A 57,671-nucleotide genomic window follows, 5' to 3' on the forward strand; every position below is an offset into this window, starting at 1 on the left:
GGGGGGGGCGGGGGGGGGGGGGGGGGGGGGGTGTTGTCGTTGAGGGTTGGGGGGGGGGGTGTGTGGTTCCCCCCCGCCCCGGGGGGGGGCGCGCCCCCCCCCCCCCCCCCCCACGCCCCGTCCGCCGATGGGCGGCTGCGGGTCCGGTGGGGGTGCACTTCAAAGGCGCGGGTGCACCGCGCGACCGACCGCGGACGACCCGCAGTCGGGACGCGAGTCTGAAGGGGTCTGGCGGCGCAGCTTGAAGGCCGGAGTCGATACCTCACGAAGCGGTCGGGAAGCCCCGGGACAGGCTTCTGATGGTGCGCGGCAGGCGAGTACCGCTTGACTTCGTTAGGAAGTTAACTAACGAAGTAGGGTGCGTCAAGAAGAACGCATGGGAATCCCGGTGCTGTACGACTCTGCGACCGGACCCGGCGGCACGATCTGAGGGAGACCATGGACCTGAGCGAGAGCGCCCGCGCGGTGTTCGCCGTACTCGCAGCGGCCGGTACCGCGACCCGCCCCCAACTGGCAGCCGGTGCGGGCCTGTCCAAGCCGACCGTCTCCTCCGCCGTGGCCGAACTCGAGGCCGCCGAGCTGGCCGAGCGCTCGGGCACCGTCTCCGGCGCCACTGGCCGGTCCGCCGCCGTCTACGGACTCGGTCCCGCCGCCGGGGCCGTGCTCGCCGTCGACCTCGGGCCCGCCGTGACCCGGGTGCGCGGCTGCGCCCTGGACGGCACCCTGCTCGCCGAGGGGACGGGGACCCGGCCGGACGCCGCCGACGTCGTACGCCACGTCCTCAAGGAGCTGCCCACCGGCGCCCCGCTGCGCGCGGTCGTCGTGGCCGTCGGCGATGTCATCACGCAGGACCCGGAAGGCACGGGCGCGCGTCCGGCGACCGCCAAGGCCGGCCCGCTCTTCGACGCCATGGCCGTCGCACTGCCGCCGGGCGTTCCCGTACACGTCGAGAACAACGTCAACTGCGCCGCGCTCGCCGAGCTGCACGAGGGCGCCGCCCACGGCCGGGACACCTTCGGCTATCTGCGGATCGGCGTGGGCATCGGCCTCGGGGTCGTCATCGGCGGCCAGGTGCTGCGCGGGGCGAACGGCGCCGCCGGAGAGGTGGCCCGGCTGCCCTACCCGTGGGACGGGGACCGCGAACCCCGCCGCGAGGGCCTGGAGGAGCACATCGGTGCCCGCTCCCTGCTGCGCCGGGCGGCGGACGCCTGGCAGGACGCCGACGGCCCGTGCCCCCGCACCGCCGAGCGGCTCTTCGCCCTCGCCGGCGAGGGGCACGCCACGGCACGCACCGTCGTCGGCCGCCATGCCGCCGAGATCGGCCGGCTCGCCGCGGCGGCGGCGGCCGTCCTGGACCCCGGCCTGATCGTGCTGGGTGGCGCCATCGGCAAGGACCCCCAGCTCCTGCCCGGTGTACGGGCGGAACTCGCCCGGCTGAGCTGGCCCACCGAGGTCGTGAACAGCGCGCTCGGCGAGAGCGGCACCGTGGTGGGGGCGGCCCGGCTGGCCGTGGCCCGCGGCATCGAGACAGTGACCGGCGGAGTGGAAGCCAAACCGCGACCGGAGAGTGGATTCCAAACCGTGACCAGAGGGGTGCGGGTGAAGCATTGACGGACTCCACAGGCTTCTGCCAATGTCCGGACAAGCGCTTTCTAGGTCGGTCGGGACGCCGGCTTGGGTCGAGCGTCCCGCCCGTACTCGACGTACGGCAACCGCACCAGGGCGTGCTTGTGCGGCGACGGCCACAGTGGCCGGGGACCCTCGCCCGTCAGGATGACGCGGCCGGGCGAGGCCGCGCCCTCGGAAAGCGAACTTTCTTGCACATTGCACCCGTGCCGCCTTCGTCGGCGCCGTGCTCCGTCCCCAACCACGAAAAGGGATCGAAGATGACCACTGTGGGTGTGCGGCGCTCCCGCCGACTCGGCCGCGGCGGCATACGCCGCCTGGTCCCCCTCGCTGCCGTGGCCACGGCAGGTGCCCTTCTGCTCTCCGCCTGCGGCGGGTCGGACTCCGGCTCGGGCGGGACCTCCAAGTCGCTGACGTTCTGGATCTCCACGGTTCCGGGGCAGGACGCGGGCTGGAAGAAGATGGTGGCGCAGTACAAGAAGGAAACCGGCGTCGACGTCAAGCTCGTCAACATTCCCTACGACGGCTACGACGCGAAGCTGCGCAACGCCGCGCAGGCGAACTCCCTGCCCGACGTGGCGGCCGTGCCGAAGCTGGACCCGATCTGGGCGAACAAGCTGATCGACCTCGGCTCCATCGCCAACAAGAAGAGCAACAAGATCAACGGCAACTTCGTCGCCAAGGACTCGTCCGGGAAGGTGCTGTCCATCCCCTCGGACATCACCGCGTCCGGCATGTTCATCAACAAGTCGCTCTTCGAGAAGGCCGGAGTCTCCTACCCGACCTCGCCCGAGAAGACCTGGACCTGGACCGAGTTCATCAAGGCGGCGGACGAGGTCCGGGAGAAGACCGACGCCAAGTACTCCCTGACGTTCGACCCGTCGCCGTCCCGGCTCCGCGCCATGGTGTACGAGATGGGCGGCAAGTACGTCCACGCTGACGACTCCGGCAAGTTCTCGGCGGACGAGGCGACCAAGAAAGCCGTGAACTACTTCGTCGGACTGAACGACAACAAGACCATGCCGAAGTCGGTGTGGACCAGCGAGGCCGACCCGTCGGCCATGTTCCAGAGCGGTGACGTCGTCGCCTACTGGTCCGGCGTGTGGCAGGTCGCCGCCTACGCGGAGAGCATCACGAAGTTCGAGTGGGCGAGCGTCCCGACTCCCGCCCAGCCGGTGCAGGCCAGTGACGTCAACAGCGGCGGCATGACGGTCGGCTTCAACAACAACGCCGACGCGGCCGCCGCCGCGGAGAAGTTCCTGTCCTGGCTGTACGAGCCGGCCCACTACCAGGCGCTGTGCGAGGCGTCCGGGTTCCTGCCGGTCGAGACCGGCCTGACCCCGAAGTACCCCTTCAAGTCCGAGGCGGCGCAGGCGGCGTTCAAGCTCTACAACGAGTCGATCCCGCTCTACGACCCGATCTCCGGCTACTTCAACCGCGCGCAGACGGAGTGGGCGCTGAAGGGCAAGAGCATCACCGAGGACCCGACCCCGACGGAGCTCGGCAAGGCGATCAACGGCCAGCAGTCGGCCGACAAGGCCCTGGAGAACATCGTGGCCGGCTACAACCAGCAGGTCGGCGGCTGATCGTAGGCCGACGGGCCGGGCGGCGGGGTCGAGTCACCGCCGCCCGGCCTCGGGACCCACGCGATGCCGGGCTCATGGCCTTAAGCCACAGGAACCCATTCCACCAGCACGGAGTCAGGAAGATGACCCAACTCGCCCCGGACGTGTCCGCGAGCCCGCCCAGGAGACGCAGTAAGTACACCCTTGCGCCGCTCGCCCTCATCGCGGCCAATGTCGTGCTCTTCGCGCTGTTCTTCGTCTGGCCGGCGGTGATCGGGCTCGTCTACTCCTTCACGAACTACACGGGCGTGGGGGCGTTCCAGTTCGTCGGACTGGACAACTACAGCAACCTGGCCGGGGACTCCACCTTCTTCGACGCGCTGACCCGGACGCTGCTGTACACCGTGCTCTTCGTTCCGCTGAACTTCGTGTTCTCGCTGCTCATCGCCAACGTGCTGGTGAGTAAGCACGCCAAGGGCGTATCGGTCGCCCGCGTCTTCTTCTTCATACCGTGGCTGCTGTCGCCCATCGTCGTGGGTGTCCTGTGGCGGTGGCTGTTCGGTGAGAACTTCGGACTGGTCAACCACGTCATCGAGGAGTTCGGCGGAAGTGCCGTTCCGTGGCAGTCGAACGCGGACCTGTCGCTGCTGGTCGTGGTGGTGGCGGCATCCTGGGCCTGGACGGGCTTCTCGATGCTGCTGTTCATCGCGGCGATCAAGAACGTACCGCAGTCGTACTACGAGGCGGCCGCGCTCGACGGCGCCGGTCCGTGGCGCCAGTTCGTCAGCATCACACTGCCGAGCATCGCGCCCACTTCCTTCATCGTCATCCTGCTCAACACGATCCACGCGATGAAGGAGTACCCGCTGTTCGCCTCCCTCAACAACGGCGGACCCGGGACGTCGAACAACCTGCTTGTCCAGTACATCTACCAGACCGGCTTCAAATCGGGCCAGATCGGCTACGCGAGCGCCGCGTCGTTCGTGCTCATGCTCATCCTGATGGCCGTCGCGATCATCCAGCTGGTCGTCAACCGGCGGGTGGAGAACCGATGACAACCACAGACATGCCGCGCAAGGTCGACGCCGATTCCGTACGGGCCGTCTCCAAGAAGCGGCCCCGCAGCGCGCGGAGCGGTGGGCTTCGGCGCGCGGTGCCCGCGACGACACTGCTGTGGGTCCTGGCGGCCGTCTACGGGTTTCCGGTGCTGTGGTTCGTCCTCAGCTCCTTCAAGCCGGCGGGAGACCTGTTCTCCTCGCTGGCGCTGTTTCCGGACGACCCCACCCTGTCGGGCTACAAGGCAGCGTGGGACGGCGCCAACTTCTCCGGGTACTTCATCAACACGGCCATCGTGTGTGTGATCGCGACGATCCTCACGGTGGGAGTCAGCTGCTGCACGGGATACGCGCTGGCCAAGTACGACAACAAGTGGCTCAAGGTGTTCTTCATCTGCATCCTGGCCACCACGATGCTGCCGTCCGAGGTCATGCTCGCCCCGCAGTTCCTGGTGGTCCGCGACCTGGGCCTCTACAACTCGCTCGCGGGCATCATCTTCCCGGCCTTGCTCACCGCGACCGGATGCTTCATGTTCCGCCAGTTCTTCCTGACGGTCCCGGACGAGCTCATCGAGGCCGCCCGCATCGACGGGGCGCGTGAGCTGTCGATCTTCCTGCGGATCATGGTGCCGATCTCCCGGCCCATCATGCTGACGCTCTCCATCCTGTCGTTCCAGTGGCGGTGGAACGACTACATCTGGCCGCTGCTGATGCTCAACGACCCCGAGAAGTTCACCGTGCAGATCGGCATCCAGAGCCTCGTCGGGGCGCAGAACATCAACTGGTCGGTGGTGCTCGGCGGATCGGTCATCTCCATGATCCCGCTGATCGTCGTCTTCCTGGTGTTCCAGCGTTACGTCATGAATGCCGACATCAACGCCGGACTGAAGGACTGACCTTGCCCACCCCGCTCGACCACGAGTTCGTCCGCGCGGCGGCCCGCGCCGCCGACCGGCCGGCCGCCCCGCTGGCGGCCGGCCCCGACGAGGAACCCGCGGGTGTGCCGCACCGTGCTCTGGCGCGCCGGGTGAAGACCCTGGTCGCGGCATACCGTTCCCCGGACTCGGCACTGCACGGCAGCAGGCAGGCCATCGCCGCCGCGATGACCCACCTCCGCGCCCTGCGGGCCGTGCAGACCACCACCGGCCTCTTCGCCGGCGGCGACAACGTGCAGTCACCGCCGGACTCCGCCTTCACCGTCAACGACGTGTGCGACGCGCACGTCCTCGCGGCCGGCGCGGGGCCGGAACTGCGCGATGTCACGGCCGCGCTCGCCGAGATCGCCGGCGCCGCCTCCGGCAGTCTCCTGACCGGTGGGGTGCACACCCCGAACCACCGCTGGGAGCTGTGCGCGGCGCTGGCCCGGCTGCACCGGTCGTTCCCCGACGACCGGCTGCTCGACCGCGTCGAGGAGTGGCTCTCCGAGGGCGTCGACATCGACGCGGAGGGCCTGTACTCGGAACGGAGCGCCAACTACGCGGCCCACGTGTCCAACCCTTCGCTGCTGCTGCTGGCCGGCGTGCTCGGCCGTGCCGACCTGCTGGACGCCGTCGAACGCAATCTCGCCACGACCCTGGACCTCATCAGGCCGGACGGCACGGTGGAGACCGTCCACTCGCGACGGCAGGACCAGAACCACCCGTTCCCGCTGGCGCCCTACCTGCCGCACTACCGGCTGCTCGCGATCCGCACCGGTCGGGGCGACTTCGGCCGGGCGGCGCGGCTGGCGGCCACGGGCGGCATCGACGACCCCGACCTGCTCGCCCAGACCCTCCTCACCCCGGACCTGTGCCGCGCCCTGCCTGCCCCGGCCGCACAGACACTTCCGCGCGACCGGTACATCACCACCGCACGCCTCGCCGCACACGCCTCGGCCGACGTGCACACGGTGGCGTACGGCGGCTCCGACGTGCCCGAGCACCGGCGCATCCGCTCGGGCCTCGCCTGCAACCCCACCTTCCTTCGCCTGTTCGCCGGCGACGCCGTCCTAGACGCGGTCCGTCTGAGCCGGGGGTTCTTCGACCTGGGCCCGTTCCGCGCCGCCGGCATGCAACAGCTCGCCGACAACCGGTACCGGCTCACCGAGACCCTCACGGCCGCCTACTACCAACCGCTCCCGACGGACCAGAGGCGGGACGACGGCGCCTACCGGATGGCGGACGAGGGACGCTTCTCGGCCGCGATGGCCTTCCCGGACCGGCCTCGTGACGACGTCTCACACACGACCCGCGTCGAGGCGGACCTGAGGGAAGACGGTGCCGACCTGCGGATCGACATCAGCGGACCACGGGTGCCCTGGGCCCTCGAACTGACCTTCCGGCCGGGCGGCGTGCCAGAGGGCGCCGTACCGATCGGCGACGGGCGCTGGTGCCTGACGACCGGGCCGATGACCTACCGGGTCGGTGACGACGAGATCCGGGTCGAGGCCGATGTCGAGGCAGGCGAACCGCTCGCCGGGCCGGACCGGAGCGACGTACTGCGGTACGACCCGGGTCAGGACTACACCGTGGCGGGCGGCACCGACGCGACGACCGGGAACCGTGTCTACATCGGTGGACATGGCCCGCACACACTGACCGTCGCACTGCGTGCCCGGCGACCCGCACCTGTGGTGTGATCCTGACGAACCACGCCATGGCCACCCCAGGCACGAAGGGCTGATCACCGTGCGCCTCACGTCCCCTCCCGTGTACCTCACGCACCAGCGCGGACCGCTGCACGACCTGCCGGACAGCCCCGAGACGTACGACGCGGTCCTCGCCGACGTCGTCGAGCAGGCCCTGGAGCGGATGACGCCCGAGGGCAACCTCGAACACCCCGACTGCCTGGACGACATCGGCGACACCTCGCTCGGCATCACCTCCCTGCTGGCGCTCGCCTGGCAGCGCACCAAGGACCCGCGGCTGCCGGAGGCGGTGCGCCGCAGCACGGAGTTCCACCTGCGCGAGCGGGTCTTCACCGAGGACAACCCCGGCTACCCGAACCTCAGGGTGCACAACTCCCGTGAGCGGTACGCGCGTTACGTACTGGAGCCGGGTGCGCACCCCATCGGCGACTGGCCGAGCACGGTGTGGGCGCTGCTCCAGGCGGTGAACCTCCTCGGCACGGCCGACGGGCTCCTTACCGACGAACAGCACGACCGGCTCGTGGAGTTGGCCCGCGGGTACTGGCGCTGGCTGACCGAGGTGACGTTCTTCAACCCGCAGGAGGCGGGCAACCAGGCGATCGGCTGCGTCGTCGGCGGCCTGATGCTGGCCCGCCACCTCCCTTCCGCGGAGGGCGAGTCGGTCCGCACGCGGGCGATGAGCCTGTACACCGACGAGATCCGCGCCCACCGCGTCCGCGACCGGGGCGCGCTGCTGCCCCCGGAGCACGGCGGCGCGTACGACAACAACTACGGGCCGATCTCGCTGTCCTTCCTCGCCCAGGCGCACCGGATCAGCGGTGAGGGAGTCGTCGCCGAGGACGGCGACGCACTCGCCCGCTATATCGACGCGCGGCTGGCCGGAAGCGGCTTCGATATCGGCGGGCCGCGCTACAGCGAGCAGCACTCCGCTTTCGAATCCGTCCTGGGACTGCGGTACTTCAGCCGGCGCATCGGCGCCGACATCGGCCGCTACGCCGGTGACAGCCGCTGGGCCCGGCACGCGGTCGGAGCGGACGGAGGCGTGGACGGGCATTTCGCGTTCATGCTGGTGTGGCAGATCCAGGACGCCACGCGCTGGCACCGCACACCGCGTACGGAACCCGCCTGCCACCAACTGCGTGCGGGCACGGTCACGGTGTCGTTCGACGACCGGATGACGCCCACTGTGATCGAGGCGGGCGGCTCGGTGCTGGTGGCCGGCGCCGTCGACCGGCAGCACGGGTTCGGGCCGGTGACGGACGGCTTCCTGCTGTGCCGTCCGATGGGCGCGGTACGCGTACGGGACCACCGCTTCGGGGACCTCGCGGCCAAGCTCGTGAGCAAGCCCGTCGTCGGACGGGACCATGTGCTGCGCCATCTCCAGTCGCTGTACGTCACGGACGGCACCCGGCTGTGGATGACGGTCGTCGTCGAACGGCTGGGTGGTGAACGGTACTTGCTAGCCGGGATGCCGTACGTCGTCGCGGAGGGCGACCGGTTCCGCAGGACCGGCGAGCTGCCGCCCGTCGCGGCCGCGGGCGACCTCCGGCTGACGCACCCGCCGGCCGACAGCCCGGACAGCTTCGACGCCCGGCACGAAGTCACCCAGCAACAGGTGGCCTTCGAGCTCGCCCTCGACCCCCGCGGCTACGGCAACCCCGACGAGGGCTGGAGCCATGTAATGACGACCACCGCCCTCGAAGCGGGCCCCGCACCCGGCGCACCGGAGGACCTTGACGTCTTCGCGGTGCGCTACGGACCGGAGGCGGCGGAGCCCTTGAGCGTGGAGTGCGAGCGCTCGCCGGATGGCCTGACGGTGCGTACCGACGCCTTCACGGCGGTGCTCGGCGAGCCCGACGCGCACGGCGAACCGGAACTGACGCTGGTTCGCGGTGCGCTTCCCTGTCGCTGGAAGTCACCCAACCCGACCGACGGCTGAGCGACTCGGCGACGCGAGGGCGGCGGGCGCACTGCCGCCGTGTCGAAGCGCGCGGACACGGTCTGCGGCGGCCTCAACCGCACGCCTTGTGGAGCAGTGGCGCCCGTCGCCCCGCCCCCGTACAGGCCGTCCGGCCTTCTCCAGCGCGGTGTTACCCAAGGCGCTGTGGGCGAATCGCCATAGGAGACGGCAGATCGGCATGCGTGGTGGCCGTTGCGACATGGAGCAGGTGACAGGCGGAGAAGTGAGGCTCTGAGCAGCCGCACCGTGAAGGCGGCGGACTGCGAAGGAGCGATCTCATGGGCCGATACGATCTCGCCCTCATCGGATTCGGCGGCGTCAATCGCGCGCTTGCCGAACTCGTATCCCAGAGCGGGGAGCGCCTGGCCAAGGAGCTGGGTTTCGCCCTGCGGGTGGTGGCGATCACCGATCTGCGGGCCGGTTCCCTGGTGGACACCGACGGTATCGATCTGGCGCCGCTGCTGGCCGCCGAGCCCGGGGAGCTGAGCTTCGCGGGCCTTGCCGGCGGCAGCGCTGATCCGCGCAACGAGAGGGTGATCCGCGAGGTCCCGGCCGACATCGTCGTGGAGGCGACGTTCACCAACCCCACCGACGGTGAGCCCGCCCTCTCGCATGTGCGCTGGGCCCTGGAATCGGGCAAGCATGTGTGCACCACCAACAAGGGACCGGTCGCACTCGCCGGCCGCGCACTGAAGCAGCTGGCTGCCGAGCGTGGTGTCGGCTTCGAGTTCGAGGGCTCGGTACTCAGCGGCACCCCCCTCCTGCGCACCGCCGAGCGCATGTTCGGCGGCCTGGAGATCACAGGCGTCCAGGGCATCATGAACGGCACCTCGAACTACATCCTCGGCCGCCTCGAAGAGGGCATCGAGCTTTCGGCGGCCATCGCCGAAGCCCAAAAGCTCGGGTACGCCGAAGCCGATCCCACCGCGGACATCGAGGGCCACGACGTCCAGCTCAAGGTCATGATCCTGGCCAACGAGGTCCTCGGCGCCGACCTGCGCCGCGAGGACGTCATCTGCGAGGGCATCTCCGCGATCACCCCCCACGAGGTGCGGGACGCCGCCTCGAAGGGGCTGCGCTGGAAGCTGGTCGGCTCCGCCACCCGTCACGACGACGGCAGCGTCGATGCCCGCGTCGCCCCGCTCGCCCTGCCCGCCCAGCACCCGCTCGCCGGGATCTTGGGCCCGGTCAACGCGGTCGCCTTCCACACCGACCTCCTCGGCACGGTCACAGTCTCCGGGCCGGGCGCCGGCCGCATCGAGACCGCCTACGCCCTGCTGTCGGACATCATCGCCATCCACCAGCGCCACGCGGACGACGACACCGCCCCCGCGCGCCCCGCTCTCCAGGAGACTCACCGTGTCTGACACCGTCGTGCCCACCGGCATCGAACTGGGCACCGACACGGCGCCCGTGCACAACCCCTACACCGGCGAGGTCATCGCCTCGGTGCCCACCGTCGGCGCAGGCGCCATCGGCGGCATCCTGCAGCAGGCCAGGTGCGGGCGCCGCACCGCGGCCGCGCTGTCCCGCGCCGCCAGGGCCGCGGTTCTGGAACGCGCCGCCCACCTGATCGAGCGGCGCGCCGAGTCCTTCGCCCAGCTGATCGTCAACGAGGCCGGCAAGACCATTACCCAGGCCCGCAAAGAAGTCGCCCGCGCGGTCAACACCCTGTCCCTGTCCGCGGCCGAGGCACGGCGCAACGCCGGCGAGGTCATCCCCTTCGACTCCTACGAGGGCTCGGAGAAACGGCAGGGCTGGTTCACCCGCGAACCGCTGGGCATCATCGCCGCCATCACTCCGTTCAACGACCCCCTCAACCTGGTCGCCCACAAGCTCGGCCCGGCCATCGCCGGCGGCAACGCCGTCATCCTGAAACCGTCGGCACTGACCCCGCTGTCCGCGCTGCGGCTGGTCGACACCCTCATCGAGGCCGGCCTGCCCGAGGAGATCGTCACCGTCGTCAACGGCGACGCCGACATCGCCGCCGCGATCGTCGCCGCCCCCGACGTGCGCATGGTGTCCTTCACCGGAGGATTCGCCACCGGCGAGGCCATCTCCCGCACCGCCGGCCTGAAAAAGCTCGCCATGGACCTGGGCGGCAACGCCCCGGTCATGGTCATGGACGACGCCGACCTGGACGAGGCCGTGACCTCCTGTGTCTCCGGCGCGTTCTGGGCCGCGGGCCAGAACTGCATCGGCACCCAGCGGATCCTGATCGCCCGTGAGGTCTACGAGCGCTTCCGCGACGCGTTCGTCGCTCGCACCAAGCTGCTGCGCGTGGGCGACCCGCTCGACGAGCGCACCGACGTCGGCCCCATGATCACCCAGGAGGCCGCGGCCGCCACCCGGGCCAAGGTCGACACGGCGGTGGCCCAGGGCGCGGTGCTGCTGTGCGGCAACGCGACCACCGGCTCCCTGTACGCGCCGACCGTCCTGGAAGACGTCCCGGCGACCTGCTCGATCTGGCAGGAGGAGGTGTTCGCCCCGGTCGTCGTGCTGCAGCCGTTCACGTCCTTCGAGGACGCCGTCGAGCAGGCCAACGCCATCGACTACAGCCTCCACGCGGGCATCTTCACCTCCCGCCTGGACCGCGCCCTGAACGCGGCCAGGCTGCTGGAAGTCGGCGGAGTCATGATCAACGACTCGTCCGACTACCGCTTCGACGCCATGCCGTTCGGCGGATTCAAGTACGGCAGCATGGGCCGCGAGGGCGTGCGCTTCGCCTTCGAGGAGATGACCCAGCCCAAGGTCGTCTGCGTCAACCACATCAGCGAAGTGGTCCGATGACCGCCTTCCGCCTACGGCCGCCAGGATCGCGGAACAGGCTTTCGCGCCGGGACGGACAGGGTGGACTTGGTGCTCCAGGGGCGGGCTGCTCGACCGGGAAGAGACGACCGCGCTGCTCACGCCGGTGCCGTCGAACTCCGCCCTCCTCGCGGGCGGTCGACCACCCTGGACAGGGTGAGCGCCGTTACCGTGTCCCGTACGCCGGGCATCTGGGCGATGTCCTCCCAGATGACTCGTACGCGTTCCAGCGAGGCCGCCTCCAGGCGCACCATGATGTCGAAGTCGCCGCTGAGGATCTCGCAGATGACGACCTCCGGGATGCGTTTGAGCGCGGCCAGGACGTCGCCGCCGCGCATGCGGTCCTGGCGGTAGACGAGGACCAGCGCCGAGACGACATCGCCGGTGTCGTCGCCGGTGCGGACGATGGTGTAGCCGGCTATGTGGCCCTGGCGCTCCAGCCGTTCGACGCGCTGGCGCACCGCGTTGCGGGACAGCAGCACCTTGCCGGCCAGCTCGGAGTGCGAGATGCGGGCGTTGCGGGTCAGTTCAGTGATGATCTTCTCGTCGATGGCGTCCACGGTGGACCGTCTCCTTCGCGAATCGGTCGAGGTTGCATGCCCTCACGGCAGGCTGGTCGCGGGCCGCGGAAGCTGAGGCCGGTCGCGGCGGCGGCACCTGCCGCTTCGTCGAACTCCCTGGCGGTGCGGGGCTGGTGCGGGTGACCGCCTCCCGGGCACGCGGTGACCTGGGGGCGCTCTGCGACATCCGGTTTCTCCCGTTGATCCTCGGAACTCCTGCCCGACACCCTCTTGACCCCCCTCCGAGTCGCTGCCATTGTCTGTGCCATATTCCAGCACATCGTTCCACATTGCGGCACGTCCCGGACGATCCGCAGGACTGAGCCAGTACTCCCAGACACGACGGTTGCGAGCCGGGGGCTTGCCAAAAGCCCGGGGGCCCCGTCCAAACCGCCTCGAATCGACAGCCCGCGTCGGGGGGTCAGCTTGCGCCCCGACGATACGAAAGGAAAGTCCTGTGTCAGCTGCCAGCAAGCGCGTCGCCGTTGTCGGCGTGGGAACGGTGGGCAGCCAGGCCGCCTGGCGGCTGGCGGCCCGGGGCGCCGAGGTCGTCGGATACGACCGTTTCGCGCCCGGGCACGACCGCAGCGCCGCGGGCGGTGAGAGCCGGGTCTTCCGCAGCGTGCAGACCGACGACGGCCGCTACGTGCCGCTCGTCCGGCACGCCGACTTTCTCTGGAAGCAGCTGCAGGCGGAGACCGGGCGGGAGCTCCGGCGCCTGACGGGAGCCCTGTTCATGGGGCCGGTCGAGGACCACGAGATGCGTACCGTCGTCGACGTCATCGCCGAGCACGGCCTCGACCACGAGGTGATCGACGCCGGCGCGATGGCCAAGCGTTTCCCCCAGTTCCGGGTCGACGACGGTGACCTGGTGATTCTCGACCGCCACGCGGGCTTCATCCGTCCCGAGCTGACCGTCCAGACCGCGGCCCGGCGCGCCGAGGAGCTGGGCGCCCGCATCCGCCGCTACACCCCGGTGCGGGAGGTCACTCCCGTCGCCGGGGGAGGCGTGGAAATCCGCACCGACACCGGCATGGAGCGTTTCGACGCCGCGGTCGTCACCCCGGGGCCCTGGGTGGGTGACCTGCTGCCCGACCTGCCGTGGGAGGTGAGCGTCTACCGCGCGATCAGCGCCTGGTTCCTGCCCCACGAGGACCACCCGGCAGACGCGGAGCGTCCCGCCTTCATCCGCCGCGGCGACATCCCCTTCTACGGCATCCCGTCCCCGGACGGCCTGGCCGTCAAGCTGGGCCTGCCCCAGGCCCACCACCAGCCCGTGGACGATCCGAACCGCCTGAACCGGACCGTCGCGCCGGAGGAGTTGGAGACCTTCACGGCGGCGGTGCGCCGCCATCTGCCGGGCCTGAACCCCGATCCGGTGCGCCTGTCCGTCTTCATGGAGGGCTACACCGACAGCACCCGGCCGCTGGTCGGACCGCTGCCGGGCTGCGACGACATCGTCCTGCTGGCCGGGTTCTCCGGCCAGGGCTTCAAGCTCTCGCCCGCCCTGGGCGACATCGCCGCGGACCTCGCCCTTCAGGGCCGCACCGCCCAGCCGATCGACTTCATCACCACAAACGGCCGCATCGTGGCCTGAGTTCGAATGAGGTAAGACATGACCCTGACCATCGGCTCGCTGCGGGCCCAGCCCGGCCAGAAGACTCGCGGGAGCCTGTCCGCCGACCTGGGCACCACGCCGTGGAGGTCCCGCTGGTCCTCGTCAACGGCTCCCGGCCCGGCCCGAGGGTGGTGATCACCGGCAAATGGCGGCCTCGTGCCCCGGCGAACGCGTCGTCTGAAATACCCACCGCACCCCGTCCCCGTGCCCTTCTGCAACGGCACGGCCTGGTCCTGCCGTTCGGCGGGGCCTACTACAAGGCGATGGACCGGCTGCTCTGAGCCGACGCCGACGCCGGTGACACAGCAGGAACCTTGCGCACAGCGGTGCGGGAGGCCCAGCGATGCCCTCTGAGAGAAGGCCGTACACCCATGAACGCTGTCACCCGCAGTGAGCACGATCTTCTCGGTGACCGGGATGTTCCCGTCGAGGCGTACTGGGGTGTACACACCCTGCGCGCGACCGAGAACTTCCCGATCACCGGCACCCCCATCTCGGCCTACTCGCACCTGATCGACGCCCTCGCCGCCGTCAAGGAGGCCGCCGCCCTCGCGAACGAGGAACTCGGGCTGCTGGAGGCGAAGAAAGCCGACGCGATTGTCGCAGCGTGCCGGGAGATCCGCTCCGGCAAGCTGCACGACCAGTTCATCGTGGACGTCATCCAGGGCGGCGCCGGCACCTCGACCAACATGAACGCCAACGAGGTGATCGCCAACCGGGCGCTGGAACTGCTGGGCCACGCCAAGGGCGAGTACCAGTACCTGCACGCCAACGAGGACGTCAACCTCGGGCAGTCAACGAACGACGTCTACCCGACCGCGGTCAAGATCGCGACGGTGTTCGCGGTGCACGGACTGCTCAAGGCGATGGCCGTGCTGCAGGACTCCTTCGCCCACAAGGCGGTCGAGTTTCGTGAGGTGCTCAAGATGGGCCGCACTCAGTTGCAGGACGCCGTGCCGATGACGCTCGGCCAGGAGTTCTCCGCATACGCCGTCATGATCGACGAGGACCGGTCCCGGCTTGCCGAAGCCGTCGAGCTGATCCATGAGATCAACCTCGGCGCCACCGCGATCGGCACCGGCCTGAACGCCCCCGCCGGATACGCCGAGTCGGCCCGCCGCCACCTCGCCGAGATCACCGGGCTGCCGCTGGTCACCGCCGCCAACCTGGTCGAGGCCACCCAGGACTGTGGCGCGTTCGTGCAGATGTCCGGCGTGCTGAAGCGCATCGCGGTGAAGCTGTCGAAGAGCTGCAACGACCTGCGGCTGCTGTCCTCCGGCCCGCGCGCGGGCCTGGGCGAGATCAATCTACCGCCGGTGCAGGCCGGTTCGAGCATCATGCCGGGCAAGGTGAACCCGGTCATCCCCGAGGTCGTCAACCAGGTCGCCTTCGAGGTCATCGGCAACGACGTCACCATCACCATGGCCGCCGAGGCGGGACAGCTCCAGCTCAACGCCTTCGAGCCGGTCATCCTGCACTCCCTGTCGGAGAGCATCACGCACCTGCGCAACGCGTGTGTGACCCTCGCCGAGCGGTGCGTCGACGGCATCACCGCCAACACCGAGGCGCTGCGCGCGAGCGTGGAGAACTCCATCGGCCTGGTCACCGCCCTCAACCCGCACATCGGCTACGCCGCGGCCACCGACATCGCCAAGGAAGCCCTCGCCACCGGCCGGGGCGTGGCCGAACTTGTCCTGGAGAAGGGCCTGTTGCCCGCCGAGACCCTCACCGACCTGCTCCGCCCGGAGTTCGTGGCCGGCAGTGGTCAGGCACTGGCCTGACGGCCACCGGCACCGGCACCGGCCCGGAGCCCCGGCCCCGCCGCGCGCAATCGATGCGCCCGCACAACGATACGGACGGGTGTCCCCTTTCGCGGGGGAAGCACTGCCCGCGACCGACGAGGAACGCATATGAGACTGCAGGACGTCAACGCCGTGATCACCGGAGCATCGAGCGGGATCGGTCAGGCGGTCGCCTCCCACTTCCGCCGCGAGGGCGCCAACCTCCTGCTCACCGGACGGCGACCCGAGCCGCCAGAGAGCCACCCGGACGATTTCTACCTCGCGGGGAACCTCAACGACGAGACCTTCGTCTCCGCGCTCGCCGCCCGAGCGGCGGACCATTTCGGGGACGTGGGAGTGGTCGTCCTCTGCCATGGACTCCAGGCGTCCGGCCCGCTCGTGGACATGACCTACGACGACGCACGTGAGGTGCTCCACGGCAACCTCCTGAGCGCGTTCCTGGTCATGAAGCACCTGATGCCGCTGGCTCCCGAGTCGGGAGGGTCGGTGGTGTGCGTCAGCTCGCGCCTCGGCATGGTCGGCATGCCGAACCAGACCATGTACTCCGCCGCCAAGGGCGGCCTCATCGCGCTCGCGCGCGGGGCTGCCATGGAATGGGCGCCCCGCAACATCCGCGTCAACGTGGTCGCGCCCGGTCTCACCGCGACGCCGGTCATCGAGGCTTCGTTCCAGCGACGTCCCGACCCCGCTGCCTACCGGCGGATGAGAGAGGACTCCATACCGCTGCGCAGACTCGCCACACCCGAAGAGGTCGCCGACGCGGTTCTCTTCCTTGCCTGCCCGGAGTCGTCATACGTCACCGGCGCTGTGCTTCCCGTGGACGGAGGCTACACGGCGTTCTGAGTCCCACGGGACAGGCGCCGGTCAAGCCTTGAGTGCCGACGAGTCCTGGTGGCGGTCCACGGAGCGTCTGCTCTCCGCTCGTCTCATGGGACGACTGGCGGTTCCGGGCCCGCACCGAACGGCGGGGACCGATGACCTGCGTTTCCTCGGGGCCGGTGAGAGGCCGCCATGGTGCCGTACCCGGTGTGGCGGGGACTGTGGTCCGTCAAGCGCGGCGCCTACTGCAACCAGCTGCTCGGCGGCCGGGCGCATCCCAGTGAGGTCGTACGCGAGATGGCAGGTTGTCCCATCCCTCGACGACACTGCCCCGAACTCCGCCTCGTACCGTGTCCGGCGGAACCCAGAACACACGCCAACTCACCGCGAGCGCACCTTTCTTGTTCGGCTTCAACACGCCGATTCAATAGGGAACTTCGCGTCGCTGACCTGGTCCTGGGCCTCGTCCGTGGCTCAGGCGGTCACCTTTTCGCGGCCGGTCGTCCCCTGTTCGGCCCGCTCGCCCAGCCGCTCCGTCGGGACCTTGTGCGTCTCGCGTGCGGTGAGTGCGGCGATCACCGGCGGGACGCACAGCGCGGCGGTGAAGAGGGCCACGGCCGACCAGTTGTCGCCGTCCGGGCCCGCGATCTGCGCGGCGAAGGTGACGGCGAACCCGGCGATCGCGAAGCCGATCTGGGTGCCGATCGCCATGCCCGAGAGACGGACGCGGGTGGAGAACATCTCGCCGTAGAAAGCCGGCCAGACGCCGTTCGCCGCGCTGTAGACGACACCGAAGGCGACGATGCCGAGGGCCAGGACCAGCGGGTACGAGCCCGTGGAGATGGCCCACAGGTAGGCGAACATCGTCACGGCGCTGCCGGCGGCGCCGAGCAGGAAGACCGGACGGCGGCCGATGCGGTCGGAGAGGGTGGCCCACAGCGGGATCGCGGCGAGGGCGACAAGGTTGGCCAGCGCGCCCACCCACAACATGGATGTGCGGTCCATGCCGACTGAGTCGCTGGTCGCGTACGACAGCGCCCACACGGTGAAGATCGTGCTCACCGAGGCGACGAGCGCGGCCGCGACCACCCGAAGCACATCCGCCCAGTGCTCACGCAGCAGCACGGCCAGAGGCATCTTCGGTACGCCTTCGGTGGCGGCCTGCTGGGTGAAGGTCGGGGTCTCGTGGAGCGTGCGGCGGATGACGTAGCCGACGACGGCGACCGCGAAGCTCAGCCAGAACGGGATGCGCCAGCCCCAGGCCAGCAGCTGGTCCTCGGGGAGTGCGGCGACCGGGATGAACACCAGGGTGGCGAGTAGCTGTCCGCCCTGGGTGCCGCTGAGCGTGAAGCTGGTGAAGAATCCGCGGCGCCTCGGCGGCGCGTGTTCCAGCGACATGGAGTTGGCGCTGGCCTGCTCGCCCGCGGCCGAGATGCCCTGCAGGATGCGGCACAGGACGAGCAGGACCGGGGCCAGCGTGCCGACCTGCTCCCGCGTGGGCAGACAGCCGATGAGGAACGTCGACAGGCCCATCAGCATCAGAGTGAAGACCATGATCTTCTTACGGCCCAGCTTGTCGCCGAAGTGACCGAGGAACAGCGCGCCGATCGGGCGGGCCGCGTACGCGACACCGAACGTGGCCAGCGACAGCAGGGTCGCGGTGGCCGGGTCCGACTCGTCGAAGAAGACCTCCGGGAAGATCAGCGCGGCGGCGCTGCCGTAGATGAAGAAGTCGTAGTACTCCAGTGCACTGCCGATCCAGGCGGCCGTGGCGGCTTTCTTGGGCTGGCCCGGTGGTGCCTGGAGCGGTGCGGCGGGGACGGACACGGCGTGCTCCTTCGAGGGAACTCCAACGTAGGGGAGTGAGCGGAGGGGAGAGCGGAGGGAGTGGTGCCGGGGCCCTGGGGTGACGGGTCGGCGACGCCGGGAGCTGCCCCCGGCTAATTAACCCACTGGATAGTTAGTAGCGGTTGGCTAGGGATGTTGCGCCCACGTTTCCCGGGTGTCAAGGGGTCGCGCCGGAGGATCCTTCCCGCTTCGCCTGTGCTCTCAGTCCGTCGCGCGGTCCGCGGTCAGATAGGCGATGACCATGTCGCCGAGCATCGTCCGGTAGTGCTCCCGCTGGTCGGCGGCGACCAGGTCGCGGCCGAAGAGCGCGCCGAAGGTGTGCCGGTTGGCGACCCGGAAGAAGCAGAACGAGCTGATCATCGCGTGCAGGTCCACCGCGTCGACATCGGCTGTGAACAGGCCGGACTCGCGCCCCGAGGCCAGGATGCGGCTGATCACGTCGAGGGCGGGCGAGCCGATCTTGCCCAGCTCCGCGGAGGCGGCGATGTGCTCCGCCTCGTGGATGTTCTCGATGCTGACCAGACGGATGAAGTCGGGGTGTGCCTCGTGGTGGTCGAAGGTGAGCTCGGCGAGCCGCCGGATGGCTGCGACCGGGTCGAGGTGCTCGACGTCCAGCTGCTGTTCGGTCTCCCGGATCACGCTGTAGGCCCGCTCCAGCACGGCCGTGAACAGCTGCTCCTTGCCGCCGAAGTAGTAGTAGATCATCCGCTTCGTGGTGCGGGTCCGGGCGGCGATCTCGTCCACCCGGGCTCCGGTGAACCCGGCACGGGCGAACTCGTGGGTCGCCACGTCGAGGATTTCGGCCCTGGTGCGGGCGGCGTCGCGGATGCGGCCCCCGGGTCGCGCCGGCTCTTCGACAGTGGTCATCGGATTCCTTCGGGAGACGTTCAGGCCCGTGGTTTCGGGAAGGTCCAGTGCCCGCGATTGTAGAAGCAGGCGCCCGGTCGATGAGTGGGGCAGCCAGTTCCGCGCGGGCAGTTGCGTGCGGCAGTTCCGTGTGGGCAGCTCCCTGCTGGCGTCCCCTTCCCATCGGCCCCTTGCCTTGATATGACTAACGAACCAGTTCGTACATTAACCGGGAGGTCGCCGTGGCCCAGGACTCGTATCTCGTCGGTCTGATCGGCTCCGGCATCGGCCCGTCGCTCAGCCCGGCGCTGCACGAGCGGGAGGCGGACCGGCAGGGCCTGCGCTACCTCTACCGGCTGATCGACATCGACGCCCTCGGCGTCACTCCGGATGCCGTGGGCGACCTGGTGCGCGCCGCCCGCGATCTGGGCTTCGACGGGTTGAACATCACGCATCCCTGCAAGCGGCTCGTCATCGAGCATCTGGACGCGCTGGACCCGCAGGCCGAGGCGCTCGGCGCGGTCAACACCGTCGTCTTCGAGGACGGCCGCGCGATCGGCCACAACACGGACGTCACCGGGTTCGCGGCCTCGTTCGCGCGCGGCCTGCCCGAAGCTCCGCTGGAGCGGGTGGTTCAGCTCGGTGCGGGGGGTGCGGGTGCGGCGGTCGCGCACGCCACGCTCACGCTTGGCGCCGAGCGCGTCACCGTCGTGGACGCGCTGCCCGAGCGGGCGGTTGCGCTGGCCGCCGGGCTGAACCGGCGCTTCGGGGCGGGCCGCGCCGCCGCCGCGGCCCCGGACCAGCTGGCCGCGCTGCTCGCCGGAGCTGACGGAATCGTGCACGCCACGCCCACGGGTATGGCAGCCCACCCCGGACTGCCGCTACCGGCCGGGCTGCTGCGCCCCGGACTGTGGGTGGCCGAGGTCGTCTACCGGCCGCTGGAGACCGAGTTGTTGCGCACCGCTCGTGCGGTTGGCTGCGCCGCTTTGGACGGTGGCGGGATGGCCGTCTTTCAGGCTGCCGACGCGTTCCGGCTCATCACCGGGCGGGAGCCGGAGGTTGCGCGGATGCTGGCGGACATCGCCGAGTTGGCCGGTGCCGTGAGTGTCCGTGACTAAGCGCCGTGCGGATAGTGCCGTATGTCGGCTGCGCGTCCGTCGTGGCTGGTCGCGCCCACGCGGCGGAGCCGCAAATCGACACAGCCCCGCGCCCCTGACGGGGCGCCCCTGAACCGCCGCGGTAAGAGCACGGCCAGGACTGCTGAGCCCCTCGAAGGAGCACCACCATGCGTACCTCCATCGCCACCGTCTCCCTCAGCGGATCCCTCACCGAGAAGCTCACGGCCGCGTCCCGGGCCGGGTTCGACGGGGTTGAGATCTTCGAGAACGACCTGCTCGCCAGTCCCCTCACTCCCGAAGAGATACGCGACCGCTGCGCCGACCTCGGCTTGAGCATCGACCTCTACCAGCCGATGCGCGATATCGAGGCCGTGCCGTCGGAGGAGTTCGCACGCAACCTGCGGCGGGCCGAGCGTAAGTTCCAGCTGATGCGGCGGCTTGGGGCCGACACGGTGCTGGTGTGCTCCAGTGTGTCGCCGCTCGCTGTGGACGACGATGTGCTCGCCGCCCGGCAGTTGCGTCAACTTGCCGAACTGGCCCAGGAGTTCGGCATGCGTGTCGCGTACGAGGCGCTGGCGTGGGGGCGGCATGTGAGTACGTACGACCATGCATGGCGCATCGTCGAGCGGGCCGATCACCCGGCGCTCGGTACCTGTCTGGACAGCTTTCACATCCTCGCCCGCGGGTCCGATCCCAAGGGCATCCAGGACCTCCCAGGCGAGAAGATCTTCTTCCTCCAGCTCGCCGACGCCCCGTTGCTTGCGATGGACGTCCTGCAGTGGAGTCGCCACCACCGCTGCTTTCCCGGTCAGGGCGGCTTCGACGTCGCCGGGCTGCTGCGGCATGTGCTGCGCACCGGTTACGACGGTCCGCTCTCCCTGGAGGTCTTCAACGACGTGTTCCGGCAGGCCGAGGCCGGTCCGACCGCGGTGGACGCCCGCCGCTCCCTCCTGGTCCTGCAGGAGACCGTCTCAGTGGCGTCTCTGCCCGCGCCCGTCGTCCCCACCGGCGTCGCCTTCGCCGAACTGGTCACGCCGGATGCACAGCCCCTCGCGGCGCTGCTCGGCGCGCTCGGTTTCGCCCGCACCGCACGGCACCGCGGCAAACCTGTCGACCTGTGGCAGCAGGGCGCGGCCCGCATCCTGGTCAACACCGGACCGGCCGGGCTCTCCCACTCTCGGCTTCGCTCGAGCGGGGGGACCCCCATGAGCGGGGGGACCCCCATCGACGGCACAGGGCTCGCCGCACTTGGCCTGGAGTCCCCCGACCCGGTGGGCGCGGCCCGGCGCGCCGAGGCCCTCCTGGCACCGGTGCTGCCGCGCCGCCGTGCACCGGAGGACGTCCCCCTCGACGCGGTCGCCGCCCCAGACGGTACGGAGCTGTTCTTCTGTGCCACGGACCGGCCCGAACTCCCCAACTGGCTCACTGACTTCGAGGACCTCGACCACACCCGGGAAGCCTCGAACGTGCACCGCATCGACCACCTTGCCCTCACCCAGCCCTGGCACCACTTCGACGAGGCGGCTCTCTTCCACCGCAGTGTCCTCGGGCTGCAGGCGCAGCAGAGCGTGGACGTCGCCGACCCGTACGGTCTGCTGCGCAGCCGCGCCGTCACCAACGCCGACGGCAGCGTCCGTATCGCCCTCACCGTGGGCGCGGCCCCGACGGACGACACGGTCCACGCCCAGCACATCGCGCTGGCCACGGACGACGTGGTCGCCGCGGCCCGCCGCTTCCGCGAGGCCGGCGGCCACCTGCTGCCGATCCCCGGGAACTACTACGACGACCTCGCGGCCCGGTTCGACCTCACCGAGGAAGAGCTGGCGACGTACCGCGAGCTGGGCATCCTCTACGACCGGGACGAGCACGGCGCCTTCCAGCACTGCTACACCCGCACCGTCGGCCGCGTCTTCTTCGAGCTCGTCCAGCGCGATACCGGTTATCGGGGGTACGGCGCCCAGAACGCGCCCGTACGGCTGGCGGCGCAGCACGCAGTGGGCGGAGTCACTGGCGGCTGACCGTCCGCGTCACGCCCGCGACGACCGTCGTGGCCAGGATCCAGCCGGTGAGGACGAGTACGTACGACAGGTACTGGTACACGCCCTTCGGGGCGAACACGCCCTCCTGGCCGAACGAGATCACCGGGAGCAGCAGGTCGAGGGTGTAGAAGACCGCGTTGAAGTCCGGCGCCTCCTCCGGCTTCAGCGCCGGCGGATGGTGCAGGGCGTAGGAGACCGAGCCGACCGCCAGCAGCGACAGCAGCCAGATTGCGGCGCGCAGCGGGCGGAACCCGTAGCCGACGGTCGCGTCCTGGACCTGACCCCACAGGCGGCCGTACCAGGGCAACGTGCGCCGGTGGCGGCGCTGCTTGGCCAGCTGAACGACGCGGGCCGCGTCGTCGTCGCCGATACCGCGGTAGGCGGCGGTCAACTGCTCGTAGGCGTGCGGGACATAGCGGTCGTCGTCGCGTTCCAGCATGGGCAGGCGGCGCTCGGCGGGCTCATGTGGTGTGAGGGTCGTATAGCCGAGACCGTCGAGACGGACCGTGTCCGGCAGCTTCTCCGGTTCCACGAACAGGACCTCCACCTGGGCCCGGCGCAGGTTGAGGCCGCCGCCCAGCGGTTGGCCCCTGCGCAGCCACAGTTCACCCACGGTGCAGCTGCTCGCCCGCAGCGCCATGTCGCCGGGGTTCGACAGACGCGCGTACGACAGGTCGAGGCGGCCGGTGACACGGGCGCCCCGCAGCCCGATCCAGCCCTCGACTTCCACCTGCCGCAGCAGGAGGTCGCCCTCCACGCCGAGCGTCACGGCGTCCAGTGCCACCTGGCCGGGGCGGCAGAGGCGGGCGTCGGTGAGATTGACCGAGCCGTTGACGGTGGCGCCGTTGAGCCGTATCTCCCCGTGCGCCTTCAGCCCGGGGGCATGGACGTCGTCGCCGACGGTCGCCTGGTTGAGCTGCAGCACCGGCTCCGCGGCGTCCGGCGCGCTGAACTCGGCGCTCTCCATGTACAGGCTCCCCGCGATCTGCGCCCCGCCGAGCCGCACGGGTCCCCGGAACCGGGAGCGGGTCATCCGCAGCACGCCCTCGACCTGCACGGCGTGGGAGGTGAGCCCGGGCAGAACCGACTCACTGAGGTTCAGCTCGCGGAGCCGGCAGGCGTAGAAGCGCGGAACCTCGTCGAAGTAACAGTGCCGCAGCCGGGCCGGGTGGTCGACCGTGGCGTACTGGAGGTCGAGTATCCCGGAAACACGAGCGCCCGCGAGGCTCAGCGTGGCTATCTCGCCGTCCTCCTGAGGACCGTTGAGAAGAAGCGTCCGCAACACGGCCGCCCGTACGGTCCGTTCCGCTCCCCAGCCGGCCCCGGACGCGGCGTCCTCGTCCGTTTCGGTGCGGAAGTCCACGGACTCCCCGCGGGAGAACGCCCGCCACACGCGCTCCTCGGCCGGCGTCAGATCGTTGATCTCCATCAGCGGGGACTCTGACGCGGGCCGAGGCAGGTGTCAACTCTCCGGCTACGCCCTGGTGTTCCACTCCGCGACAACAGGCCACCCGTGCTCCGTCGACAACCGGCTCAGCGTCCCCGTCTCCAGCCGGAACAACCGTCCGTCCGACGGCGGCAACCCCAGTCGGCGTGCCGTCAGCACACGCAGGAAGTGGCCGTGAGCCACAAGGAGCACGTCACCCTCGGGGAGCACCGGGGCGACCCGGGACAGGACTCGGTCGGCGCGCTCGCCCACCTGCACGGGCGATTCCCCCGGCTGCCCGTCCGCGCCGGGCGGCACTCCGTCGGTCCACAGGTCCCAGTCGGGGCGGGTGCGGTGGATCTCGGCAGTGGTGACGCCCTCGTAGCCGCCGTAGTCCCACTCGTGCAGGTCCGGGTCCACCGCGGGCCCGGACAGGCCCGCGAGTTCGGCGGTGCGCACCGCGCGGCCGAGCGGGCTGGTCAGGACGAGCGCGAAGGACCGGCCCGTCAGGAGCGGAGCCAGCAACTTCGCCTGTTCCTCGCCCCGTCGGGTCAGGGGCAGATCGGTCCGGCCGGTGTGCTGTCCGCTCCGGCTCCACTCCGTCTCGCCATGACGGACCAGCAGCAGATCGCCCACGGCTGCTACGCCTTCTTCGCCGAGTCCGCCGACTCCACGGAGTGGCCGCCGAACTGGTTGCGCAGCGCCGCGATCATCTTCATCTGCGGCGAGTCGTCCTGCCGCGAGGCGAAGCGAGCGAAGAGCGACGCGGTGATCGCCGGCAGCGGCACCGCGTTGTCGATGGCCGCCTCGACGGTCCAGCGGCCCTCACCCGAGTCCTCCGCATAGCCGCGCAGCTTCTCCAGGTACTCGTCCTCGTCGAGCGCGTCGACCGCCAGGTCGAGCAGCCAGGACCGGATGACGGTGCCCTGCTGCCAGGAGCGGAAGACCTCGCGTACGTCCGTGACGGAGTGGGCCGCCTGCAGCAGCTCCCAGCCCTCGGCGTAGGCCTGCATCATGGCGTACTCGATGCCGTTGTGGACCATCTTCGAGAAGTGCCCGGCGCCCACCTTTCCCGCGTGGACATAGCCGTACGGGCCTTCCGGCTTGAGTGCCTCGAAGATCGGCTGGAGCCGGTCCACGTGCTCCTTGTCGCCGCCGACCATGAGGGCGTAGCCGTTCTGCAGGCCCCACACACCGCCGGAGACACCCGCGTCGACGAAGCCGATGCCCTTCGCCCCGAGCTCCTCGGCGTGCTTCTCGTCGTCCGTCCAGCGGGAGTTGCCGCCGTCGACGACCGTGTCGCCCGCCTCCAGCAGATCACCGAGCTCGTCGACGACCGACTGGGTCGGGCCGCCTGCCGGAACCATCACCCAGACCACGCGCGGGCCTTCGAGCCGGCCGACCAGTTCGGTCAGGCTGCCGACGTCGGAGAGATCGGGATTGCGGTCGTAGCCGATGACGGTGTGCCCGGCCCGGCGGATGCGCTCGCGCATGTTCCCGCCCATCTTGCCGAGACCGATGAGGCCAAGCTGCATCACTGCCATTCCCTCTCACTTCTTCCTGAGCGTGCGGTAGCCGGTGATCATGGACGATGCGTCAGACACGGCCGCTCCCCGCCTTGTCGGCACCGCGCAGGGCGACCGCGTACATCTCGTCCGCGTCGAGGCGGCGCAGTTCCTCGGCGATCAACTCGGAGGTGGGGCGGACCTTCAGCGCGAGGGTGCGCGAGGGCTGCCCGGGCAGGGAGAGGGTGGCCAGTGGGCCCTCGGGGCGGTCGATGCGGACCTCGCCGTTCATGGTGTCGAGCTGTACGCCCGTGACGACCGGGCCGGGGGTGACCACCCGCTCGACCCGCACCCGCAGCCGGGCCTCCAGCCAGCGGGCCAGCAACTCGGCACTCGGGTTCTCGGCCTCGCTCTCGACGGCGGCCGAGATCACTTCCGCACGGGCCTGGTCCAAGGCCGCGGCCAGCATCGAGCGCCACGGCGTCAGCCGGGTCCAGGCGAGGTCGGTGTCGCCGGGCGCGTACGAGGCCCCGCGCTGCTCCAAGGCGACGAGCGGGGCCTCGACGGCATACATGTCCGTGATCCGGCGCTGGGCCAGTGCCCCCAGCGGGTCCTTCGCGGGCACCTCCGGGGCGCCCACCGGCCACCACACGACGACGGGCGCGTCCGCCAGCAGCAGCGGGAGGACCACCGAGTCGGCGTGGTCACCGGCCTCTCCGTACAGCCGGAGCACGACCGTCTCACCGGTGCCCGCGTCCGCGCCGACCCGAACCTCGGCGTCGAGGCGGGACTTCGTGCGGTCGCGGGGCGATCGGGAGACGCGCCTGATGACGACCAGGGTGCGCGAGGGGTGCTCGTGCGAGGCCTCCTCGGCCGCCTTGATCGAGTCGTACGCGTTCTCCTCGTCCGTCACGATGACCATCGTCAGGACCATGCCCACGGCTGGGGTGCCGATGGCGCGGCGGCCCTCCACAAGGGCCTTGTTGATCTTGCTTGCCGTGGTGTCGGTCAGGTCGATCTTCATGGCCTGCGCCAGCTCCGTCCGTTCTGGTGTCCCGGATCTCCATTGTGGTTCAGTGAGGTGGGCACCGCGTGGGATCAACCACGCGCGGCGGCTGGGGATTCCCGTACCGGGGGGCGGTCGCGAAGAGGGGCGGGCCGTTCGGCCCGCCCCTCGTTTGTGGTCCGGAGATGTCGCCGCCGGTGTTATCCGGCCGACTGGAGTACCTGGACGTAGTCGACCACCATCGGATGGCCGGGCTCGGTGGCGGCGTCCGGGCCGCCGCCGTGGGCGTTCGGGAAGGCGCCGCCCATGGCGACGTTCAGGATGACGAAGAAGCCGTGGTCCGTGGCGTTGGTCCAGGTCGTCGCGTCGACCTGGTTCTCGCGCACCGTATGGAAGTTGTCGCCGTCGACGTAGAAGCGGATCTCCTCCGTGTCGGTCGACCTGTCCCACTCCATGGCGTACGTGTGGAAGCCGGCCGTGCAGGCCGTGCCGGGACACGGGGTGGAGCTGCCGATGCCGGAGTTCTCGTTGCAGGGGCCGCCCGGTGCGGTGCCGCAGTGCATCGTGGCGAACACCGTGTTCTGGCCCTGGGTGTTCTCCATGATGTCCAGCTCACCGACGGCCGGCCAGTTCTGGTAGTTGCCGCGGTACGGCTCGCCCAGCATCCAGAACGCGGGCCAGTAACCCCTGGCCGCGGCGCCGGTGACGTTCGGCACCTGGAGCCGGCCCTCGACGCGCAGCTTGCCGCCGGAGGGCGGCTCGAAGTCGGTGCGGTTGGTCTCGATGCGGCCGGAGGTCCAGTTGCCGGAGGCGTCGCGGCGTGGCGTGATCCGGAGGTTGCCGTTGCCGTCGAGTGCGACGTTGTCCGTGCTGTCGGTCATCGTCTCGATCTCGCCGGTGCCCCAGTTGGCGGGGCCGCCGGGGTAGCCGGTGCCCGTGGCGTACTGCCAGTTCTCGCGGTTGACGCCGGAGCCCGCGGCGCCGTTGAAGTCGTCGGTGAACACTTCCGTCCAGCCCGACGGGGGCGGGGGCGGAGAGGCGTTCGCGGGAAGGGTGATCGCCGCGGCGCCCGCGGCCAGGCTCAGCGTGCTCAGTACGGCGATGAGCACATGCTTCAGGGGTTTGCGCCTGCTATGGGTTCCACTCATGGATGCCTCGTTCACGGTGGGTGGGGGGTGCGGGTGGGGGGTCCATTGAGAGCGCTCTCAATGAAGCCGCGCCGGACAATGTGCTCCGTGTCACCTCAGTCGTCAAGAGGTAAAGCAGAGAAAGTACTTACGGGGGAGTGGGGTTCACAGTCCGAACGAAGAGGGCAGGGGGCGGCCGGGTGGCGAAGGCCCCGGTCGCAAGGGTGAGCGGGCGACGACGGGTGTGATCCAGGATTCAGAGGGCCTGCGGCGGCTCCTGGGGGCAAGGCCCGGCCCGGCATCGGACTGGGCCCCGGCGCACGTCCTCACCGGTGAGCGGGATATCGTCCGCGTGGATCAGTGGGCGCGCCGGGGGGCGTGGAGCAGAAGGAACCAGCCACGAGACGCGAATCGGACGGCGCGATCAGGCCGTGCACCAAAAAAATCCAGCCGAGCGTCAAATGGTGGGAACCTTCGGTCCGTTTCTGACTTCCTACCGTGTGCCGCGTTGTGGCCCGAGTACCCCTTTCCTCATCTTCCTCATCGGTCACGGAACGCCGCACACCACGCTCACTGACCACGCACAGGAGAACACGTATGCCCAGCCGCCGTCGCTTCCTCGCCGGGACCGCAGTCGCGCTCGGCGTCACAGGGGCGGCCACGGCCTGCGAGTCGGCCACGACCCCGGACACCGACGCGCTCCCGCAGGCCCCCGTAGTGCCCGCCGCCCAATCCCCGGCGAACGGGCTCAACTTCGTGGTGATCCTCGCGGACGACCTCGGATACGGCGAGCTCGGAGCGTACGGACAGAAGCTGATCCGCACGCCGCATCTGGACGCCCTTGCGGCCGAGGGCCTGCGCTTCACGGACGCCTATGCGGCGGCCCCGGTCTGCGCCCCTTCGCGCTGCTCCCTGTTCACCGGACTGCACAGCGGCCATGCGACCGTGCGCGAGAATCCGTGGGGGCCCGGTGGTCAGGCCGCCCTCACCGACCGCGACTTCACTTTCGCCGAGGCCCTGCGCGCCCGCGGCTACCGCACCGCGCTGGTCGGCAAGTGGGGCTTCGGCCCCGAGGAGCCGAACCAGCCGAGCCATCCCAACGCCCGTGGTTTCGACGAGTTCTACGGCTACCTCACGCACCGGCACGCGCACGACTACTACCCCTCGTACCTGTGGCGGAACGCCGAGCGGGAGGAAATCCCGGAGAACGAGGACGGCGCCAGACGCCTCTACGCCCCCGATCTCCTCGAGGCCCGCGCCCTCGACTTCATGGACGCGCACAAGGAGGAGGCCTTTCTCCTCTGCCTCGCGCCCACCCTGCCGCACGCGCCGAGCCACGCGCCTGACATGGGGGCGTACGGCGACAGCCCCTGGCCGCGGCCCGACAAGCTGCACGCCGCACAGGTCAGCAACTTCGATGCCCTTGTCGGCAAGGTCACCGAGCGGCTGGAGTCGCTTGGCATAGCGGACCGGACTGTGGTGATCGTCACGAGTGACAACGGGCCGCACGAGGAGGGCCGTACCGATCCTGGGCTCTTCGGCGCGAGCGGCGGGCTGCGAGGCATCAAGCGCAATCTGTACGAGGGCGGTATCCGCGTCCCGCTCATCGCCTGGTCCCCGAAGCGTGTTCCGTCCGGCGTCACGGACCGGCCGACTCCGCTGACCGATCTGCTGCCGACGCTCGCCGAGCTCGCGGGCGCGCCCGCTCCGGCGGACGTCGACGGGCTGTCCATCGCCCCGCTCCTGCGTGGCGGCACGGACGCCGCCCGCCATGACCACCTGTACTTCTACCGCAACCACAGTGGCCGGACTCCGGGCTCCGACGCCATCGACCGGTGGCGGGGGCGGCGGCTTGCCGAGGCGCTGCGGCGTGGTGATGTGAAGGCGGTGCGGTTTGCACCGGGGCAGGACCGTAACGTGCCCGATGACCAGTGGGAGGTTGAGCTGTACGACCTCGCCAGGGATCCCGGTGAGCGGGATGACATCGCCGACAAGCGGCCTGCCGAGGCGGATGCGTTGGTGCGGTTGATGCGTTCGTCGTGGGTGGACCAGTACGAACGCAAGCCGTTCGGGGTTTCGCTCGATGTCGCTGCGCGGGGCGAGGCGTTCACCGTGACGGCCACCCTCGCGAACGGGTCCGCCAAGCCGTGGACAGCGGTCGCGCTCGAGCTCCGGGTTCCGGGGGGCTGGAGCGTGCAGGCGCTCGGTTCGGTGAGCGCGGACTTCGTTGCCGCGGGTGGGCGGCTCACGGCGCGGTGGACGGTTACGCCCACCTCCGGGGGCGGGTGGCTGAGTTGCGTCGGCACCGCGCGGCATGCGGGGGCGCCCGTGAGGTACGCGGCCAGTGCCCACACCAGTAGCTCTGCGGCCTGAGCGCCGCAGGGCGGGTGGGTGGTGGGTGCGAGGGCCGTGGGCCGGTGCGTCAGCCCGTCGCAGCTGGTCACCTGGCGGCTCGGGCCGGTTGCTTGCCCGGCTCCGGCTGCCAGCCCAGTGCCCGTGAGATCCCGCGGGCCGCGAGTCGTACCGCGGGGATCAACGCCGGTACCTGGGCGTCGCGTTCGGGTACCACGACGGAGGCGGCCGCGATGACGGAGCCGTTCGCGTTCCGGACCGGAGCGGCCACCGACAGGGCGTCCTCGGTGACCTGACGGCTGCTCACTGCCACGCCTGACCGGCGTACTTCGGCCAGTACGCGGCGGAGGGTGGACGGGTCCGTGATGGTGTGTGGGGTGAAGGCGACCAGCGGGCGTGCGCAGTACGTCTCCTGGGATGCCGCGTCGCTGTACGCGAGGAGTGCGAGGCCGACGCCGGTCGCGTGCAGTGGCCAGCGGGCGCCGACTCGGATGTGCACGCCGACTGCGGAGTGTCCGGAGATCCACTCGATGTAGACGACCTCGTCGCCGTCCCGCACTGCCATCTGCACGTTTTCGTGCGTGGCCTCGTACAGGTCCTCCAGATACGGGAGCGCGATCTGCCGCAGGGCCAGGCCGCGGGGTGCCAGTGCCGCTACCTCCCACAGGCGCAGGCCCACGTGGTAGGTACCGGACGTGTCGCGTTCCAGAGCGCCCCACTCGCTGAGGGCGCCCACCAGGCGGTGGGCGGTGGTGAGGGAGAGGCCGGCCCGGCGGCTGATGTCCGTGAGGGAGAGCGCCGGGTGGTCGTGGTCGAAGGCGGCCAGTACGGCGAGGAGGCGGTCGGGCGCCGAACGTGCGGTCATCGGGTAGTCCCAGCTCAAGTGGTCCTGGGCTCAGCCGAGTTCGGTCTCGGCGATCCGTTGCAGGAGCGTGTGCAGCGTGTCCCGTTCGGCGGGGTCGAGGGGCTGGAGCAGAGCGTTCGTCGCGTGTCGGCCCGCTTCGTGGGAGTCGCGCAGGAACGTGCGGCCGTTCTCGGTGAGGGCGACTATGCGGCTGCGGCGGTCGTCGGGTGAGGGGCGGCGCTCGGCGAAGCCGAGCTTTTCCAGGTCGTCGACCAGGCCGACGATCGCGCTCGGGTCGTATCCCAGCTGGGCGCTCAGCTCCCGCTGGAGCGCGCCCTCGCTGGTGGCCAGGTAGCGCAGCAGGGCGTAGTGGCGCAGTCGTAGGCCCGACTCCTGGAGGAACGCGTTGAACAGCTGCCCCGAGCGCAGACCGATCCGGTACAGGAGGTAGCCGGTGTCCGAGTGCAGCCCGCGCATCCATGGCTCCTGAGCGTCGATGGCGTCGGGGTTCATTGCGTGCGGCTGGCCGGCGATGGCGGGCTCCCTGGTCGAGGCCCCGGGCGGGGGCGGGTGGGCGTCGTGCTCACAGCATGGCGCACGGTTCGACTGGCAACAACTATTGACGTCGACAATTATTGTCTTTAGCTTCGATCTCGTAGCCGCAGTTCTGACTTCTCGCAGCCGCAGCCGCAGCCGCATCCGCTTTCTCGAAGGGACCCTCCTCGTGTCCAGCATCGATCTCTCCGGCAAGGTCGCCGTCGTCACCGGCTCCGGCCGTGGCCTCGGCCTCGCCTACGCGCACGCCCTCGCCGCCGCAGGCGCCTCCGTGGTCGTCAACGACGTGGACGAGTCAGTCGCCGAGCAGGCCGTCAAGGCGATCACCGCAGCCGGTGGCACGGCGGTCGCCGAGGTGGTCCCGGTCGGTACTTCCGAGGCCGCGGACCGGCTCGTCGCCCGCGCCGTGGAGGAGTTCGGGCGCCTCGACATCCTGGTCACGAACGCGGGCATCCTCCGGGACAGGGTCCTGTGGAAGATGACCGACGAGGACTTCGACGCGGTGATCACCACGCACCTCAAGGGCACCTTCACCTGTGCCCGCGCCGCCGCCATCCGTATGCGCGAGCAGGGCGAGGGCGGCACCCTGATCCTGGTCGGCTCCCCGGCCGGACAGCGCGGCAACTTCGGCCAGACGAACTACTCCGCCGCGAAGGCCGGCATCGCCGCCATGGCCCGTACGTGGTCGATGGAGCTGGGCCGTGCGGGCATCACCGTCAACGCGATCGTTCCGGTGGCCGCCACCGCGATGACCGAGACCATCCCCGCCTTCGCCCCCTATATCGAGGCCATGAAGCAGGGCGAGCCGCTGCCGGACTTCCTGCGCAAGGGCGAGGGCTTCGGCACCCCCGAGGACTGCGCCGCGCTGATCCCGTTCCTCGCCTCCGAGGCCGCCCGCGAGGTGACCGGCCAGGCCATCGGTATCGGCGGCGACAAGGTGACCCTCTGGTCCCACCCTCAGGAGATCAAGGCGGCGTACGCTGACGGTGGCTGGGCTCCCGACACCCTCGCCGAGGCCTGGTCCACCTCGCTGGGCGCCGAGCCCGAGACAGTGGGCGTCCCCGCGCCGAAGTTCCCGGAGGCGTGAACCATGACGAACCTCAACGTCGAGGAACTCGTCGCGATCGACGTCCACACCCACGCCGAGGTCTCCTCCAAGGGCAAGTCCTCGCTGGATGACGATCTGCACGACGCGTCCTCCGCCTACTTCAAGGTCGAGGGCAAGCGGAAGCCCACCCTGGAGGAGACGGCCGCGTACTACCGCGAGCGGAAGATGGCCGCCGTGATCTTCACGGTCGACGCCGAGTCCGCGACCGGCACCGAGCCCGTTCCGAACGAGGAGGTCGCCGAAGCGGCGGCAGCCAACCCGGACGTCCTGATCCCCTTCGCCTCCATCGACCCCTTCCGTGGCAAGGCGGGCGTGAAGCAGGCCCGCCGCCTGGTCGAGGAGTACGGGGTGAAGGGCTTCAAGTTCCACCCCAGCGTCCAGGGGTTCTTCCCCAACGACCGGTCTGTTGCGTACGCCCTGTACGAGGTGATCGAGGAGACCGGCACCATCGCGCTCTTCCACACCGGGCAGACCGGCATCGGGGCCGGAGTCCCGGGCGGCGGGGGCATCCGACTGAAGTACTCGAACCCCCTGCACGTGGACGACGTCGCCGCCGACTTCCCGCACCTGAAGATCATCCTGGCGCACCCGTCCTTCCCCTGGCAGGACGAGGCCCTCGCCGTGGCCACCCACAAGCCGGGCGTGCACATCGATCTGTCCGGCTGGTCGCCGAAGTACTTCCCGCCGCAGCTCGTGCAGTACGCGAACACGCTGCTCAAGGACAAGGTGCTGTTCGGCTCCGACTACCCGGTCCTCACCCCGGACCGCTGGTTCGCGGACTTCGAGAAGCTGCCCATCAAGGATGAGGTCAGGCCGAAGATCCTCAAGGAGAACGCCGCCCGACTGCTCGGACTGACGAAGGCGTAAGGGGGCAATCGATGCGCAATGAGGGACTGGGGTCGTGGCCCGCACGCCGGGCCCGCAAGACGCCCCGACGCACCGCCCTGATCCACCACGACACCGAGCTGACGTACGCCGAGCTGTACGAGCGGACCACCCGCCTCGCGCACGCCCTGCGCGCGGCCGGCATCCGACGCGGCGACCGGGTCGCCTACCTCGGCCCGAACCATCCCTCGTATCTGGAGACGCTGTTCGCGGCGGGCACACTCGGAGCGGTCTTCGTGCCCCTCAACATCCGTCTCGCGGGGCCCGAGATCGGCTACCAGCTCTCCGACTCGGGCGCCAAGGCACTCGTGTACGCGCCCTCGCTGGCCGGGGTCGTGGCCGGAATGCCGGGCAGTACCGATGTGCGGTCGTACGTCGAAGTCGGCCCCGACTACGAGGCGTTGATCGCTGAGGCGTCCGCCGAGCCGATCGACCAGCCCGTCGGGGCCGACGACACCTGCATCATCATGTACACCTCGGGGACGACCGGCCGCCCCAAGGGCGCGATGCTCACCCACGGCAACCTGACGTGGAACGCGATCAACGTCCTCATCGACCACGACCTGATCGCCGATGAACGCGCCCTGGTATCCGCCCCGTTGTTCCACACGGCCGGCCTGAACATGCTCACCCTGCCGGTCCTGCTCAAGGGCGGCACCTGCGTCCTGGTCGAGTCCTTCGACCCGGACGCCACCTTCGACCTGATCGAACGGCACCGCATCACCTTCATGTTCGGCGTCCCGACGATGTTCGACCAGGTGGCGCGGCACGAGCGCTGGGCCGACGCGGACCTGTCGTCGCTGCGGATCCTGACCTGCGGCGGCTCCCCGGTCCCGACTCCGATGATCACCAAGTACCAGGAGCGCGGGCTCACCTTCCTCCAGGGCTATGGCATGACCGAGGCCTCGCCCGGCACGCTCTTCCTGGATGCCGAGCACGCGGTCAGCAAGGCGGGATCGGCGGGGGTGCCGCACTTCTTCAGCGACGTCCGTGTCGTACGGCCCGATATGGCACCGGTAGAGGTCGGCGAGACCGGTGAGGTCGTCGTACGCGGGCCGCATGTCATGCCCGGCTACTGGGGGCTGCCGGACGAGACCGCCGCCACCTTCAGCGACGGGTGGTTCCGCAGCGGGGACGCCGCGCGGGTCGACGAGGACGGCTACGTCCATATCGTCGACCGCATCAAGGACATGATCATCTCCGGTGGCGAGAACATCTACCCCGCCGAGATCGAGGACCTGCTCCTGGGACATCCGGACATCGTCGAGTGCGCGGTCATCGGCGTGCCCGACGACAAGTGGGGCGAAGTGCCGCGGGCGGTGGTCGTGCCCCGCGAGGACGTGGAGCTCGACCCGGACGAGGTCCTCGCCTCCCTGGCCGGACGCCTGGCCAAGTACAAGATCCCCAAGTCGGTGGTGCTCGCGGAGGAACTCCCGCGGACTGCCTCCGGCAAGCTGCTGAAGGCCCGGGTGCGTAAGCGGTACGGCAGCCGCTGACGCTCCGTCAACCAACTCATACTCAGTTGTAAGGAACGCAATATGAGCATCACCGTGAACGGCATCGACGAACTCAAGAAGCTCGCCGGGAGTGACCTCGGCACGAGTGAGTGGATCGAGGTCACCCAGGAGCGCATCAACACGTTCGCCGATGCCACCGGGGATCACCAGTGGATCCACGTCGATCCCGAAAAGGCGGCCGAGGGTCCGTTCGGCGCGCCCATCGCCCACGGCTACCTCACCCTTTCCCTCTTCATTCCGCTGTTCACCGAGTTGCTGGATGTCGAGGGGGTCTCGACGAAGGTCAACTACGGGCTGAACAAGGTGCGGTTTCCCTCGCCGGTGAAGGTCGGGTCGCGGATTCGGCTGGTGGGGAAGCTCGCCGATGTCGAGGATGTGCCGGGTGGGGTGCAGGTCACGGTTGACGGGACGATTGAGATCGAGGGTGGGGCCAAGCCGGCGGCTGTACTGCAGAGCCTCTCCCGCTTCTACGCCTGAGCGCCGTAGGGCTTGAGCCGGGTGGGGAACTGCGGGCCGTTTGTGGCTGGTCGCGCAGTTCCCCGCGCCCCTGAAGGGGCGCCCAGCTCCTGTGTACTAAGCGGGGCACTCAGGCGCCCACCACGTCCACGAACACCGGGTTCGAGTAGAACCACGTGTCGATCCACGGATCGCCGTTGCCCGGCTCGTGCGGGATCGGGCCGTGCGGGTCAACTGCCGCCCCCAGATAGCCCGTTCCGTTGCGATTGCCATCGCTGCCCCTCAGGCGGACGTAGAAGGACTCGTCGCCCGCCGTCAGGGGAATGCGCAGGGTGTACGTACCCTTGCGGCCCGATACGTCCTTTGTCTGCACGACCTTCGTGTCCGGCGCGCGCCACTCGTCGCGGTCGGCCGCCGGACCGCGCACCGCGCCGCGGATCACGTCGACATGGGCGAGCTCGGGCAGGATGCCGTGCGCGTTGGGACGTGAGGTCGTGGTCACGGTCACGCTCAGGGTGAGCTTCTCACCGGGGCGCACCCGCAGCCGGCCGCCCAGCGTGACGCCCGGACCGCCGTCGATGGCTCGCTTCAGCCGTACGTCCAGGCCGTCCAGCAGGTGCCCGTGGTCGAGCCAGACCCGGCCCGCGCGCAGGCCCGCCATCACCGCGCGGTAGCCGTAGCGGGTCACGCCCACGTGCGTACGGCTGAACTGGCCGGGCCAGAAGTCGCCGCCCGGCTGCGGCTCGGTCGTGTTCACCGGGTCGGGCAGCCGACCGGTGCTGTCGAAGGTCTGGCCGGGCAGCCAGTCACCGTTCTTCCAGGTGTCGAACACCACCCGGTGCACATCGGAGTTGGTGCTGATCGTGAACAGCTTGCCCTCGGCGAGCATGGCGTCCCACAGGCCGCCGACGGTGGCCGTCATCCAGTCGAAGCCGCCGTACGTGACGTACGCGTCGGCGGGATAGCCGGGCCAGGAGTGCTCCGAGGGCTTGTTCTCGTACTCGCCGCGGATCGAGGTCGGACCGCGCCAGCCGGGGATGCCGCCGCCCTGGGCGCCGGGCGCGCCCTCCACTCCGATCATGATCTCGGGTGCGGCGTCCCGCCAGTTGCGCATCTCGTGCGGGGAGTCGATGCCCAGGCGCAGCGGGTGGTTGGCGAGGACGAGCACGTCGTCGACGTAGCCGCTGCGGCGCTGCTCGGCGAGCCACTTGATGGCCGCGACGGCGTGCGCCTCGTTGCGGGGCGTGTCGGGGTGGGTGGGGCCGCCCGCAGCGTAACCCAGCAGCTTGCCGTCGTAGGCGAGTTCGAACTTCGTGAGGATGTCGACCTCGTGCGGGCCCGGTGCGGCGAAGACCGTGCAGTGCTCGGCGCCCGGGATGTACCACTCCAAGCCCTGGAAGATCAGTTGGCGCGGATTCGCGGCGCGTGTCTTGAGGATCTCCTCGTGCTCCATCTGCGCCCCGTACTTCGCGTGCCCGAAGTTGGAGTGCTCGTTGAACACCATCCAGTCGACGCCGTATTCGGCGGCGGCCTGGGCGATCTGGGTGAACGTGTACTTGGCGTCGTGGCTGTAGACGGTGTGGAGGTGGTGGTCGCCGACGAGGTAGGCGAGCTGCGGGTCGTAGCCGCCGAGCCGGGGGGACCCCGCGGCCGCGGGAGTGGCGAGAGAACCCGCCGCGAAGGCGGCGCCGAACAGGCCGGCGCGGCGCATGAGCTGACGTCTGGAGAGGCCCTGCGGATCGAGGGCGGCGGGGGAGACGGACGGATCTGCCCAACTGGGCAGTTGTTGCTCGGACATGGGGTGATCTCTTCCTTGAGGGGGATCGGACACGCGTCGAGCATGGGGGGTGGGTGGGGTTTGAGGGGGTGATGGGGTTTGGGGGTTTCAGCGGTTCATGAACGCCGACACCGGCAGCGCCCGCTCGACGATCCGGACGTCGCCGAGCCGCCCGTGCAGGATCTGGTCGATCTTCCCGGCGTACTCGTAGCCGCCGAGCAGCCAAGGCAGACCGACCGAGGTGAGGCCGACGGCGGGGGCCTTCGGATTGCGGACGACGGGGCAGCCCTGGACGTACAGCGTGGTGTGGGTGCCGTCGTTGACGACCGCGAGGTGCCACCAGGTCTCCAGCGGAGTCTCCTGGCCCCAGTTGGTGGCGATGCCCTCCTGGTTGAGCGGGCGCACGGCCCACTGCGGCTCGCGGTCGTTCGACAGCGAGAGGGTGGCGAGCGGCTCGTCCGGGTCGTCGGCGGTCTTGCCGGCGGCGCCGCCCGTACCGGTGCGGCTCAGCAGCCCGGCCCACGCGTGGTGAGAGGGGTCCCAGTCGTCGGGGAGCCGGTAGAACGCCTCGATGGTGTAACCGGCTTTGAATGTCGCCGAGTTGAGGGGCACCCCGTCGAACGTGCGCAGATACGCGCCCTTCAGCGGCGGCTTGCCGCCGTGGAACTCCAGGCTGCCATGGCCGGGCTGGTCCGGGTGATGGTCCGCCGACCAGGTGAGCTTGCCGCCGCCGACGGTGACCAGGGTGAGGTGGTTGCCGCGTCCCGACAGGTCGCGGACGGTGCCGGTCACGGCGTCCCCGTCTGCCTTGTTCTCGGTCCCGTCGAAGCGCCAGTAGGCGACCGTGCCGGGGATCAGCACCTGCGATGCCGGCCGGGAGGGGCGCGGGGGCACTGGAGCAAAACCCGAGAAGCGCTCCTCGAAGTCGATCGGCACCGAGAACCGGTCCGCGTCGCCGCTGAGTTCGATCTCCTGCCGTTCCAGCTCGTTGATCCCCTCCGCGGCCCGGCCCAGGATCCACGGGGAGACCGTCTCCACGTCGATCACGTTCCGGTCCAGATCGAAGTGGTAGAGGCGGATCATCGCAGCGCCACCGAAGTAGCGGTTCTGATAGTTGGTCAGGTGCAGATGCACCTCGTTCGCGGCCGCGTTCTCACGGGTGGCGCGGCCGGCCGGCCAGTAGTGCCCATTCAGGGTGAGGAAGATCTGGTCGTGGTCGTCGATCAGCTGCTCCCACAGCTGCTGCCCGTGCGAGGAGAGGGTGTCGTCCTCGTAGACCAGTTCGTGCGTGGTGAGGATGACGGGCGCCTTCGGGTGCTGGGCGATGATGTCCTTGGCCCATGCGTAACCCTTGTCCGACAGCCGCCAGTCCAGGGCGAGTACGAGCCACTGCCGTCCGGCCGCCTTGAAGAGGTGGAAGGTGTTGTAGCCGTCCGGGGAGGCGCCTCCGAAGGTGGGCTTGCCCGCGAACCGCTCTGGCCCGAAGGCGTCCAGATACGACGTCGGGCCCCGCTGGTCGTCGGTGGACGACCTCACGTCATGGTTGCCTGCGAGAACGCTGTAGCCGACGCCTTGGCGGTCCAGCAGCCCGAACGCCTCGCCGATCGCGGTGAATTCGGCCTTCGAGCCGTTCTGCGTGAGGTCGCCCAGGTGTGACAGGAACACGATGTTGTCGTCCTGCCCGTGCTCCAGGATGTAGCGCAGCGATGCCTCGACGGGCTCCTTGTCGATGCTCGGTCCGTCGAAGAGGTACTGGGTGTCGGGCATCACTACGAGTGTGAAGCGGTGGCTGTCGGGGTCGGGCCGCCACTGCTCGGCCGGCGCGGAGGCCGCCTTGGCCACCTGTGGCAACGAGACGGCCGTGGCCGCCCCGATCAGGGCCGTGGCCCGCAGAAAGCTGCGTCTTCCGGCGCCCGCCTGCTCGGCCTCGTCCTGGTCGTTCTCATGCGAATTACACACGTCTGCTCCATGGGGATGCCTCAACAGAGGTGCGGGGGGTGGCGGGGAATTGGAGTGCGATGGCGTGGGACGGTGTGGCGTCAGGGCACGCGCAGGGTCCAGATCCAGCGGTGGATGCCCGGCGCGATGAGGTACTGGGACGAGGTGTCGGGCCCGCAGGAGGCGGTGCCCAGGCCGCGGTGTGCGGCGTCCAGGTGCACGACACAGCCGGGCCGGGGCACCAGCTCGTCGTGGTGTGCGGCGGCGGTCAGGTCCTCCGCGCGATGGCGAGTGGCCGAGACCTGGCTCGGCGCCCCGAGTTCCACGGTCAGTCGCGTGGCGTCCGGAGCCGACAAAGCGAACCGGCGTACGCCGTGCCGGCCGCCGCTCTCCTGCGGCCGCAGATACGGCGTGAACAGCTCGTCCACGGCGAGCGAGTGGTGCCCGACGGGCGCGCCCGCGCTCCGGTCCGGATAGGACTCCCAGGGGCCCTGCCCGTGCCACTCCAGGAGATCGAACCCGGCAATCGTCTCGAAGACCGTGCCGACGCGCGCCACATCGTCCAGCGTGTCCGGCAGCTCGGCTGTCTCCTCGATCCGCAGACCGCCCGCCACCGGCGTGATCAGCTGCTCGTGGCGTACGGTCCCGCCCCCGGTCGCGTACTCGGCGACCACGGTCACCCCGGCGCCCTCACGGCGTACGTCCACGACCTTGCGTATGAGGGCGTCCAGACCCCAGTCGCGCCAGCGGGCCGCCATGCCGCCGATCTCGTCGTTGTCGGTGGGGGCGCGCCACAGGCTCAGGACGGGTGGCGAGGCCAGCATCGGGTGGACCAGCAGCCCCTCGTCGTCCACTTCCGCCGACGGACCGGCCGCCGGCACCGGCGCAGCGGTGGTCTCCGTGCTGCCGAGCCGGACCTGTGGCAGACACACCTCCGTACCGCGCGGCGCCCAGGCCTCGTCGCCCGCCGTGGTGACCCGCAGTGTCAGCCAGGCCTCGCTCTCGGGGGACTCGGGAAGCGGGAACGGTAGGGGCACCGCGGCCGACTCACGGGGCAGTACGTCGGGCAGTTCGGCCGGCGTGCACAGCGTTGTCGGAGGATCGCCGTCCGCGCGTACGAGATGCCACTCGGCGGTCAGCCACTCCAGAGTGCGGAAGTGTTGCCGGTTGTGGACCAGGAGCACTCCCTGGTCGTACGTCAGCCGGACCGGTGCCGCGATCTCCCGGTGCTCGTACATCGCCGGCTTGGGCGTGCGGTCCGGGAACACCACGCCGTCGGCGATGAACGCCCCGTCGTGGATCGTCTCGCCGAAGTCACCGCCGTACGCCCAGCGATGGCCCGGCGCGGCGACACCGTTGTCGTACAGGCCGACGCCCGCGCGTCCGGCCGGTCTGCCGTCGTTCACACGCTGGAGGATGCCGTGGTCCCAGAACTCCCAGATGAAACCGCCCTGAAGACCCGGGGTTGACTCGATGGCGGCCCAGTGATCGGCGAGTGTGCCGTTGCTGTTGCCCATCGCGTGCGAGTACTCGCACTGGATGAGCGGCTTGGTCTGCTTCCCGGACAGGGCGTGTGCGACACAGTCCTCGATCGGGGCGTACATCGGGCAGACGATGTCCGAGGCGACCGTCTCGTCGGACCAGTCGAGCTTGGCCGCACCCTCGTACTGAAGGGGACGGGTGGGGTCGTGCCGACGCACCCAGCCGGCCGCCGCGTCGTGGTTCGCGCCGTAGTCCGACTCGTTGCCCAGCGACCAGATGATGACGGACGGGTGGTTCTTGTCGCGCAGCACCATGCGCGAGACCCGGTCCACGAAGGCGGCCAGATAGCGGGGGTCGTCGGCGATCTCGTGGGCGTGGTCGTGGGACTCGATGTTCGCCTCGTCGACGACGTAGAAGCCGAGTTCGTCGGCGAGGTCGAGGAGGGTCGGGTCGTTCGGGTAGTGCGCGGTACGGATCGCGTTGAAGCCGAAGCGCTTCATGACGACCAGGTCCGCGCGCATGTCGTCCGCCGTGACCGTGCGTCCGGTCAGCGGGTGGAAGTCGTGCCGGTTCACGCCCCGGATGAGGACTCGCTCGCCGTTGACCAGCAGATCCCGGCCGCGGATCTCGACGTCACGGAAGCCGACCCGGTGGTGCGAGGTGTCGGCCACCGAGCCGTCGGCGCGGTGCAGCCGTACCGTCAGCTCGTACAGCTCGGGTGTCTCGGCTGTCCACGGGCGTACGTTCCGTACGGTCGTCCGCAGCCGGGCCTCGCCGAGGAAGTCGGACACCCGCATGTCGTCGGCGTTGAGACGGTCGAACTCGGTGTCCTGGGCGAGGAGTTGATGACCCTCGAGCGCTCCCGTGACGTACCAGCCCTCCGGCAACGCGCCTGACGCGTTCCGCACCTGGCAGTCCACCCGAAGCCGCCCGTCCCGCCGGGCCTGGACGGTCACATCCCCGAGATGCAGCGCATCCGTCGCGTACAGCAGCACCGACCGCGTGATCCCTGCGTGCCACCACTGGTCCTGGTCCTCGATGTGCGAGGCGTCCGACCACTTGATCACGGTGAGCCGCAGCGTGGCGGAACCCCCGGGGCGGACGACGTCGGAAAGGTCGAACTCGGCGGCGAGGTGGGAGTCCTTGGAGATGCCGGCCGGATGGCCGTTCACATGGACGAGGAGCACGCTCTCGGCCGCGCCCACCTGGAGCACGATCCGCCGGCCCGCCCACTCGGCGGGGATGTCCACGGAACGTTCGTACACGCCCGTCGGATTGGCGGTGGGCGAGGTCGGCGGGAACTCGCCCCACGGCATACGGAAGTTGGTGTACTGCGGGAGGTCGCCGACGTCCTGCAGCGTCCAGGCGCCGGGCACATCGATCCGCGTCCACTCGCCCGAGGAGGCGCCGGGAGCGGGCACCAGCTGGAAGTGCCAGGAGCCGTCCAGGGACAGCGCGTCGTTCCTGCGGTCCACGGCGTTCATCGGCAGCCGGCCCCAGGAGATCACCTCGGGTGACTCCCAGGGGCGCAGCGCGATCAGGGGATCGCGGCGCATCAGCGGATCGCTCCCTTGCCGAGGTCGGCGATGATCTGCTTGGCGCCGATCGCGAAGACGATCAGCAGCGGGATCAGGGCCAGTACGGCACCGGTCATGACCATCCCGTAGTCCGTGGTGCCGTGGACGCCGTTGAGCTGGGAGAGGGCGACCTGGAGGGTCACGTTGTCCGGGTTGGTGAGGGCGATCAACGGCCAGGCGTAGTCGTTCCACTGGCCCATGAACGTGAAGATCCCGAGGAAGGCCAGGCCCGGCCGGACGACCGGCAGCGCCACATGCCAGTACTGGCGCATGAAACCGGCACCGTCGAGCCTCGATGCATCCATCAGCTCGTCATGGATCGCGCTCTTCATGTACTGGCGCATCCAGAAGATGCCGAACGCGTTGGCCGCCGCCGGGACGATCAGCGAGGTCATCGAGCCGATCCAGCCGAGGTTCGCCATGATCACGAACTGGGGGATGGCCTGGAGCTGGGCCGGGACCATGAAGATCGCCATCATCAGCGCGAACAGCATCCCGCGGCCCGGGAACTGGAACTTGGCGAAGACGAACGCGGCCAGCGAGTCGAAGAACAGCACGAGGAACGTCACCGAGGTGGCGACGAGCAGCGAGTTGAACATCGACCCGAAGAAATCGATGCTGTCGAACAGCTTGCCGATGTTGTCGTCGAACTGCGAGCCGGGCAGCAGCTTCGGCGGGTAGGAGAAGATGTCGGTCGACGTGTGCGTCGACATGATCACGGCCCAGTAGAACGGGAAGGCCGAGAGCAGTACGCCGACGATCAGGGACGTGTGGAGGGCGATGCCCCTGCGCCGGGTGCCCTCGATGAGCTTGGGCTTCGTGGACTTGACGGGCTCGGCCTCGGTGGGCCTGGCTTCGGTGGTTGCCATGGTGACCGGCCTGCCTATTCTTCGCCCCGGCGCTGCACCAGGCGCCAGTTGATGATCGAGAAGAGAACGACGACGAGGAAGATGCCCCACGCCACGGCGGCGCCGTAGCCGAAGTCGTTGTTGTCGAAGGTCTGCTGGAAGAAGTAGAGGACCATCGTCCGGCCCGCGTGGTCGGGACCGCCGGAGAACGTCGACTCGTTGGCCGTGGTCTGCAGCAGCACCTGAGGTTCGGAGAAGCTCTGCAGTCCGGTGACCGTCGAGATGACGAGCACGAACAGCAGAACGGGCCGCATCAGCGGCAGCGTGATCCGGAAGAAGGTCTGCACGGGCCCGGCCCCGTCGACGCGGGCGGCCTCGTACAGCTCGCTCGGGATCGTCTGGAGACCGGCGAGGAAGATGATCGCGTTGTAGCCGGTCCACTGCCAGGTCATCAGGGTGGCGATGGCGACCTTGATGCCCCACGGAGTGTTGAGCCAGGCCACCTGGTCGAGACCGACCGCCTGCAACAGGGCGTTCACCAGGCCGAAGTTGGTGGAGAACACCGAGCCGAAGATGATCGCCACGGCCACGACCGAGGTGACGTTCGGCAGGAAGTACGCGAAGCGGTAGAGGTTCCTGAAGCGGACCGCCGAGTTGAGCATCACGGCCGTGACCATCGCCAGGAAGATCATGGGGAAGGTGGCCAGCGCCCAGATGATGATCGTGTTGCCGATCGAGCTCCAGAAGTCGCTGTCGCTCAGCAGATAGCGGTACTGCGAGAGTCCCGCCCACTCCATCGAGCCGAGGCCGTCCCAGCGGTGGAATGACAGGTACAGAGAGAAGCCGACCGGTATCAGGCCGAAGACCAGGAAGAGCAGATAGAAGGGGGAGAGTGCGACATACAGCCGCCAGTAGCTGAGGATGCCCTTCTTGGGATGCTCGGGCGGGGTCTCCACGACGGCCGCGGGGGGCTTTGCGACCACGGGTGCGGTGGCCATCAGACTGTCACCCCCAGGTGCTCCGCGATGCGCCGGCAATCGCTCATGGCGTCACTCCAGGCTTTCTTCGGGTCCTTGCCGAGGACGCCGACGTTCTTGATCTCGTCCCTGATGGGCTGCCCGAGCGCGATGTCGAACGGGCTGTTGAAGGCGACCGGGATCTTCTCCGCGGCCGGTCCGTAGACGTCCATCGTGATCTGGCCGCCGAAGAACGGGTCGGGCTCGCGCAGCTTCGTCATCTCGTAGGAGGCGGGGGTCGACGGGAAGAGTCCGGCCTCGACGAAGCCCTGCGCCTGGTTGTCGGCGTTGAGCATCCAGCTGATGATCTCGAAGGCCCGCTCCGGCTCCCGGCACGGCTTGGTGATCGCCAGGAACGAGCCGCCCACGTTGGAAGGGCCGCCCGGACAGTTCGCGACCCGCCACTTGCCCTTGGTCTTCGGTACTTCGAGCTTGAGGTCGCCCGCGGCCCAGGAGGCGTTCAGCTGGCTGGGCAGCAGCCCCCGCTCCTTGGCCGAGATCGAGTCGGGCGTGCCGCTGACGATGCTGGAGACGAGCCCGCGGCGCTTGGCCTCCACCGCGCGGTCCCAGCAGACACGTACATGCTCCTGGTCGCCGATGAAGTTCTCGTCCTCGTCGACGAACCGCTGGGTGCCCTGCCCGATCGACATCTCGAAGACGCTGCCGACGTCGGTCAGCATGAACGCTCCGCGGACGCGCTGCTTGAGCTGCTCACCCGCCGCGAAGAACTGGTCCCAGGTGGCCATCTCCCTGGAGACGTCCTCCGGTTCGTACGGCAGCCCGGCTCTCTCGAAGACGGCCGGCTGGTAGTAGTGCACGACCGGTCCCACATCGATGGGGAAGCCGATGAGGCTGCCGTCCGGGGCGATGGCCTGCTGCCACTTCCAGTCCAGGTACTGACTCTTGAGGCGGTCCGCGCCGAGCGTCCTCAGGTCTACGAACTGGTCGGCGTTCGGCAGGTACGACGCCATGTCCTCGCCCTTGAGCCCCACGATGTCGGGGATGTGGGCCCGGCCGGTCATCGTGGTGAGCAGCTTGGACCGGTAGTAGCCGCCGATCTGGGTGGCCTTGAGGTTCACGGCGCTGTCGTAACGGGCCCGGGCCTGCTTGACGACGGTCTCGCTCAGGCCGCCGCTCCAGTACCACAGGACCATGTTCCGGCCGGTCGAACCGGTCGGAACGGAGCAGCCCGTGGCCAGGCCGCCGAGCGCCGTGGCGGCCGTACCGGCCAGCCCGGCGCGGAGCAGGCCCCTTCGTGAGAGCCGCACAGCTCCCACCGCCTTTCGCATGTGTTCGTTCTTCGCGTGGGGGGATTTCAGTACTGCCGTGTGGGGACGGGCGGGGTCACCGGGGCATGCGGGACCGCAGGGCCCGGGTCCGCCGGCAGGCGGTCGGCCAGGAAGCCGTACGCACGCCGCAGTTCCGGGTCCTCGACGGTCTGCCACCACTCGTGGATCCCGTACCAGCCGGGCGCGGCCAGGGCCCCGCCGTGATGGCGTACGGAGAGCCCGGCGGCCAGCACCGCGAAACGCAGGCGCTCTTCGAGGGGCCAGCCGCCGAGGGAGGCCGCGACGAAACTGGCGCCGAAGACGTCTCCGGCGCCGGTCGCGTCGAGGACGTCGACGTCGAGGGCGGGGACATCGGCGTACTCACCCGTGGTCTGGTCGACGGCGACCGCACCGTCGCGGCCCCGCGTGACCACGGCCACCGGCACCAGCTCGGAGAGCTTGCCGAGCGCGGCGGCAGCTGTGCCGGTGCGGGTGTAGGCCATCGCCTCGGTGTCGTTGGGCAGGAAGGCATGGCACAGGGAGAGCTGGTCGAGGAGGTCGGAGGACCACTGCTGGGTGGGGTCCCAGCCGACGTCCGCGTAGATGTGCGTTCCGTTCGCCGCCGCCTTGGCGATCCAGGCGCGGGGCTCGGCCTCGATGTGCACGAGAGCGGTGCGCGCGGCGGGCGGGTCGCCCATCAGGGCGTCCTGCGAGTACGGGGGTTCCTGGCCGTGGGTGACCAGGGCCCGGTCATGACCGTGAGCCAGCGCGACGGTGACCGGGGTGTGCCAGCCGGCCGCCGTACGGGAGAGCGAGAGGTCGACGTGCTCCTGGTCCGCCAGGACATCACGGCAGTACGCGCCGTAGTAGTCGTCCCCGAAGACCGTGGCCAGGGTGGTGTTCAGGCCATACCGGGCCGCCGCCACGGCCAGGTTCGCGATCCCGCCCGGACCGGCGCCCATCCCTGCGGTCCAGATCTCCTCGCCGGGAGTCGGAGGCTTGCCCAGACCGGTCAGGACGAGGTCGTAGAAGAGCAGCCCGGTCAGCAGGACATCGGGCCGTTCGTCACCCACGCGTACTTCCTCTCGTCAAAAGTCTTCAATGTGCACAGGATCGTGCGCGCTTCCGGCCAATTTGGCAATAGTCGAGCAGAAGCAAGCATAGAAATGATTGAAGATGACGAGTACTGTTCACGGCGTGCTGGCAGAACGACGACACCAACTCATCCTGCGGTCCCTGCGCTCCGGCGGGCCCGCCGCCGTGACCGACCTCTCGGAACAGCTGGGCGTGAGCCCCGCCACCATCCGTCGTGACTTGGTCAAACTCGAAGAGGACGGCCTGCTCACGCGGGTACACGGCGGGGCCGTCGCCGAGGAGGGCGACCAGCCCTTCGCCGAGGTCGCGGAGATGCGCGTACCCGAGAAGGATGCCATCGCCGAGCGGGCCGCGGCGATGATCGAGGACGGCCAGTCCGTGCTGCTCGACATCGGCACCACCGCTTACCGCCTGGCCCGGCAGCTGCACGGACGGCGGATCACCGTGATCACCAGCAACCTGGTGGTCTACGAGGAGCTCGTGGACGACGAGGGCATCGAACTGGTGCTGCTCGGCGGCATGGTCCGCCGCGAGTACCGCTCCCTGGTCGGCTTCCTCACCGAGGACAACCTGCGCCAGCTGCGCGCGGACTGGCTCTTCCTGGGCACCAGTGGAGTGCGCCCCGGTGGGCAGGTGATGGACACGACGGTCGTCGAGGTCCCGGTGAAGCGCGCCATGATCGCGGCGGCCGACAAGGTCGTGCTGCTCGCGGACCGGGCCAAGTTCCCGGGTACGGGGATGGCGAAGGTCTGCGGACCCGAGGACCTCGACGTGGTCGTGACCAACGGGCCGGCGGACGCCGGAACCAGTTCCGCACTCGAGGAGGCGGGCGTACGCGTGGTGCAGACATGAGCCGTGTGGTGCGGACATGAACGTGGAAAGGGTTGTTGCGTGAAGCTGACGATTCTGGGTGGCGGCGGATTCCGCGTGCCACTCGTGTACGGGGCGCTCCTCGGAGACCGCGCCGAGGGCCGCGTCACCGACGTCGTGCTGCACGACCTCGACGCGGGGCGGCTCTCGGCCGTCGCCCGCGTGCTCACCGAGCAGGCGGCCGGCGTCCCGGGCGCGCCCGCCGTGACCGCCACCACCGACCTCGACGAGGCGCTGCGCGGCGCCGACTTCGTCTTCTCCGCGATCCGGGTCGGCGGCCTCGAGGGCCGCGCGGCCGACGAGCGGGTCGCCCTCGACCAGGGCGTCCTCGGCCAGGAGACGGTCGGCGCGGGCGGTATCGCCTACGGACTGCGGACGGTGCCCGTCGCCGTCGACATCGCGCGGCGCGTGGCCCGGCTCGCCCCCGACGCCTGGGTGATCAACTTCACCAACCCGGCAGGCCTTGTCACCGAGGCCATGTCCCGGCATCTCGGGAACCGCGTGATCGGCATCTGCGACTCGCCGGTCGGTCTCGGCCGCCGTATCGCCCGCGTTCTCGGCGTCGCGAATCCGCGTGAGGCGTGGATCGACTACGTCGGCCTCAACCACCTCGGCTGGGTCCGCGGCCTGCGCGTCGCCGGACGCGACGAGCTGCCGCGGCTGCTCGCCGACCCGGATCTGCTCGGCTCCTTCGAGGAGGGCAAGCTCTTCGGCACCGAGTGGCTCCGCTCATTGGGCGCGATTCCGAACGAGTACCTGCACTACTACTACTTCAACCGGGAAGCCGTACGCGCCTACCAGGACGCCGAGAAGACCCGCGGCGCCTTCCTGCGCGACCAGCAGGCCGGTTTCTACGAAGCGATGAAGCGCCCCGACGCCGAGGCCCTAAAGACCTGGGACAGCACCCGGGCCGAGCGGGAAGCCACGTACATGTCCGAGAACCGGGACGCGGCGGGCGCCGGCGAGCGCGACGCCGACGACCTGTCCGGCGGCTACGAGAAGGTGGCCCTCGCCCTGATGCGGGCCATCGCCCGCGACGAGCGCACCACTCTGATCCTCAACGTCCGGAACCAGGGCACGCTGTCCGTGCTGGACACGGACGCCGTCATCGAGGTGCCCTGCCTCGTCGACGCCAATGGCGCGCATCCCGTCGCCGTCGATCCGCTCCCGGACCACGCGACCGGTCTGGTGTGCGCGGTGAAGGCGGTCGAGCGCGAGGTGCTCGCCGCGGCCGAGTCCGGCTCCCGTACGACCGCGGTGAAGGCCTTCGCCCTGCACCCGCTGGTCGACTCCGTGAACGTCGCCCGTCGTCTCGTCGAGGGCTACACCGCCGCCCATCCCGGACTCGCGTACCTGAAGTAGAGATCTCGAGCCTTGGGTAGAGCCCTGAGGCCTGAAGCAGAGCCCCCCGAGGAGACCCGCACATGCATGACGAACGCCGCCGGATCGAGGAGCGTGTCCAGCGCGTCCACGACCAGCGCATCAAGACCGCGATCTACGCCGCCTCCGTGCCCTTCGAGGTCGAGGCCTGGCAGGCGCCGGGGGAGCCCGTCCCCTTCGAGGAGGCGGCGTCGGCCTCGTACGCGCCCTTCGCGATGGACACCCCCTGGGGCCCGCCGTGGGGGACGACCTGGTTCCGGATGCGCGGGCAGGTTCCCGCCGAGTGGGCCGGCAAGCGCGTCGAGGCCGTCATCGACCTCGGGTTCATCGGTGACTGGCCCGGCAACCAGGCCGAGGCGCTCGTCCACCTCGCCGACGGCACGCCGCTCAAGGCCGTCAACCCGCTCAACCAGTACGTGCCCATCGGCAACCCGGCAGCGGGCGGCGAGGAGATCCACTACCTCGTCGAGGCCGCCTCCAACCCGGACATCCTCGCCGACAACTTCTCGCGCCCGACCGCCATGGGCGATGTGCTGACCGCCGGCGACAAGCCGATCTACACTTTCCAGCGCGCCGACCTCGCCGTCCTCGACGAGGACGTGTTCCATCTCGACCTGGATCTCCAGGTGCTGCGCGAACTGATGGTCCACCTCGAAGAGCACGATCCGCGGCGCCACGAGATCCTGCACACCCTGGACCGGGCCATGGACACCGTGGACCTGGACGACGTCTCCGGCAGCGCCGCCGCGGTCCGCGAGGTGCTCGCCCCCGCCCTGGCCAAGCCCGCGCACGCCAGCGCCCACACCGTCTCCGGCGTCGGCCACGCGCACATCGACTCCGCCTGGCTGTGGCCCATCCGCGAGACCAAGCGCAAGACCTCCCGCACCTTCTCGAACGTCACGGCACTGGCCGACGAGTACGAGGACTTCATCTTCGCCTGCTCGCAGGCCCAGCAGTACGAGTGGGTGCGCGACAACTACCCGCAGGTGTGGGCCCGCATCCAGGAGTCCGTGAAGAAGGGCCAGTGGGCGCCCGTCGGCGGCATGTGGGTCGAGGCCGACGGCAACCTGCCCGGCGGTGAGGCGCTCGCCCGCCAGCTCGTCCACGGCAAGAAGTTCTTCATGGAGCACTTCGGCGTCGAGACCAAGGGCGTGTGGCTGCCGGACTCCTTCGGCTACACCGCCGCCTATCCGCAGCTCGCCAAGCTGGCGGGCAACGACTGGTTCCTGACCCAGAAGATCTCCTGGAACCAGACGAACAAGTTCCCCCACCACACCTTCTGGTGGGAGGGCATCGACGGCACCCGCATCTTCACCCACTTCCCGCCGGTCGACACCTACAACGCCCGGTTCAGCGGCGAGGAGATGGCCCGCGCCGTGCGCAACTACCAGGAGAAGGGCGGCGGTACGCGCTCCCTCGCGCCCTTCGGCTGGGGCGACGGCGGTGGCGGCCCCACCCGCGAGATCATGGAACGCGCCCGGCGGCTCGCGGACCTGGAGGGCTCCGCGAAGGTCGTCGTGGAGCATCCCGACAAGTTCTTCGCGGACGCCCGCGAGGAGTACCCCGACGCCCCCGTCTGGGTCGGCGAGCTCTACCTCGAGCTGCACCGCGCCACCTACACCTCCCAGGCCCGCACCAAGCAGGGCAACCGTCGCAGCGAACACCTCCTGCGCGAGGCCGAGTTGTGGGCGACCACCGCCGCCCTGAACGCGCCGGGCTACTCGTACCCGTACGAAAAGCTCGACCGCCTCTGGAAGACAGTGCTGTTGCACCAGTTCCACGACATCCTGCCGGGCTCGTCGATCGCCTGGGTGCACCGGGAGGCGGAGGCGGAGTACGCGCGGGTCGCCGAGGAGATCCAGGCTCTCACCGCCGAGGCCGTGGCGGCGCTCGGCTCGGGAGAGACGCGGGTGTTCAACACCAGCCCCTGCGACCGCGCAGAGGTCGTCCGCACCTCGGTCGGCGTACCGATGTACACCGAGGTTCCCGCCAACGGAAGCGCACCGCTCGGATCGGGCCGATCCCCGCAGCCGGTCACGGTCACCGGCCGCGTCCTCGACAACGGCCTCGTCCGCGTAGAGGTCGCCGAAGACGGCACGCTGTCCTCCGTACGGGACCTACGGGCCGACCGCGAAGTCCTCGCCGGCGAGGGAAACTTGCTCCGGCTCCACACCGACCTCCCGAACTACTGGGACGCCTGGGACATCGACAAGCACTACAAGAACCGCTACACGGACCTGCTCGACGCAGAAGCCGTCACGGTCGTCGAGGAGGACCCGCTCCTCGGCGCCATCCGCGTCGAGCGCGCCTTCGGCAAGGGCTCACGCATCACGCAGACCATCACCGTCCGCGCGGGCAGCCCCCGTATCGACATCGAGACGGAGATCGACTGGCACGAGACGGAGAAGATCCTCAAGGCGGCCTTCCCGGTGGACATCAGGGCCGCGCACTCCTCCGCCGAGATCCAGTTCGGCCACATCCAGCGCCCCACGCACACCAACACCAGCTGGGAGTCGGCCCGTTTCGAGGTGTGCAACCACCGCTGGGTGCACATCGGCGAACCCGGCTACGGCGTCGCGGTCATCAACGACTCCACCTACGGCCACGACGTCTCCCGCACGGTCCGCGAGGACGGCGGTACGACCACCACGGTCCGCCTCAGCCTGGTCCGCGCCCCTCGCATCCCGGACCCCGAGGCCGACCAGGGCAAGCACCGCTTCACCTACGCGCTGCTGCCCGGCGCGACCATCGAGGACACGGTCGCGGAGGGCTACGCGCTCAACCTGCCGCTGCGGGTGGCCGATTCGGCCGGTGCGGCCGAGCCGGTCGTGAGCGTCGAGGGTGCAGGCGTGACCGTCGAAGCGGTCAAGCTCGCCGACGACGAGTCGGGCGACGTCGTCGTACGCCTCTACGAGTCCCGTGGCGGACGTGCCCAGGGCACCCTGCGCACCGGCTTCCCCCTGGCCGGAGCCCAGGTCACCGACCTCCTGGAGCGGCCCCTCGCCGAGGCGGCCGTGGACGGCGGCGCTGTCGCGGTGTCGCTGCGCCCCTTCGAGGTGCAGACCCTGCGGCTGTCACGGCGGAATGACTGACCCCGTTTTCCACCAAGAATTAAGAATCGGGTAAGAGGCCTGGTCACGGCGGGTTTTCGGCCCGCCGTGACCACGGCCTGTTGCCTGTACGACACCTGAAGTTCGCCCGGTACCCCTGGGATGGCGCGGCAAGGCGAAGGTAAGAGAAAAAGAGGGGTGTCACCGTGCGGGACCCACGTATCTCGGCGATCCGCAAAGGGCTGAAGCGCCGCGGCAGACTGATGGCCCAGGCGGTGAGCCCGCCCCGCCGGAGCCTCGACGCCATGCCCGCGCAGCGGGCCCCGAAGGGTGTGTACGTCGCCCCGCCCGCCCCGCGCCTGGTCGACTCCCCGGTCTTCGTCCTGTCCTCGGTGCGCTCCGGCTCGACCCTGCTGCGCGTCCTGCTGAACAGCCACTCCCGGATCCGCGCCCCGCACGAGATGCATCTGCGCACCCTCCACGTCCACCTGGCCCGTGACTTCACGGCCGACGCCATGAAGGCGCTGGAGCTGGACAAGGACGAGCTGGAACACGTCCTGTGGGACCGCGTGCTCCATCTGGAGCTCACCCGCAGCGGCAAGGAGATCATCGTCGACAAGACCCCGCCGAACACCCTCATCTGGCCCCGGCTGCAACGATGTTGGCCGGACGCCCGCTACATCGTCCTGCTCCGCCACCCGGGCGCGGTCGTCACCTCCCTCACCAATCGTCGCGCCGACCCGGACCATGAACAGATCCGCCGCGAGGTCCTCGACTACAGCGAGAAGCTGGACGACGCCCGCCAGAAGCTCACCGGCGCCCATGTGATCACGTACGAGGAGCTCACCGCGGACCCCGAGACCGTCACCCGGGGCCTGTGCGACTACCTCAAGGTCCCCTGGGAGCCGGGGATGCTCGAGTACGGCAAGAAGGACCACGGCACCTTCCGCCCCCAGCTCGGCGACTGGAGCGAGACCATCAAGTCGGGTCGCATCCAGTCGGCCCGCCCGGCCGACCCGCAGGCCGAACTGCCGCCGCGACTGGTCGAGTTGGCGCGTGAGTGGGGATACCCGGTCGACTGACCGGGCACGACGGCCGTCCGGGCGAGAGCGATCAGGCGGGGGTGGGAGTGGCGGCCGGCTCCTCGCCCACTCGCGACTTCGCTCGAGCGGAGGGACCCCCATCGGGGGCGGGGACGGCCGGCAGGGGAGTGGGCCGGCGGTCCTCCGGCTGCGGCTGCGGTACCGACACCGCACGCACCGGGCGAGGCCCCGCGACCACCGCGTAGTCCCGGCCCAGGAACGGCGGAACCAGCTCGCCCGGGTCCTCGCCGAGCGCCAACCGCACCGCCGCCCATGGGGCGTTGAGGCCGCACTGGGAGAGCTGGTGCAGACCGCCGGCCGGGCGCGTGTTGACGTCCAGGAGCACCGGCTGGTCCCCATACATACGGAACTGCACGTTCGTGAGGTAGTGCAGAGAGAAGGCCCGGGCGACGTGCCGCGCCGGCTCGATGAAGGACGGCTGCAGTGTGAAGCCGCGCCGACGGCCGTTCTTGGTCCGGCCCACCGCCATCCGCACCCGCCCGTCCGGCCCCGTCAGACAGTCGACGGACACCTCCGGCTCCTCCAGACGCGGCATCACCAGCCAGTCGACGGGTGCGTCGGCCTGGCGCAGGGCGTCGACGACGAGGTTCAGCGGCACATACGGGCTGGGGAAGCCGCCCAGGTGCATGAGTGAGAAGGGGGCGCGCGTGATGATGCGGAAGCCGACTCCGCCCGCCCCCGCCGCCGGCTTGAAGCAGGCCTTGTGGCCGTCCGCCTCCAAGGCGTCCACCGCCGCGACGAGTTCGTCCTCGGTACGCACCCGCCACCATGGCGGCACCGGCACCCCGAGCGCCTGCACAGCCTCGTACGCCGTCACCTTGTCGTGGAAGGTCGCCACGGCCTCGGGGGGCGGCGCCAGCAGGGCCGTACCGACAGCGGCGAACTCCTCGCGATGCGCGGCGACCGCCGCCTGGTGCAGCACCGGAACGAACACGTCGATCGAGTGCCGGGCGCACTGATCGAGGGCGTACTCGACGTACGCGGCCGGGGACAGCCCCTCCGGTTCCAGCGCCGCCGTGTCGGCGGCGGCCAGGATGGGGGAGTCGGGGTCGCCGTGCGTCGCATGGATCTCGACCGGACGGCCGCTGGGATTCTCCCGCAGCTGATCCATGAAGAACACGTTCTCCGCGTACGTGCGGTTGAGCCAGACGCGTACGCGAGAGACCATTCAGGCCGCCTTTCACGGTTAGCGGGCACGGCGAAGCAGGCCGAGCCCGGCCAAGGAGTTTGGAGGTACACAAAACCGCCGTTCGGAAACGGTGAGCGCGCGGTTGTGTACGGCCGATCATAGGGGGTCCGGGACATGATCGCTGCTACGTCCGTGTTACGGATTACGTCCGTCCTGGTACGGCCTTTCGCTGCGGTGCGGCATCCTGCTCACCCCGGGGACCGGCACCCCTGGGTACGCTGCTTCGCATTCTGCCGATGGAGGTTGGATCCAGTGATCGAGGAGTTGCTCCCGGACTCGGTCGTGACCGTGGAGGCACACGGCTACGAGCCCGCCGCGGGCGCGACGCTCTATCCCGAGGAGCAGGCGCTGATCGCGCGGGCCGTGGAGAAGCGACGCCGCGAGTTCACCGTCGCACGCACCTGTGCCCGGCGTGCGATGGAGAAGCTCGGCGTTCCCCCGCAGGCCGTACTGACCGGTGACCGCGGGGCGCCGCAGTGGCCCGCCGGACTGATCGGCAGCATGACGCACTGCGAGGGCTACGTCGCCGCGGCGCTGGCCCGCGCCACCGACCTGGCCTCTCTCGGTATCGACGCGGAGCCCCACCTGCCGCTCCCGGACGACGTGTTGCCCAGCGTGTCCCTGCCCGCCGAGGAAAGCCGGCTGCGCGAGCTCGCCGCCGACCACCCCGCGGTCCACTGGGACCGACTCCTGTTCAGTGCCAAGGAGTCGGTCTACAAGGCGTGGTTCCCCCTCACCGGCAAGTGGCTGGACTTCACGGAGGCGGACATACAGGTCGGCCTGACCTCCGGGCACACCACGTCGGGTGTCTTCCGTGCCCGGCTCCTGGTGCCGGGCCCGGTGGTGGACGGCCACCGTGTCGACCACTTCGACGGGCGCTGGACGGTGGGCCAGGGGCTTGTGGCGACCGCGGTCAGCGTTGCATACGACGCTGACTGATCCCGTTTCTGCTCGGCGCCCGGCCGGGGATCGTCACGGCTGAGGGCCCCAGGCGTGCAGCAGGCGGAAGAACGCCTCCTCGTTGCCCGCGAGGCCTGCCGCCTCCAGTGCACGCTCGGCCTCCGCGAGGGCGGCGGGCGGCACGACGACGGGGCGGGGCGCCGTGCCGGGCGGGCCGTCCAGCGCGGCTCGTACCGTGTGCAACAGGCGCAGATAGGCCTGCACGGCGGTGCGTTCGTGATCGGTCAGTACGGCGGTCGGCATCGGACGACTCTCCCGGTTCGGCTCGGCTCTGCGTTCACGCGCCGTCGCACAGCGGTGGCGCTGGGTCCAGCTTGCCGTCCACCACTGACAATCGGTCCGCGGCCGCGCACACCTGAACGGTGCGCGGCCGCAGACCACGGCGCTCGGTGCACCCTCCCCCGCCGGGGCACACACGAGCCTCGCGCCCGAGTGACGGCGATTCAGCCGTCACCGCGGCACGAAGACCGGTCTTCACGCCGTGTCATGATCCTGCAGGCCATCGGGAGAGATGTCAACTGGAGTAGCCACCTGTGACTATTTCAGTGTCTTCTCGGTGGTCGGCAGGCCTGGCAGCGGCTATCGTGCGGAACATCAACTCGTGGTTCGCACCACCCACCTGACTTCAGGAGACGTGCCGGTGAGAGATCCGCTCAGTGCGCTCGCCGAGACCCTGAGCCGGCTCGACGCCCTCCTCGCGGAGGGGCAGAGCCGTGATGACGTGCTCGACGTGGAACGGCTCTCGGTCGACAGCGGCGTCCCCCGGGACGTCATCGCGACACTCCTGGACGGCAAGGAGCCCCCCGCGGAGGACGTCACCGACCGGATCATCCGCCGCTTCGAGCATCTGCGGGAAACGCGACGCCGCGATGACGGGCACCGGCACTCGTACGGGGAGATCGCCGCCTCCTTCGGCGCGTCCCGGGCCTCGCTGTCCAACCTCGTCAACAGCCGGAAGAAGACGCAGGAAGAAGAAGGGGCGGAGCCGCGCACGGTCCGCTCCGGTGGTCCACTGGCGGCCACCCAGGCCGGGATCGAGGAGTTCTTCTTCGGCGCGCCCAACGGCTGGTTGTCCGCCGAGCCCGCCTCCGCCCTCGACGACGCCCTCCAGCCCGTACTGGCCGAGTTGCGCGAGGCTGCCGGCGAAGACCCGCTGGCCAGACTTCGGCACGCGCACGGGCTGCGCCGGATCGCCCACCGGGCCGCCGAACTGAGCGACGCCGAACAGGAGTTGGTCGCCGACTGGATCGACACGATCCTTCGGCGCCGAGAGCGCGACAAGGGGGATGAGGGTCCGGAAACCTGGTAGGCCTGGCAGTGGGCCCGGACGTCTGGAATATTTGCCGGTCGGAGTCCGGCATGTGAGGAGTAGTCAGTCGATGCGTCGCCTTGTCACGCGGCTGGTCGGAGAATTCCAGGCCGAGAAGGAGATGCGTCAATTCATCGACCGTCTGACCGGCGAACTGAGGGCAGGCGGACGGGAACTGACCATTCCCACGGACCCCGATGAACTGTTCGCCGCGTTGATCGAAGTCCTCAGCGAGATCCGGGGACGCAAGGTCGTGCTTCTCAAAGAGGAGTTCCCGCACCGGACAGCGACCGGCCTGTGGCTCGACCTGCCGGACGAGGACCTCATCCTCGTCGACCAGCGCGCGACCGCACTGCACCAGCTCGCGATCCTCTTCCACGAGATCTGGCACATGATCAAGGGCGACTGCGGCCACCACGTCGCCGGCGCCACGGTGGCGGCCCGGATGCTGGACCAGCGGGCCGATCTCCGTCATCTCCAGCCGACCGTCGTGCGGGTGGCCGCCCGGTCCGTGTTCGACGAACGGGTCGAGCAGGACGCCGAGACCTTCGCGTTGAAAGCGGTGACCCATTTCCGGGTCTGGCTGGAGGGGAAGCCGGAGAACACGGACCGCGCCCAGATCGCGGGACGGATCGGTGCGTCACTGGGCAGCCGTCGGCCACAGGTCTGAGCATGGACGCCTCCGCCTACTACTACATACCCGCATTCGTCTGCTGGGCGGGACTGGGACTGAAGCTGCCCGGCCTGCTCGATTCACGGCGCGACCCATTGATCCGAGCCGTCTGCTGGGTGATCTTCCTGGGCGGCGCCGGCTTCTTCCTCGCCGCTCCCCGCACCGTCGCCGGGATCAACGAAGCGACGGGCATCGCGAACTTCTCCGCCGCGCTGGTGTACGCGACGGTGAGCGCCTACAGCGCCAGCTGCCTGCTGCTGATCATCCACTGGCGTGGCGGGCCCGACGCGTACGTGCGCCGCCTCACCCGGCGCTGGACGGCCGGCTATGCCGTACTGATCGCCGTACTGATCACCCTGTTCGTGCTGGGTGAGGCACCCAGCGAGCGGATCACCGACTTCGACACGCACTACGCCACGACGCCGTGGATCGGGCCGATGGTCGTGCTGTACCTGCTCGGCCATATGACGGCCGCCGTCGCCACCACCGTTCTGTGCCGGCGCTGGGCGCGGGAGGTCCACGGCTGGCTTCGCGCCGGACTGTGGCTGCTCGTCCTCGGCTGGCTGCTCAACATTTCCTTCAGCGGCCTCAAGCTCACCGCGGTGATCGCGCGGTGGACCGGCCGGGACTGGGACATACTGAGCACGATTCTCGCGCCCCGCCTCGTGGGCCTGGCGGCCGCCGCCGCCACCGCCGGCTTCACCCTGCCGCTCCTCGGCCCGTGGGTGACGGCCGTCTGGCGTGCCGTGACGACATGGTGGCGGCTCGGCCCGCTGTGGCGGGAACTCGCCGGCACCCGTCCCGGCAGTCCGCTCGCCGGTCCCATTCCCTGGTACTCGTCGCCGTTCATCCAACTCACCCGACGCGAGGCCGGAATCGAGGACGGGCTGCGACTGATCCGTCCCCACCTCGATGACCACGTCCGCTCACGCGCGCACTCTGCAGCCTGTGCCGCGGGCCACAGCGACGGCACTGCCGCCCGCATCGGCCACGCGGCGATGATCGCCACGGCTGTGCACGCCTGCCGGCGTGCCGGACCGGTCGCACCGGCGGGCCTCCTGGAGC

Annotated in this window: 45 protein-coding genes and 1 pseudogene (1 of these 46 running past the window's edge); 27 read left to right on the forward strand and 19 right to left on the reverse strand. The window is 69.7% G+C overall.

Translation table 11 applies throughout. The features are described 5' to 3' along the window. Positions 1–438 precede the first annotated feature (438 nt). The 8 genes from ACFYO0_RS36415 (at position 439) to ACFYO0_RS36450 (ending at position 11,622) form a co-directional block, all read left to right on the forward strand. On the forward strand, positions 439–1,611 hold the full coding sequence (locus ACFYO0_RS36415) for an ROK family protein (protein ID WP_388684893.1): 1,173 nt from the start codon (positions 439–441) through the stop codon (positions 1,609–1,611). A gap of 275 nt (positions 1,612–1,886) precedes the next feature. Beyond that, positions 1,887–3,212, forward strand: coding sequence for an extracellular solute-binding protein (locus ACFYO0_RS36420; RefSeq protein WP_388684895.1), 1,326 nt, complete (start codon positions 1,887–1,889; stop codon positions 3,210–3,212). 122 nt (positions 3,213–3,334) lie between these two features. Beyond that, on the forward strand, positions 3,335–4,246 hold the full coding sequence (locus tag ACFYO0_RS36425) for a carbohydrate ABC transporter permease (RefSeq protein WP_388684898.1): 912 nt from the start codon (positions 3,335–3,337) through the stop codon (positions 4,244–4,246). Next, positions 4,243–5,142, forward strand: coding sequence for a carbohydrate ABC transporter permease (locus tag ACFYO0_RS36430; RefSeq protein ID WP_388684900.1), 900 nt, complete (start codon positions 4,243–4,245; stop codon positions 5,140–5,142). Before ACFYO0_RS36425 ends, ACFYO0_RS36430 begins: the two co-directional genes overlap by 4 nt. Before the next feature lie 2 nt (positions 5,143–5,144). Continuing rightward, positions 5,145–6,863, forward strand: coding sequence for a hypothetical protein (locus ACFYO0_RS36435; RefSeq protein ID WP_388684901.1), 1,719 nt, complete (start codon positions 5,145–5,147; stop codon positions 6,861–6,863). A 70-nt stretch (positions 6,864–6,933) separates the two neighbouring features. Then, entirely contained in the window at positions 6,934–8,811 is a 1,878-nt protein-coding gene (locus tag ACFYO0_RS36440; RefSeq protein WP_388685253.1) for a hypothetical protein, read from the forward strand. A gap of 299 nt (positions 8,812–9,110) precedes the next feature. Next, positions 9,111–10,199, forward strand: coding sequence for a homoserine dehydrogenase (locus ACFYO0_RS36445; protein ID WP_388684902.1), 1,089 nt, complete (start codon positions 9,111–9,113; stop codon positions 10,197–10,199). Then, entirely contained in the window at positions 10,192–11,622 is a 1,431-nt protein-coding gene (locus tag ACFYO0_RS36450) for an aldehyde dehydrogenase family protein (RefSeq protein WP_388684905.1), read from the forward strand. Before ACFYO0_RS36445 ends, ACFYO0_RS36450 begins: the two co-directional genes overlap by 8 nt. Before the next feature lie 116 nt (positions 11,623–11,738). Here the strand turns inward: ACFYO0_RS36450 and ACFYO0_RS36455 are convergent, their stop codons facing one another. After that, positions 11,739–12,200 carry an Lrp/AsnC family transcriptional regulator gene (locus ACFYO0_RS36455; protein WP_388684907.1) on the reverse strand — a complete coding sequence of 154 codons (462 nt, stop codon included), beginning with the start codon at positions 12,198–12,200 and terminating at the stop codon, positions 11,739–11,741. A 457-nt stretch (positions 12,201–12,657) separates the two neighbouring features. On the opposite strand from ACFYO0_RS36455, the gene solA reads away from it, so the two are divergent. The 4 genes from solA (at position 12,658) to ACFYO0_RS36475 (ending at position 16,463) form a co-directional block, all read left to right on the forward strand. After that, positions 12,658–13,797 carry an N-methyl-L-tryptophan oxidase gene (solA, locus tag ACFYO0_RS36460; protein ID WP_388684910.1) on the forward strand — a complete coding sequence of 380 codons (1,140 nt, stop codon included), beginning with the start codon at positions 12,658–12,660 and terminating at the stop codon, positions 13,795–13,797. 101 nt (positions 13,798–13,898) lie between these two features. After that, positions 13,899–14,099 carry a hypothetical protein gene (locus tag ACFYO0_RS36465; RefSeq protein WP_388684913.1) on the forward strand — a complete coding sequence of 67 codons (201 nt, stop codon included), beginning with the start codon at positions 13,899–13,901 and terminating at the stop codon, positions 14,097–14,099. Between the two features lie 90 nt (positions 14,100–14,189). Continuing rightward, complete coding sequence (gene aspA / locus ACFYO0_RS36470; RefSeq protein ID WP_388684914.1) at positions 14,190–15,599, forward strand: aspartate ammonia-lyase; 1,410 nt, start codon at positions 14,190–14,192, stop codon at positions 15,597–15,599. A 129-nt stretch (positions 15,600–15,728) separates the two neighbouring features. Continuing rightward, positions 15,729–16,463: an SDR family NAD(P)-dependent oxidoreductase gene (locus tag ACFYO0_RS36475; RefSeq protein ID WP_388684916.1), complete on the forward strand. Its 735-nt coding sequence runs from the start codon at positions 15,729–15,731 to the stop codon at positions 16,461–16,463. A 450-nt stretch (positions 16,464–16,913) separates the two neighbouring features. Here the strand turns inward: ACFYO0_RS36475 and ACFYO0_RS36480 are convergent, their stop codons facing one another. Together ACFYO0_RS36480 and ACFYO0_RS36485 are read right to left on the reverse strand one after the other, a co-directional pair. Next, positions 16,914–18,266: an MFS transporter gene (locus ACFYO0_RS36480; RefSeq protein WP_388684918.1), complete on the reverse strand. Its 1,353-nt coding sequence runs from the start codon at positions 18,264–18,266 to the stop codon at positions 16,914–16,916. 222 nt (positions 18,267–18,488) lie between these two features. Next, on the reverse strand, positions 18,489–19,154 hold the full coding sequence (locus tag ACFYO0_RS36485) for a TetR family transcriptional regulator (protein ID WP_388684919.1): 666 nt from the start codon (positions 19,152–19,154) through the stop codon (positions 18,489–18,491). A gap of 221 nt (positions 19,155–19,375) precedes the next feature. On the opposite strand from ACFYO0_RS36485, the gene ACFYO0_RS36490 reads away from it, so the two are divergent. Beyond that, the gene (locus tag ACFYO0_RS36490) at positions 19,376–20,251 is read left to right on the forward strand and encodes a shikimate dehydrogenase (protein WP_388684920.1); all 876 of its coding nucleotides are present in this window, start codon (positions 19,376–19,378) and stop codon (positions 20,249–20,251) included. A 167-nt stretch (positions 20,252–20,418) separates the two neighbouring features. Further along, positions 20,419–22,269, forward strand: a complete 1,851-nt coding sequence (locus ACFYO0_RS36495) for a bifunctional sugar phosphate isomerase/epimerase/4-hydroxyphenylpyruvate dioxygenase family protein (RefSeq protein ID WP_388684922.1) — start codon at positions 20,419–20,421, stop codon at positions 22,267–22,269. Here ACFYO0_RS36495 and ACFYO0_RS36500 read toward each other — a convergent pair. The 5 genes and pseudogenes from ACFYO0_RS36500 to ACFYO0_RS36520 form a co-directional block, all read right to left on the reverse strand. Then, entirely contained in the window at positions 22,256–23,719 is a 1,464-nt protein-coding gene (locus tag ACFYO0_RS36500) for a membrane-associated oxidoreductase (RefSeq protein ID WP_388684925.1), read from the reverse strand. The genes ACFYO0_RS36495 and ACFYO0_RS36500 overlap by 14 nt on opposite strands. Positions 23,720–23,764: 45 nt before the next feature. Beyond that, the gene (locus ACFYO0_RS36505) at positions 23,765–24,352 is read right to left on the reverse strand and encodes a histidine phosphatase family protein (RefSeq protein ID WP_388684928.1); all 588 of its coding nucleotides are present in this window, start codon (positions 24,350–24,352) and stop codon (positions 23,765–23,767) included. A gap of 5 nt (positions 24,353–24,357) precedes the next feature. Next, entirely contained in the window at positions 24,358–25,251 is an 894-nt protein-coding gene (gene gnd, locus ACFYO0_RS36510) for a phosphogluconate dehydrogenase (NAD(+)-dependent, decarboxylating) (protein ID WP_388685254.1), read from the reverse strand. A gap of 61 nt (positions 25,252–25,312) precedes the next feature. Further along, positions 25,313–26,245, reverse strand: coding sequence for a glucose-6-phosphate dehydrogenase assembly protein OpcA (gene opcA / locus ACFYO0_RS36515; RefSeq protein ID WP_388684931.1), 933 nt, complete (start codon positions 26,243–26,245; stop codon positions 25,313–25,315). Between the two features lie 185 nt (positions 26,246–26,430). Beyond that, positions 26,431–27,375: pseudogene (locus ACFYO0_RS36520) on the reverse strand (glycoside hydrolase family 16 protein); the annotation flags it as partial. Positions 27,376–27,951: 576 nt separating this feature from the next. Between ACFYO0_RS36520 and ACFYO0_RS36525 the strand changes: the two are divergent. Further along, positions 27,952–29,727: a sulfatase-like hydrolase/transferase gene (locus ACFYO0_RS36525; protein WP_388684933.1), complete on the forward strand. Its 1,776-nt coding sequence runs from the start codon at positions 27,952–27,954 to the stop codon at positions 29,725–29,727. Positions 29,728–29,794: 67 nt separating this feature from the next. Here ACFYO0_RS36525 and ACFYO0_RS36530 read toward each other — a convergent pair whose 3' ends face one another. Further along, positions 29,795–30,571, reverse strand: coding sequence for an IclR family transcriptional regulator (locus ACFYO0_RS36530; protein ID WP_388684936.1), 777 nt, complete (start codon positions 30,569–30,571; stop codon positions 29,795–29,797). Between the two features lie 30 nt (positions 30,572–30,601). Then, positions 30,602–31,027, reverse strand: a complete 426-nt coding sequence (locus tag ACFYO0_RS36535) for a MarR family winged helix-turn-helix transcriptional regulator (RefSeq protein ID WP_388684939.1) — start codon at positions 31,025–31,027, stop codon at positions 30,602–30,604. 247 nt (positions 31,028–31,274) lie between these two features. Between ACFYO0_RS36535 and ACFYO0_RS36540 the strand changes: the two genes are divergently transcribed. The 4 genes from ACFYO0_RS36540 to ACFYO0_RS36555 are packed head-to-tail and all read left to right on the forward strand — an operon-like array spanning position 31,275 to position 35,092. After that, a complete protein-coding gene (locus ACFYO0_RS36540) occupies positions 31,275–32,192 on the forward strand; it encodes an SDR family NAD(P)-dependent oxidoreductase (RefSeq protein WP_386341686.1) in 918 nt (305 codons plus the stop codon). 3 nt (positions 32,193–32,195) lie between these two features. Then, positions 32,196–33,080, forward strand: a complete 885-nt coding sequence (locus ACFYO0_RS36545; protein ID WP_388684941.1) for an amidohydrolase family protein — start codon at positions 32,196–32,198, stop codon at positions 33,078–33,080. Between the two features lie 11 nt (positions 33,081–33,091). Beyond that, the gene (gene menE, locus ACFYO0_RS36550) at positions 33,092–34,594 is read left to right on the forward strand and encodes an o-succinylbenzoate--CoA ligase (protein ID WP_388684944.1); all 1,503 of its coding nucleotides are present in this window, start codon (positions 33,092–33,094) and stop codon (positions 34,592–34,594) included. A gap of 42 nt (positions 34,595–34,636) precedes the next feature. Further along, entirely contained in the window at positions 34,637–35,092 is a 456-nt protein-coding gene (locus ACFYO0_RS36555; protein ID WP_388684945.1) for a MaoC family dehydratase, read from the forward strand. Between the two features lie 109 nt (positions 35,093–35,201). Here the strand turns inward: ACFYO0_RS36555 and ACFYO0_RS36560 are convergent, their stop codons facing one another. The 7 genes from ACFYO0_RS36560 to ACFYO0_RS36590 all read right to left on the reverse strand — a co-directional run bounded on the left by ACFYO0_RS36560 (position 35,202) and on the right by ACFYO0_RS36590 (position 46,050). Further along, the gene (locus tag ACFYO0_RS36560) at positions 35,202–36,869 is read right to left on the reverse strand and encodes a PHP domain-containing protein (protein ID WP_388684947.1); all 1,668 of its coding nucleotides are present in this window, start codon (positions 36,867–36,869) and stop codon (positions 35,202–35,204) included. 87 nt (positions 36,870–36,956) lie between these two features. Further along, entirely contained in the window at positions 36,957–38,807 is a 1,851-nt protein-coding gene (locus ACFYO0_RS36565; RefSeq protein ID WP_388684949.1) for a LamG-like jellyroll fold domain-containing protein, read from the reverse strand. Between the two features lie 80 nt (positions 38,808–38,887). Beyond that, positions 38,888–41,824 carry a glycoside hydrolase family 2 TIM barrel-domain containing protein gene (locus tag ACFYO0_RS36570; protein WP_388684951.1) on the reverse strand — a complete coding sequence of 979 codons (2,937 nt, stop codon included), beginning with the start codon at positions 41,822–41,824 and terminating at the stop codon, positions 38,888–38,890. Continuing rightward, a complete protein-coding gene (locus ACFYO0_RS36575) occupies positions 41,824–42,714 on the reverse strand; it encodes a carbohydrate ABC transporter permease (protein ID WP_388684954.1) in 891 nt (296 codons plus the stop codon). The genes ACFYO0_RS36570 and ACFYO0_RS36575 overlap by 1 nt, the downstream gene beginning before the upstream one ends. Before the next feature lie 14 nt (positions 42,715–42,728). Further along, positions 42,729–43,691 carry a carbohydrate ABC transporter permease gene (locus ACFYO0_RS36580; RefSeq protein WP_388684956.1) on the reverse strand — a complete coding sequence of 321 codons (963 nt, stop codon included), beginning with the start codon at positions 43,689–43,691 and terminating at the stop codon, positions 42,729–42,731. Continuing rightward, positions 43,691–44,977: an extracellular solute-binding protein gene (locus ACFYO0_RS36585; RefSeq protein ID WP_388684957.1), complete on the reverse strand. Its 1,287-nt coding sequence runs from the start codon at positions 44,975–44,977 to the stop codon at positions 43,691–43,693. Before ACFYO0_RS36585 ends, ACFYO0_RS36580 begins: the two co-directional genes overlap by 1 nt. Before the next feature lie 47 nt (positions 44,978–45,024). Then, positions 45,025–46,050 carry a carbohydrate kinase family protein gene (locus ACFYO0_RS36590; RefSeq protein WP_388684959.1) on the reverse strand — a complete coding sequence of 342 codons (1,026 nt, stop codon included), beginning with the start codon at positions 46,048–46,050 and terminating at the stop codon, positions 45,025–45,027. 124 nt (positions 46,051–46,174) lie between these two features. Between ACFYO0_RS36590 and ACFYO0_RS36595 the strand changes: the two genes are divergently transcribed. The 4 genes from ACFYO0_RS36595 to ACFYO0_RS36610 all read left to right on the forward strand — a co-directional run bounded on the left by ACFYO0_RS36595 (position 46,175) and on the right by ACFYO0_RS36610 (position 52,454). Beyond that, a complete protein-coding gene (locus tag ACFYO0_RS36595; RefSeq protein WP_344395916.1) occupies positions 46,175–46,924 on the forward strand; it encodes a DeoR/GlpR family DNA-binding transcription regulator in 750 nt (249 codons plus the stop codon). Between the two features lie 39 nt (positions 46,925–46,963). Next, complete coding sequence (locus ACFYO0_RS36600; protein WP_388684961.1) at positions 46,964–48,304, forward strand: 6-phospho-beta-glucosidase; 1,341 nt, start codon at positions 46,964–46,966, stop codon at positions 48,302–48,304. Between the two features lie 62 nt (positions 48,305–48,366). Beyond that, positions 48,367–51,414 (forward strand): alpha-mannosidase, encoded by a 3,048-nt coding sequence (locus ACFYO0_RS36605; protein WP_388684964.1) that lies wholly within the window; start codon positions 48,367–48,369, stop codon positions 51,412–51,414. A gap of 164 nt (positions 51,415–51,578) precedes the next feature. Next, the gene (locus tag ACFYO0_RS36610; protein ID WP_388684966.1) at positions 51,579–52,454 is read left to right on the forward strand and encodes a sulfotransferase family protein; all 876 of its coding nucleotides are present in this window, start codon (positions 51,579–51,581) and stop codon (positions 52,452–52,454) included. A gap of 31 nt (positions 52,455–52,485) precedes the next feature. Here ACFYO0_RS36610 and ACFYO0_RS36615 read toward each other — a convergent pair whose 3' ends face one another. Beyond that, positions 52,486–53,643 (reverse strand): ATP-grasp domain-containing protein, encoded by a 1,158-nt coding sequence (locus ACFYO0_RS36615; RefSeq protein ID WP_388684969.1) that lies wholly within the window; start codon positions 53,641–53,643, stop codon positions 52,486–52,488. A 273-nt stretch (positions 53,644–53,916) separates the two neighbouring features. Between ACFYO0_RS36615 and ACFYO0_RS36620 the strand changes: the two genes are divergently transcribed. Further along, on the forward strand, positions 53,917–54,603 hold the full coding sequence (locus ACFYO0_RS36620; protein WP_388684971.1) for a 4'-phosphopantetheinyl transferase: 687 nt from the start codon (positions 53,917–53,919) through the stop codon (positions 54,601–54,603). 33 nt (positions 54,604–54,636) lie between these two features. On the opposite strand, the gene ACFYO0_RS36625 is transcribed toward ACFYO0_RS36620, so the two are convergent. After that, a complete protein-coding gene (locus ACFYO0_RS36625) occupies positions 54,637–54,867 on the reverse strand; it encodes a hypothetical protein (protein WP_388684973.1) in 231 nt (76 codons plus the stop codon). Between the two features lie 397 nt (positions 54,868–55,264). Here ACFYO0_RS36625 and ACFYO0_RS36630 point away from each other — a divergent pair, with 397 nt between their 5' ends. The 3 genes from ACFYO0_RS36630 to ACFYO0_RS36640 all read left to right on the forward strand — a co-directional run. Further along, complete coding sequence (locus ACFYO0_RS36630) at positions 55,265–55,933, forward strand: hypothetical protein (RefSeq protein WP_388684975.1); 669 nt, start codon at positions 55,265–55,267, stop codon at positions 55,931–55,933. A 70-nt stretch (positions 55,934–56,003) separates the two neighbouring features. Beyond that, positions 56,004–56,603, forward strand: coding sequence for a toxin-antitoxin system, toxin component (locus ACFYO0_RS36635; RefSeq protein WP_388684977.1), 600 nt, complete (start codon positions 56,004–56,006; stop codon positions 56,601–56,603). 2 nt (positions 56,604–56,605) lie between these two features. Continuing rightward, positions 56,606–57,671: the 5' portion of an MAB_1171c family putative transporter gene (locus ACFYO0_RS36640; RefSeq protein ID WP_388684979.1), read on the forward strand. It continues 185 nt past the right edge of the window; only the first 1,066 of its 1,251 coding nucleotides appear in the window; the start codon lies at positions 56,606–56,608; its stop codon lies off the right edge, out of view.

It is taken from the genome of Streptomyces sp. NPDC006365 (assembly GCF_042870755.1).
Lineage (GTDB): Bacteria > Actinomycetota > Actinomycetes > Streptomycetales > Streptomycetaceae > Streptomyces > Streptomyces xiangluensis.

Coding starts and splice junctions, on each gene's coding strand:
- aspA (WP_388684914.1), top strand. CDS start 14,190: ATGAACGCTGTCACCCGCAGTGAGCACGATCTTCTCGGTGACCGGGAT.
- ACFYO0_RS36570 (WP_388684951.1), bottom strand. CDS start 41,824: ATGCGCCGCGATCCCCTGATCGCGCTGCGCCCCTGGGAGTCACCCGAG.
- ACFYO0_RS36580 (WP_388684956.1), bottom strand. CDS start 43,691: ATGGCCACCGCACCCGTGGTCGCAAAGCCCCCCGCGGCCGTCGTGGAG.
- ACFYO0_RS36575 (WP_388684954.1), bottom strand. CDS start 42,714: ATGGCAACCACCGAAGCCAGGCCCACCGAGGCCGAGCCCGTCAAGTCC.
- ACFYO0_RS36530 (WP_388684936.1), bottom strand. CDS start 30,571: ATGACCGCACGTTCGGCGCCCGACCGCCTCCTCGCCGTACTGGCCGCC.
- gnd (WP_388685254.1), bottom strand. CDS start 25,251: ATGCAGCTTGGCCTCATCGGTCTCGGCAAGATGGGCGGGAACATGCGC.
- opcA (WP_388684931.1), bottom strand. CDS start 26,245: ATGAAGATCGACCTGACCGACACCACGGCAAGCAAGATCAACAAGGCC.
- ACFYO0_RS36560 (WP_388684947.1), bottom strand. CDS start 36,869: ATGTCCGAGCAACAACTGCCCAGTTGGGCAGATCCGTCCGTCTCCCCC.
- menE (WP_388684944.1), top strand. CDS start 33,092: ATGCGCAATGAGGGACTGGGGTCGTGGCCCGCACGCCGGGCCCGCAAG.
- ACFYO0_RS36445 (WP_388684902.1), top strand. CDS start 9,111: ATGGGCCGATACGATCTCGCCCTCATCGGATTCGGCGGCGTCAATCGC.
- ACFYO0_RS36430 (WP_388684900.1), top strand. CDS start 4,243: ATGACAACCACAGACATGCCGCGCAAGGTCGACGCCGATTCCGTACGG.
- ACFYO0_RS36500 (WP_388684925.1), bottom strand. CDS start 23,719: ATGGAGATCAACGATCTGACGCCGGCCGAGGAGCGCGTGTGGCGGGCG.
- ACFYO0_RS36605 (WP_388684964.1), top strand. CDS start 48,367: ATGCATGACGAACGCCGCCGGATCGAGGAGCGTGTCCAGCGCGTCCAC.
- ACFYO0_RS36420 (WP_388684895.1), top strand. CDS start 1,887: ATGACCACTGTGGGTGTGCGGCGCTCCCGCCGACTCGGCCGCGGCGGC.
- ACFYO0_RS36415 (WP_388684893.1), top strand. CDS start 439: ATGGACCTGAGCGAGAGCGCCCGCGCGGTGTTCGCCGTACTCGCAGCG.
- ACFYO0_RS36425 (WP_388684898.1), top strand. CDS start 3,335: ATGACCCAACTCGCCCCGGACGTGTCCGCGAGCCCGCCCAGGAGACGC.
- ACFYO0_RS36475 (WP_388684916.1), top strand. CDS start 15,729: ATGAGACTGCAGGACGTCAACGCCGTGATCACCGGAGCATCGAGCGGG.
- ACFYO0_RS36545 (WP_388684941.1), top strand. CDS start 32,196: ATGACGAACCTCAACGTCGAGGAACTCGTCGCGATCGACGTCCACACC.
- ACFYO0_RS36485 (WP_388684919.1), bottom strand. CDS start 19,154: ATGACCACTGTCGAAGAGCCGGCGCGACCCGGGGGCCGCATCCGCGAC.
- ACFYO0_RS36495 (WP_388684922.1), top strand. CDS start 20,419: ATGCGTACCTCCATCGCCACCGTCTCCCTCAGCGGATCCCTCACCGAG.
- ACFYO0_RS36535 (WP_388684939.1), bottom strand. CDS start 31,027: ATGCGCGGGCTGCACTCGGACACCGGCTACCTCCTGTACCGGATCGGT.
- ACFYO0_RS36625 (WP_388684973.1), bottom strand. CDS start 54,867: ATGCCGACCGCCGTACTGACCGATCACGAACGCACCGCCGTGCAGGCC.
- ACFYO0_RS36525 (WP_388684933.1), top strand. CDS start 27,952: ATGCCCAGCCGCCGTCGCTTCCTCGCCGGGACCGCAGTCGCGCTCGGC.
- ACFYO0_RS36615 (WP_388684969.1), bottom strand. CDS start 53,643: ATGGTCTCTCGCGTACGCGTCTGGCTCAACCGCACGTACGCGGAGAAC.
- ACFYO0_RS36555 (WP_388684945.1), top strand. CDS start 34,637: ATGAGCATCACCGTGAACGGCATCGACGAACTCAAGAAGCTCGCCGGG.
- ACFYO0_RS36635 (WP_388684977.1), top strand. CDS start 56,004: ATGCGTCGCCTTGTCACGCGGCTGGTCGGAGAATTCCAGGCCGAGAAG.